At 40.2% G+C, this 57,671-nt stretch carries 52 protein-coding genes and 1 pseudogene (1 of these 53 only partly in view); 21 read left to right on the forward strand and 32 right to left on the reverse strand.

Annotation, left to right across the window (positions count from 1 at the left end):
• Positions 1-313 carry the 3' portion of a hypothetical protein gene (locus GQR93_RS13615; protein ID WP_003550618.1) on the forward strand. 236 nt of this gene lie to the left of the window's left edge, so the window shows 313 of its 549 coding nt (coding positions 237-549); the start codon falls outside the window, past its left edge; its stop codon occupies positions 311-313.
• Between the two features lie 235 nt (positions 314-548).
• On the opposite strand, the gene GQR93_RS13620 is transcribed toward GQR93_RS13615, so the two are convergent.
• The 4 genes from GQR93_RS13620 to GQR93_RS13635 form a co-directional block, all read right to left on the reverse strand.
• Positions 549-1,877, reverse strand: a complete 1,329-nt coding sequence (locus GQR93_RS13620; RefSeq protein ID WP_003550620.1) for a C1 family peptidase — start codon at positions 1,875-1,877, stop codon at positions 549-551.
• Positions 1,878-2,018: 141 nt separating this feature from the next.
• Positions 2,019-2,531, reverse strand: coding sequence for an ECF transporter S component (locus GQR93_RS13625; protein ID WP_003550621.1), 513 nt, complete (start codon positions 2,529-2,531; stop codon positions 2,019-2,021).
• Positions 2,524-3,120 (reverse strand): TIGR01440 family protein, encoded by a 597-nt coding sequence (locus GQR93_RS13630; RefSeq protein ID WP_003550622.1) that lies wholly within the window; start codon positions 3,118-3,120, stop codon positions 2,524-2,526. The genes GQR93_RS13625 and GQR93_RS13630 overlap by 8 nt, the downstream gene beginning before the upstream one ends.
• A gap of 2 nt (positions 3,121-3,122) precedes the next feature.
• Positions 3,123-3,986 (reverse strand): bifunctional hydroxymethylpyrimidine kinase/phosphomethylpyrimidine kinase, encoded by an 864-nt coding sequence (locus GQR93_RS13635; protein ID WP_003550623.1) that lies wholly within the window; start codon positions 3,984-3,986, stop codon positions 3,123-3,125.
• Positions 3,987-4,177: 191 nt separating this feature from the next.
• Here GQR93_RS13635 and GQR93_RS13640 point away from each other — a divergent pair, with 191 nt between their 5' ends.
• Entirely contained in the window at positions 4,178-4,846 is a 669-nt protein-coding gene (locus tag GQR93_RS13640; RefSeq protein ID WP_003550624.1) for a YoaK family protein, read from the forward strand.
• An 82-nt stretch (positions 4,847-4,928) separates the two neighbouring features.
• On the opposite strand, the gene GQR93_RS13645 is transcribed toward GQR93_RS13640, so the two are convergent.
• Positions 4,929-5,897 carry a S66 family peptidase gene (locus GQR93_RS13645; protein ID WP_003550625.1) on the reverse strand — a complete coding sequence of 323 codons (969 nt, stop codon included), beginning with the start codon at positions 5,895-5,897 and terminating at the stop codon, positions 4,929-4,931.
• A gap of 266 nt (positions 5,898-6,163) precedes the next feature.
• Between GQR93_RS13645 and GQR93_RS13650 the strand changes: the two genes are divergently transcribed.
• The gene (locus GQR93_RS13650; RefSeq protein ID WP_003550626.1) at positions 6,164-8,101 is read left to right on the forward strand and encodes a metallophosphoesterase family protein; all 1,938 of its coding nucleotides are present in this window, start codon (positions 6,164-6,166) and stop codon (positions 8,099-8,101) included.
• A 187-nt stretch (positions 8,102-8,288) separates the two neighbouring features.
• Positions 8,289-8,768 (forward strand): GNAT family N-acetyltransferase, encoded by a 480-nt coding sequence (locus tag GQR93_RS13655; protein ID WP_003550628.1) that lies wholly within the window; start codon positions 8,289-8,291, stop codon positions 8,766-8,768.
• 245 nt (positions 8,769-9,013) lie between these two features.
• Here GQR93_RS13655 and GQR93_RS13660 read toward each other — a convergent pair whose 3' ends face one another.
• Both GQR93_RS13660 and GQR93_RS13665 read right to left on the reverse strand, forming a co-directional pair.
• The gene (locus GQR93_RS13660) at positions 9,014-9,472 is read right to left on the reverse strand and encodes a hypothetical protein (protein ID WP_003550630.1); all 459 of its coding nucleotides are present in this window, start codon (positions 9,470-9,472) and stop codon (positions 9,014-9,016) included.
• A 17-nt stretch (positions 9,473-9,489) separates the two neighbouring features.
• Positions 9,490-9,831 carry a helix-turn-helix domain-containing protein gene (locus tag GQR93_RS13665; protein ID WP_003550632.1) on the reverse strand — a complete coding sequence of 114 codons (342 nt, stop codon included), beginning with the start codon at positions 9,829-9,831 and terminating at the stop codon, positions 9,490-9,492.
• A 326-nt stretch (positions 9,832-10,157) separates the two neighbouring features.
• Here GQR93_RS13665 and GQR93_RS13670 point away from each other — a divergent pair, with 326 nt between their 5' ends.
• The 3 genes from GQR93_RS13670 to GQR93_RS13680 all read left to right on the forward strand — a co-directional run bounded on the left by GQR93_RS13670 (position 10,158) and on the right by GQR93_RS13680 (position 14,640).
• Positions 10,158-10,505, forward strand: coding sequence for a hypothetical protein (locus GQR93_RS13670; RefSeq protein WP_003550634.1), 348 nt, complete (start codon positions 10,158-10,160; stop codon positions 10,503-10,505).
• A gap of 179 nt (positions 10,506-10,684) precedes the next feature.
• The gene (locus GQR93_RS13675) at positions 10,685-12,136 is read left to right on the forward strand and encodes a phage tail tip lysozyme (protein WP_003550636.1); all 1,452 of its coding nucleotides are present in this window, start codon (positions 10,685-10,687) and stop codon (positions 12,134-12,136) included.
• 272 nt (positions 12,137-12,408) lie between these two features.
• Positions 12,409-14,640, forward strand: coding sequence for an SH3 domain-containing protein (locus GQR93_RS13680; protein WP_159298812.1), 2,232 nt, complete (start codon positions 12,409-12,411; stop codon positions 14,638-14,640).
• Between the two features lie 49 nt (positions 14,641-14,689).
• Here GQR93_RS13680 and GQR93_RS15475 read toward each other — a convergent pair whose 3' ends face one another.
• Entirely contained in the window at positions 14,690-15,655 is a 966-nt protein-coding gene (locus tag GQR93_RS15475; RefSeq protein ID WP_225442035.1) for a D-alanyl-D-alanine carboxypeptidase, read from the reverse strand.
• A gap of 280 nt (positions 15,656-15,935) precedes the next feature.
• Between GQR93_RS15475 and GQR93_RS13690 the strand changes: the two genes are divergently transcribed.
• A complete protein-coding gene (locus tag GQR93_RS13690; RefSeq protein WP_159298813.1) occupies positions 15,936-18,203 on the forward strand; it encodes an SH3 domain-containing protein in 2,268 nt (755 codons plus the stop codon).
• A gap of 254 nt (positions 18,204-18,457) precedes the next feature.
• On the opposite strand, the gene GQR93_RS13695 is transcribed toward GQR93_RS13690, so the two are convergent.
• Positions 18,458-19,393, reverse strand: coding sequence for a hypothetical protein (locus GQR93_RS13695; RefSeq protein WP_003550642.1), 936 nt, complete (start codon positions 19,391-19,393; stop codon positions 18,458-18,460).
• A gap of 306 nt (positions 19,394-19,699) precedes the next feature.
• Between GQR93_RS13695 and GQR93_RS13700 the strand changes: the two genes are divergently transcribed.
• Positions 19,700-20,152, forward strand: coding sequence for a phage holin, LLH family (locus GQR93_RS13700; protein ID WP_050757937.1), 453 nt, complete (start codon positions 19,700-19,702; stop codon positions 20,150-20,152).
• Positions 20,153-20,222: 70 nt separating this feature from the next.
• Entirely contained in the window at positions 20,223-20,492 is a 270-nt protein-coding gene (locus tag GQR93_RS13705; RefSeq protein WP_003550651.1) for a hemolysin XhlA family protein, read from the forward strand.
• Positions 20,493-20,641: 149 nt separating this feature from the next.
• Here GQR93_RS13705 and GQR93_RS13710 read toward each other — a convergent pair whose 3' ends face one another.
• From GQR93_RS13710 to GQR93_RS13720, 3 genes are all read right to left on the reverse strand, one after another.
• Positions 20,642-21,601: a D-alanyl-D-alanine carboxypeptidase gene (locus GQR93_RS13710; protein ID WP_159298814.1), complete on the reverse strand. Its 960-nt coding sequence runs from the start codon at positions 21,599-21,601 to the stop codon at positions 20,642-20,644.
• A gap of 62 nt (positions 21,602-21,663) precedes the next feature.
• Positions 21,664-22,614: a hypothetical protein gene (locus GQR93_RS15480; protein WP_003550655.1), complete on the reverse strand. Its 951-nt coding sequence runs from the start codon at positions 22,612-22,614 to the stop codon at positions 21,664-21,666.
• 298 nt (positions 22,615-22,912) lie between these two features.
• Positions 22,913-23,692, reverse strand: a complete 780-nt coding sequence (locus tag GQR93_RS13720; RefSeq protein ID WP_003550657.1) for a CPBP family intramembrane glutamic endopeptidase — start codon at positions 23,690-23,692, stop codon at positions 22,913-22,915.
• A 215-nt stretch (positions 23,693-23,907) separates the two neighbouring features.
• On the opposite strand from GQR93_RS13720, the gene GQR93_RS13725 reads away from it, so the two are divergent.
• Entirely contained in the window at positions 23,908-25,812 is a 1,905-nt protein-coding gene (locus GQR93_RS13725; RefSeq protein WP_003550659.1) for a S53 family peptidase, read from the forward strand.
• A gap of 248 nt (positions 25,813-26,060) precedes the next feature.
• On the opposite strand, the pseudogene GQR93_RS13730 reads toward GQR93_RS13725, so the two are convergent.
• The 5 genes and pseudogenes from GQR93_RS13730 to GQR93_RS13750 form a co-directional block, all read right to left on the reverse strand.
• A pseudogene (locus tag GQR93_RS13730) lies at positions 26,061-26,396 on the reverse strand (hypothetical protein); the annotation flags it as partial.
• The gene (locus tag GQR93_RS13735) at positions 26,386-26,667 is read right to left on the reverse strand and encodes a type II toxin-antitoxin system RelB/DinJ family antitoxin (RefSeq protein ID WP_003550664.1); all 282 of its coding nucleotides are present in this window, start codon (positions 26,665-26,667) and stop codon (positions 26,386-26,388) included. The pseudogene GQR93_RS13730 and the gene GQR93_RS13735, both read right to left, overlap by 11 nt.
• Before the next feature lie 718 nt (positions 26,668-27,385).
• Positions 27,386-28,150 carry an ABC transporter permease gene (locus tag GQR93_RS13740; protein ID WP_035444149.1) on the reverse strand — a complete coding sequence of 255 codons (765 nt, stop codon included), beginning with the start codon at positions 28,148-28,150 and terminating at the stop codon, positions 27,386-27,388.
• A 24-nt stretch (positions 28,151-28,174) separates the two neighbouring features.
• The gene (locus GQR93_RS13745; RefSeq protein WP_003550667.1) at positions 28,175-28,933 is read right to left on the reverse strand and encodes an ABC transporter permease; all 759 of its coding nucleotides are present in this window, start codon (positions 28,931-28,933) and stop codon (positions 28,175-28,177) included.
• Positions 28,923-29,810: an ABC transporter ATP-binding protein gene (locus GQR93_RS13750; RefSeq protein ID WP_003550669.1), complete on the reverse strand. Its 888-nt coding sequence runs from the start codon at positions 29,808-29,810 to the stop codon at positions 28,923-28,925. Before GQR93_RS13750 ends, GQR93_RS13745 begins: the two co-directional genes overlap by 11 nt.
• 233 nt (positions 29,811-30,043) lie before the next feature.
• Here GQR93_RS13750 and GQR93_RS13755 point away from each other — a divergent pair, with 233 nt between their 5' ends.
• On the forward strand, positions 30,044-30,634 hold the full coding sequence (locus GQR93_RS13755; protein ID WP_003550671.1) for a helix-turn-helix transcriptional regulator: 591 nt from the start codon (positions 30,044-30,046) through the stop codon (positions 30,632-30,634).
• A gap of 108 nt (positions 30,635-30,742) precedes the next feature.
• On the opposite strand, the gene GQR93_RS13760 is transcribed toward GQR93_RS13755, so the two are convergent.
• The 3 genes from GQR93_RS13760 to GQR93_RS13770 all read right to left on the reverse strand — a co-directional run bounded on the left by GQR93_RS13760 (position 30,743) and on the right by GQR93_RS13770 (position 33,682).
• Positions 30,743-32,674 (reverse strand): S53 family peptidase, encoded by a 1,932-nt coding sequence (locus tag GQR93_RS13760; protein ID WP_003550673.1) that lies wholly within the window; start codon positions 32,672-32,674, stop codon positions 30,743-30,745.
• A 249-nt stretch (positions 32,675-32,923) separates the two neighbouring features.
• Complete coding sequence (locus GQR93_RS13765) at positions 32,924-33,133, reverse strand: helix-turn-helix domain-containing protein (RefSeq protein ID WP_003550675.1); 210 nt, start codon at positions 33,131-33,133, stop codon at positions 32,924-32,926.
• 15 nt (positions 33,134-33,148) lie between these two features.
• Positions 33,149-33,682, reverse strand: coding sequence for a hypothetical protein (locus tag GQR93_RS13770; RefSeq protein ID WP_003550677.1), 534 nt, complete (start codon positions 33,680-33,682; stop codon positions 33,149-33,151).
• 114 nt (positions 33,683-33,796) lie between these two features.
• Here GQR93_RS13770 and GQR93_RS13775 point away from each other — a divergent pair, with 114 nt between their 5' ends.
• The 5 genes from GQR93_RS13775 to GQR93_RS13795 all read left to right on the forward strand — a co-directional run bounded on the left by GQR93_RS13775 (position 33,797) and on the right by GQR93_RS13795 (position 39,456).
• Positions 33,797-34,702, forward strand: coding sequence for an ABC transporter ATP-binding protein (locus tag GQR93_RS13775; RefSeq protein WP_035444151.1), 906 nt, complete (start codon positions 33,797-33,799; stop codon positions 34,700-34,702).
• Positions 34,695-35,462, forward strand: a complete 768-nt coding sequence (locus tag GQR93_RS13780) for an ABC transporter permease (RefSeq protein ID WP_003550681.1) — start codon at positions 34,695-34,697, stop codon at positions 35,460-35,462. The genes GQR93_RS13775 and GQR93_RS13780 overlap by 8 nt, the downstream gene beginning before the upstream one ends.
• Positions 35,463-36,121: 659 nt before the next feature.
• Entirely contained in the window at positions 36,122-37,252 is a 1,131-nt protein-coding gene (locus tag GQR93_RS13785) for a vitamin B12 independent methionine synthase (protein WP_003550682.1), read from the forward strand.
• Between the two features lie 229 nt (positions 37,253-37,481).
• Entirely contained in the window at positions 37,482-37,889 is a 408-nt protein-coding gene (locus GQR93_RS13790) for a hypothetical protein (protein WP_225430347.1), read from the forward strand.
• A gap of 385 nt (positions 37,890-38,274) precedes the next feature.
• Positions 38,275-39,456: an MFS transporter gene (locus tag GQR93_RS13795; RefSeq protein ID WP_003550686.1), complete on the forward strand. Its 1,182-nt coding sequence runs from the start codon at positions 38,275-38,277 to the stop codon at positions 39,454-39,456.
• Between the two features lie 168 nt (positions 39,457-39,624).
• Here GQR93_RS13795 and GQR93_RS13800 read toward each other — a convergent pair whose 3' ends face one another.
• Together GQR93_RS13800 and GQR93_RS13805 are read right to left on the reverse strand one after the other, a co-directional pair.
• A complete protein-coding gene (locus GQR93_RS13800) occupies positions 39,625-40,200 on the reverse strand; it encodes a hypothetical protein (RefSeq protein ID WP_003550689.1) in 576 nt (191 codons plus the stop codon).
• Positions 40,201-40,323: 123 nt separating this feature from the next.
• Positions 40,324-41,184 carry an IS982 family transposase gene (locus GQR93_RS13805; protein WP_003555507.1) on the reverse strand — a complete coding sequence of 287 codons (861 nt, stop codon included), beginning with the start codon at positions 41,182-41,184 and terminating at the stop codon, positions 40,324-40,326.
• Positions 41,185-41,350: 166 nt separating this feature from the next.
• Here GQR93_RS13805 and GQR93_RS13810 point away from each other — a divergent pair, with 166 nt between their 5' ends.
• Together GQR93_RS13810 and GQR93_RS13815 are read left to right on the forward strand one after the other, a co-directional pair.
• Positions 41,351-43,006, forward strand: coding sequence for an ArnT family glycosyltransferase (locus tag GQR93_RS13810; RefSeq protein ID WP_003550690.1), 1,656 nt, complete (start codon positions 41,351-41,353; stop codon positions 43,004-43,006).
• A 21-nt stretch (positions 43,007-43,027) separates the two neighbouring features.
• On the forward strand, positions 43,028-44,770 hold the full coding sequence (locus GQR93_RS13815) for a hypothetical protein (protein WP_003550692.1): 1,743 nt from the start codon (positions 43,028-43,030) through the stop codon (positions 44,768-44,770).
• Positions 44,771-44,773: 3 nt separating this feature from the next.
• On the opposite strand, the gene GQR93_RS13820 is transcribed toward GQR93_RS13815, so the two are convergent.
• Positions 44,774-45,139: a DUF6483 family protein gene (locus tag GQR93_RS13820; protein WP_003550693.1), complete on the reverse strand. Its 366-nt coding sequence runs from the start codon at positions 45,137-45,139 to the stop codon at positions 44,774-44,776.
• Between the two features lie 600 nt (positions 45,140-45,739).
• Between GQR93_RS13820 and GQR93_RS13835 the strand changes: the two genes are divergently transcribed.
• Positions 45,740-46,945 (forward strand): D-alanyl-D-alanine carboxypeptidase, encoded by a 1,206-nt coding sequence (locus GQR93_RS13835; RefSeq protein ID WP_225430349.1) that lies wholly within the window; start codon positions 45,740-45,742, stop codon positions 46,943-46,945.
• A 74-nt stretch (positions 46,946-47,019) separates the two neighbouring features.
• Here the strand turns inward: GQR93_RS13835 and GQR93_RS13840 are convergent, their stop codons facing one another.
• The 4 genes from GQR93_RS13840 to GQR93_RS13855 are packed head-to-tail and all read right to left on the reverse strand — an operon-like array spanning position 47,020 to position 50,577.
• Positions 47,020-47,907, reverse strand: a complete 888-nt coding sequence (locus tag GQR93_RS13840; RefSeq protein WP_003550699.1) for a polysaccharide deacetylase family protein — start codon at positions 47,905-47,907, stop codon at positions 47,020-47,022.
• Positions 47,900-48,205 carry a hypothetical protein gene (locus tag GQR93_RS13845; protein ID WP_003550701.1) on the reverse strand — a complete coding sequence of 102 codons (306 nt, stop codon included), beginning with the start codon at positions 48,203-48,205 and terminating at the stop codon, positions 47,900-47,902. Before GQR93_RS13845 ends, GQR93_RS13840 begins: the two co-directional genes overlap by 8 nt.
• Positions 48,205-49,419 carry a glycosyltransferase gene (locus GQR93_RS13850; protein WP_003550703.1) on the reverse strand — a complete coding sequence of 405 codons (1,215 nt, stop codon included), beginning with the start codon at positions 49,417-49,419 and terminating at the stop codon, positions 48,205-48,207. Before GQR93_RS13850 ends, GQR93_RS13845 begins: the two co-directional genes overlap by 1 nt.
• 45 nt (positions 49,420-49,464) lie before the next feature.
• Positions 49,465-50,577 carry a family 20 glycosylhydrolase gene (locus GQR93_RS13855; RefSeq protein WP_003550704.1) on the reverse strand — a complete coding sequence of 371 codons (1,113 nt, stop codon included), beginning with the start codon at positions 50,575-50,577 and terminating at the stop codon, positions 49,465-49,467.
• Positions 50,578-50,855: 278 nt separating this feature from the next.
• Here GQR93_RS13855 and GQR93_RS13860 point away from each other — a divergent pair, with 278 nt between their 5' ends.
• The gene (locus GQR93_RS13860; RefSeq protein ID WP_003550706.1) at positions 50,856-51,785 is read left to right on the forward strand and encodes an AEC family transporter; all 930 of its coding nucleotides are present in this window, start codon (positions 50,856-50,858) and stop codon (positions 51,783-51,785) included.
• Positions 51,786-51,889: 104 nt separating this feature from the next.
• On the opposite strand, the gene GQR93_RS13865 is transcribed toward GQR93_RS13860, so the two are convergent.
• The 5 genes from GQR93_RS13865 to GQR93_RS13890 all read right to left on the reverse strand — a co-directional run bounded on the left by GQR93_RS13865 (position 51,890) and on the right by GQR93_RS13890 (position 57,529).
• Positions 51,890-53,182, reverse strand: a complete 1,293-nt coding sequence (locus GQR93_RS13865; RefSeq protein WP_187117496.1) for a D-serine ammonia-lyase — start codon at positions 53,180-53,182, stop codon at positions 51,890-51,892.
• 277 nt (positions 53,183-53,459) lie between these two features.
• Positions 53,460-54,137 (reverse strand): AAA family ATPase, encoded by a 678-nt coding sequence (locus GQR93_RS13875; protein ID WP_003550712.1) that lies wholly within the window; start codon positions 54,135-54,137, stop codon positions 53,460-53,462.
• 11 nt (positions 54,138-54,148) lie between these two features.
• Entirely contained in the window at positions 54,149-54,901 is a 753-nt protein-coding gene (locus tag GQR93_RS13880) for a hypothetical protein (RefSeq protein ID WP_225430350.1), read from the reverse strand.
• 135 nt (positions 54,902-55,036) lie between these two features.
• On the reverse strand, positions 55,037-55,762 hold the full coding sequence (locus GQR93_RS13885) for a class I SAM-dependent methyltransferase (RefSeq protein WP_003550716.1): 726 nt from the start codon (positions 55,760-55,762) through the stop codon (positions 55,037-55,039).
• Between the two features lie 606 nt (positions 55,763-56,368).
• Positions 56,369-57,529 carry an RNA-guided endonuclease TnpB family protein gene (locus GQR93_RS13890; RefSeq protein WP_159298815.1) on the reverse strand — a complete coding sequence of 387 codons (1,161 nt, stop codon included), beginning with the start codon at positions 57,527-57,529 and terminating at the stop codon, positions 56,369-56,371.
• Positions 57,530-57,671: the final 142 nt, after the last annotated feature.

A 57,671-nucleotide genomic window follows, 5' to 3' on the forward strand; every position in this document is an offset into this window, starting at 1 on the left:
TGATAAGGCTCACAATACCGTTACAATTTACAGCGTCGGTAAGATGTACAAAACCTATGACGATGCTAAAAAAGCAAATGACTTGGATAAACAAGGAACACTGAAATATTCCTTTAAGAATGATTCCGCAGAAAATCCGGTTATTTATATGAAGGGAAAGCTTTCGGATATCCCAATGGATCAAACCGTTTCTGTTAAGGGAAAGGTTTCCGGAAAGTATCACGCATCTGATTTGAAGGTTTCCGGTTTTAAAGTTGTCCGCAATCTGGATAACGATGACGCTAAACAAGTCTTGGTAACACCGGGTCATTAAACGGCACCGTTTATATTTAATAAAGGAGGTTGGGATAGCATTGTCCCAATCTTCTTTGCTTTTATCCTTAGAAATCCCCTGCCTAAAAGCTGTTCTTGGTCAAAAGCCAACCAACTGATGGTTTATTCTTAAAAGCTGTTACAAAAAAGGCACTACCAACAAGATATGACCTCAATTGTCAACGTCAATATCCCCAAGTAGTGACTTCTATTTTAGTATCATGTTCTATTCGAAGCTAGGCCAAAGAATCCCAAGCCGGCAGTTCAACCGGCGCTGTCTCAAGTATTGCTTGTTGTGCTTTTGTTAAGTACTTCTTGTGGACAACAACTTCATATACATAATCATTCATCCAGCTATCGGCCATTGTAAAGTATCCTTTTTCACCATTCTTATCGCCCCAGGAATTCTCAACCTTCCATTTAGTCGGTTGATCCTGTTCATCCAAATCAACGCCCGTCAGCGTCATCGCATGTGATACAGCTGCCTGGTGATAAGCCATTCTCTTGGCTTTATCCATTTCCAGGTTCACATCAAATAATTCGGAATAACGGTATAGGTGACTATCCAGATAACCCTTCTTACGATCCATCTGTTCCAAAACGTCGTTGCCGAACCAAACGGCTTCACCATCTTTTAGTTGGGCAATGGCTGTTTGCTTTAAAACGGCCATTGGCAGATTCAAAAATTGAATCTGCTTGCCACCTGCGACATTGTCCTGGCTTGGCAGTGAATATAATCGATCAAAATCCTTATCCGGCGAATTGGAAATGACCACGTAATCGTCCAGATCAACCCCGAAATATTGATCATAAAATTGTTGTGGCGTTAATCCCGAAATTTTATGATAGGCTTTGTCATCATCCCTATAAGAAAAGTTGACCGTGGTTGGCGGTTCACCGAATGAGTACGCTGCTATTCGATAAACTTCGCTTAACATTTTCTGACGGGCAGCAGCAACTTCATCATCGGATTTACCGGCATTCACCAAATCGCGAAGTACCATTCCGTCAATCCGTAACTTACGATCCATAACGGCATCGAACGCACCGGTATTCTCAACGTTACTGGTTTCGGGATAGGCGCTTACCGGCACAACCCCGTACTTTTGAACCAATGCAGCTGCCATCGCCCATTGACCGCCGTCTTCACCGGGCATCCCCAAATAAAAGGCAACTTCGCGGTCATTTGTCGGCCGATCAGCAGTCGCAATCATCCGGCTATAATAAATATTGGCCCGTTCGATTTTATCCCAAAAGAATAAGTACTTTTGAGACAGGTTAAAGTCCTTAATTTTGTACTTTTTAGCAAAACCGTGTCTCAGTGTATTCACTAATGAAAACAACCAACAACGTCCGCTCTGCTTTTGATTGGTAACCGATCCAGTCTGCAAATCAACTGAAAATACCGGATCCAGCCGTACTTGGGCATCCGGATCCTGGGCGGCCTGATTAATGCCGTTTTGTGTGATCACCCGAGAGAGTATGTCGCTTTTAGGTGCCTTTACAAAATCTTCATGCAGCTGGGCAAAGTCTGCTTTCCCCAGTGAATCGTCAATTTCAGCCATTAATAAAGCCTCCTGTAAAAAATTTGAATTGTTAATATTGTAGTGCTTTTACGCCAATTCGGCAATTAAGCACATAAATGGTTATTTAAGACACCCTATCGAAAAAATCGGCAACCTCTTACGGTTACCGATTTATGAAACTCAACTATGAATTCTCTTTCGTAAAAACGGTGTAACAGCGAGGGCGATGACCGCACCAACCAATCCTTGAATGGTGTTGGTAAACATTCCTAAGAAGCCAGCAGAAAAGGTATATAAGATACTGTCAGCGAAGAAGTAGCCGATCACCATAACGACGGCCGCAACCAAAACGGCAATCACATCAACGACCTTTTTTGTACTGCGGTTCTTAATCCAACCGGCAATCAGTCCTTCAAGACCGTGAACAATAAATGAAAAAATAGCATAATTACTATATCCGGAAAGAATATCCAATAAAAAGCCGCTCAACGCGCCAACTGTTCCGCCCACTTTAGGGCCCAAGAGTAAGGCGCTGATTAAAATCCCGCCATCACATAAATTAATGTTTCCGTGGGTTCCGGGAATCGGAATCGGCGGAATCCCCATACTGACTGCCAGAGTGACTGCGACAAACATCGCCGTTAAAATGACTGTCCTAAACTGCGTTCGTTGACCAACACTTTTATTATCCATTATTTTGACTCCCTTCTAAAAGATAATCTTTGGTGTTCTCCTCGGTAAAATCATACCGGGCACGTTCTCCGCCAATCAATTTTGGCCTTGATGACAAGCATACCACATTGGCTGCTCCGACTTTTCTGTGAGCCATCCGTACCGGGATCTGAACAAACTTCACGTGCATGCCGATTTCGGTTCCACCAATATCAATGCCGCCAAAAGCAGTAATGTGTTCTACTTCAACCGGATCGGTCATTCGTTGATAAGCAGCTACTTGTGTCCCACCGCCCGCGTGAATGGCCGGCACAACGGAGACAACCTCCAAGCGATGCTGTTCGGCCACGTCACGTTCAACTAATAATGCCCGATTAATGTGTTCACATCCTTGGATGGCCATGTGAATACCACGGGGTAAAAGGAATTCCTCCAATGTTTCCACGACCGCTTTGCCAACATCCAAGCGTGAATTGGTGCCTTTCCAGTCACCGCTGATTTCACTGGTACTGCAGCCGACAACAAAAATACCATTTTTAGGAAACGTTACTTTGTCAAAGTATTCAGTTAGTACGTCACTTAAATTATGTTTGATCGTTGTCAATGCCATTTTTAGAGTTCCCCTCTCTTCTGCCCCAATGTGAACTTGGTCACATCATTCAAAGTCTTTGTTAAATCCAGTCCATATTTGCGCCTGTCGACATTCAGCTTGGCTGTTTGGGCCACGGCTTCATATGTGCCAAAGACCGAACGTTGGACAGCACTTTCAAATCCAACACCAAAGTTAAGGTAGCCGCTCAATAAAGCAGAGAATAGATCACCAGTCCCGTAAAAGTGGCCTGACACAAAAGGTGAGCCATTCCATGCCAGCTTACCATTGTGGCTGAAACACGATCCCATCCCAGCATCCCTGCGAATACCGGTCACCACAACCCGGATAGGATGAACAACGGTCTTTTTAAAAACAGCCAATGCCGATAAAATGTCTCGATCACTGGAATCCGGTGTTAACCGTGTCCCGGTCAAAAGTCCCAGTTCCGTGGCATTAGGCGTGATGACAGTCGCCGTTTCGATCAGTCCCCTTATGGCGTCAAGATAATGATCATCAAAACCGTCATACATCGTTCCCCGGTCTCCAAGGACAGGGTCGATCACAACGTGGTTCATTTTCGATGTCCGCAAAAGGGTTGTCAGTAAATCAACCGTTGCCGAGCTACCAACGTATCCCACCAGGGCAGCCTTCAGATTCAAATCCGGGATTGTCTGCCAGTGTTTCACCGTTTGCTCAATCCAGTCATCGGATTTCGAAACAACGGGTTTGCCAAAGCCTTCAGTCTGAGTGGAAAGCACCTCCGTGGGAATCGCTGCTGTTTGAATTCCAAATCCTGAAAGCACTGAGATTGCTGCCGTCATTGACATCCTCCCAACCGCAGAGAAATCTTCAGCTACTAAAATACTTGATTCAGAAATCATCATCAGCCCCCATTTATTATTTCTGACGCTTATTGTACCGCAAAAAACTTAGAAATTAATATTTCACACAGAAAATGTCATATTTTCTCACGAAAAGTAGATTCATTATACCAAGTTTTCGGAGAAAGTGAGAGAATTAATTCATCATTTAATTTTTAAGGATAAAAATATATCGTCAGGGGGGCATTTGTTTCATGACTTTTTCAACAAAAAACAGTCTGACTACTTTATTGCAAACATTTATTATGGGCTCGATTGACGCGTACACATTTCAAAACTTTGACGGGTCGTTCGTCAGTGCCCAAACCGGAAATTTGGTGGTGTTCGCATACGAACTTGCTTCAAAAGGTTGGCATACCGCTTATATCCGAGTACCAGTGTTAATCGGCTTTTTGCTGGGTGCCTTTATTTCCCAAGCCTGCAAGCATTTAAAATTAAGTACGGATCGCCGCTTCTCAATCTTTTTATTATTAAGTGTTATCTTTTTGGGGCTGTTTTACGGATCGATGTTCACCTCAATCAATGAATTAAACATGCTTTTTACCCTGGGATTATTTTCGGGGTACGAACTGACTGTTTTTAATAAGATCGGTGGAACCAGCGTTAATAATGCGATTATGACCGGCAACCTAAAAAACTTTTCAAACAACGTTTACGAAGCACTATTTAGCCGTGATCATGCGGCGTTGATTAAAGCGGGGCAATTTCTAAGCGGTATCTGTATGTTTATATTAGGCATTCTATTCAGTACGTATGCTTTAAAAGCCAACGGTACAAACGTATTCCTGTGTGCTCTGGTTATTAATATCATATTATTAATTATCGTCACTATTATAAAAGAAAAGAAGCCTCAACAAGATTAGGATTCTTTTAGGACAAACGTCATTCCTACCGATAGGCACATGCCAAACGCCTAAATAACCGTATGTTGGATATATTCCATATCTAAAAATCTGAAAACGTGGCTGTGCCTTCTTCTGCATCAATCACAGCCTGGGCTCCCAAAGGCGTTGTCATCATCGGAGTTGTATGACAAGAATCATAATCATAAATGATAGGAAGCCGCTGATTATTTAATACTTCCAGCAAAATATCAATTGGCCGACGCTGAGTACCAAGATCATCGAACAAAGCATGTTTTCCAAGAATAACGCCACGAACCTTATCAAAAGCGCCAGCGTCGCGAATCATCGCAAAGTTCTTTTCAACAGTTGCCGCATCTTTCTCGGCATCTTCAATAAATAACAAATCTCCGGAAACCAATTTTGGGAAATACTTCGACGCTAAAATCCCATAAATAGTGTTCAAATTACCACCTATGAGTCGACCGGATAGCCGCGTCTCGCCAATTGAGCGCCATTGATTGGGATGTTGCTTTTTAGGTCGTTCAAAATCATTCCAGTTAATTGCTTCGTCGTCCCAATACCCGGGTGCTTTAACGGTCACAGTCTCCCCTGGACGTGTCCGGATTATTTTTTCAAAATCTGTCCAAGTCTCATCCACAAAAGGCGGCCATTCACCAAATGATGCTACCAACGCCGGTCCATACAACGTCCGACAATTGGGAGCCTGCGTTCGAACCGCAAGCAACAATGCGGTTGCGTCTGAATATCCGACAACCGTTTTGGGATGTTCATTAAGATACTCATAATCCAGATAAGGCAAAACAGCATTGGTGTTTGTTCCGCCAATTGTTGCCATGATAATGTCTACCTCATCATTGTGGATCAACTGATTGACCTCAATCGCCCGATCAAGGATACTGCCGGAACGATAATAATCCCTTTTACCGGATAACGATCCGGCTACCAAACGAATGCCCTTGGTTTTTAAAAATGCCTTTGCCCGCTCAAAGCGCTTTGGTGATATTGCCGTAATAGGTGTTGATGTTGAGCAAAATCCAATAGTTATCATAAAATCGCCTCTATAATCAATATGTCAGTTGATTTGATTGTAGCATTTATTTGGGATCGCAAAAAAGGCCACTCAAATCATCTCTTTTCTTCGAGTAAATCTCATAATCATGCAGCAGTCTTAATTAAGGCAGTGAATTCGTCTCTAATACCCTCTAGCATCCCGAAAAATGATGTTAATTAACGAATTAACGATTGGCATCATACTGATAAGAACTGGTTTCCCTCAAAATCAAAGCCGTCAAAATTTAGAAAGGACATTTATTTATGGACATAACAGCAGCTCAAAATACACCTGAAGGCTATTCAATAGCCCAATCAGGCAGCTTTCGGTTTAATACGACCTGCAAGGTGCGGGAAAAACCTTTGATGAGCGATACCGGACTAACAAGCTACAACGATGGTCAATCCGTCACCTATTCCGGAAAGGAAAAACGAGACGGCCATTTCTGGCTGTCATTTATGGGAAAAGGCGGTGTAACTTTCTTTGTCCCTTACGCCAACCTATCAACCGGGATTTACTTCGGTACCGATTCCAACGCTGTTGATCCCATTAAGATAGAAGACGATCAGCCAACGCCAATGATTGGCGTTGATACCGGCGTTCCAAAGCTCAGTGGTGTTATCCCTGAATCAACACTTGCCGACTATGACTTTCCAATGTCCGGTTGGGTGACAATGTCGGAGGATGGCGCCCAAGTCCGCAGTAAACCAACATTCTTTGATAATTTAACTGACGAACGTTTTCCTAAAGATCATACTCACAAAATCAGATATGTTGGAAAGACTGCCGGATCCGATCGCATGTGGGTTAAGCTTGGTCCCAGCCGCTACCTCCCAATTGGCAAATTATCAACTCTTGGTAATGTGATCAAAATGTCCAAGGGCGGCCGCTTTGAAAAAGCAGGCTATGTCACTGACCAAAACAGTGCCCAGCCCTGGGAACAAATCTGGCCATACACTAAACCCATTGGCGGCACCAAAACGGATAAGGAATGGCACGTTATTGGTGATGTTGGTAGTCCAAACACTGCTTCTTGGGAAACCGCCAATCAGCCAATAAAAAAAGAAATTCCAAGCACAGAATTTCAACCTTCAAGTACCGAATTAAAGGCCTTAAAAACCTTTAACAAACAGGTCACGAGGAATGCTCCTTTCGATGCTGTTTATATTGCGTATATTGCCGATACCCATATTGACAGTTATCAAACACCGGCCTCTGCCGAAGTATTGCACAGCATGATGCTCATGAGTGACTATGCCAAAAAGTATGGCGTTGACCTCATGATTCATGGTGGTGACTTGAACGACGGTGCCAAGCCGCATGATCTGAGTAAGATCGATATCCAACTAGGGGTAGATGCAATGAAGCTGGGTCAACGTCCCTACATCATTTTGCAGGGAAACCACGATGATAATTCCGGATATGTTCGTGACCAGGCAGGTTATCAACTTGATCAATTAATGACAAATGAGGAAGCATGGCGCTTAAGAGCTGGTGCTCTGAATCGACCGGACAATGGCAACAATGCCGTTTATGGCACGTACAATATACCAAACAGTCAGGTAACCATCATTGTTCTAGACGGTTTTGATCAGCCGGATATTGAAACCCGGCGAACCACCCTTGGTGATGGAAACGTCCATTTTGATAGTTTCCGCCACGGTTATAGCCGTTACAGCGATCAACAATTAAATTGGTTAAAGAACGAGGCACTACCACATGTGCCGGAGGGTAATAAAGTCCTTTTTCTCAATCACATTGCGTTGGGTGGCATTAAGACCTGGCAAAATACCTGGTCTAAAGAAAATCAATTGAGTATCGATGAATACGCTAGAAATCTATTCGAGAATAACGTTGTAACCAATCGGCCCGGTTTTATAGAAAATCAACAGGTTCTAAAGGATATTATTAACTATCAGAATGCCACTCATAACGTCATCGGTTATATTTCCGGTCATACCCATCAAGATAATCAGGCACTTTATCACGGCATCCAATTTGTGACAACCACCTGTGCGATTGCGGACCGTGGTGACGGTTCAGAGAAGAACTTTAATCCACAAAATTCGGCTCGAAACCTGACCGATTTAACCAGCAATGCCTGGTCAATTTTTCGAATTAGCGCTCATTCTGGTGAAGTGGCCCAATTTAGATTCGGATGGAAAAATGATCGGTACTTCTTGCCCGGTTGGCACTTTTAAGGGTCGCCATAAATGTAACAGGGTCAATCTTCGCATAAACTCATTTTAAGGTATATAAAGATAAAGATAGCATCCAAAAAATAACTAATGTTTGGATTTCACTATATGTAGGGGATATTTTAAAATTCGGATGTATCAGCTGTCTTAGCAACTCAATAAATAATAATTATCAGGAGCTGACGTATATATGGTATGGCAAGTCGCACAACTAACACAAGAAAACGCATTGATAGTCGCTAATGATTGGCATTACGACGGAAAATATGCTTTTTATGACATGACAGCCGATCCAGAAGATTATCAGGAAATCATTAGTCCGGTATTAAGGAAAGACCATTACTATCAGGTCTTAAACGAAAATAAAACACTTGTGGGTGTTTTTGCAATTGAACCTATTGACACTGAAAAGGGCACTTATGAACTGGGATTGGGTTTGGCACCCCGACTGACAGGACAGGGACTTGGCCAAAACTTCTTAGACTTTATCCTTGATGATATTCAAAAAAACTTTTCTGTCAGTACGATTATCTTGGATGTTGCTGAATTTAACGTCAGAGCACAGAAAGTCTACCAAAAGCTTGGATTCAAAGCGGTGCGGCGGCATAGCCAAAAAACGAATTGTTCGACTTATCCTTTTATTGAAATGCGCCGAGATTTCAGAAATTAACCATCATTCATCATTCAACCTCAAAATCTAACTCACTGCTTACATTAAAGCTGTAATGGGCGCTTATTTAGAAACGTTGAGCGAGCATAAATGAAACCTATTATGATAAACAAATCCAGAAAATATATTAAGTATATTAAATATATTTTCAATTAAACTATGTGAATAAGTCGCAAAGCCGCCTTGCGCTATAATAGCCGAAAACTATTATAGCGCAGGGCGGCTTTTTAGTTATGATATTAAAATTAATCATAACGTTTAATTTTAATATCATAACTTTGACTTAAATCGAAATGATAACTGTCCCAATTAAATTCGAGTCCTTTTTTCTGTCGCCAAATACCTAATGCCTGGTATAGATATTCAACGGTTACGCCAAAATGATCAGCGGTTTCATCTGCTGAGAACCAGTGGTTGGCACAGTAAATTAAGCCATCTAAAGTGATTAATTTTTGGTGACCGCGGTCTCGCGCCTTTACTTCTTGTTTTTTATTACCAATATCTTTGGTGTCAAGAATGTCACCAGCAGTTAATAACGCATGCTCAACTTCTTCATAAGCCGTTTGCAGTAATGTCTTTGGATCCAAAGTATCGCTAAGATAGATATAGTTACCATCGGTTAATCCCTTTAACTGGCAGGGTAAATGACAAATTTCAAAATGCAATTCAGGATATTTACGTTCTAAATCTTCCAAAACATTCATAACAAACACCCCACAATCTAATTTCCACGAGCCCTTTTAAGATTCTCAATGAAATTAATCACCTGCTGCCGTTCCGAGGCAGACATTTCATGATCGACGTGCGCTGCGATTGCTTGAACATTAGCATTTGCTTGCTCTTGAGGCTCTTCAATCAGCTCACTTTTACTGACGTTAAAATATTTGGTTAATTGCTCTAAACGTTCGATTCGGGGATAGTTCTTAGCATTAATCCAGTCGGAAACCGTTGTATAGCTAATTCCCAAGTCACTGCTTAGCTGACGTCGAGTAATCCCTTTTTGACTAATTAGATGTTTTAGATTTTCGGCCAAAACAGTTCGATTATCTATTTTTTTTGCCATCAGACAGCCTCCAAACGTTCGTTCCTTATGTGAAACAGTTTAGCATAGCGCTTCTTAAAAATAAAGTTTAAACATAAAAAATAAAAGAATAAGCGTAATTTTAATTGCAATAACGATTAAATCGTCATATAATCATCGCTAAAGAACACATGTTCTTAGAGCAACACTTAGTTCCGACATCTTATGTACCGATAAGGGCAATTTTTTTACATTTGTGTACTGTTAAACGGTAATTAAATCAAAAAATGGTGTCACAAATACCCTAACAATTCGATTAGTATGACAGCCAACTCAATATGATATAAATAAAAATTAGGAAGCGAGATATGATGAAAAAGATTTCAGCTAAACAGCAACGAGCAATTGACGCACTAAAACATGATTCTGACAATCAATTATTGATCCAAAAATTACAATGGGAGTCAACTAACACCGATCATGGTGATCAAATCGAGAATAATCCTCAATTACGAGACCTAATATACACCCATGAAGTGATTAAACATTGCCTGGCGAATACCTCAGCTCCTACCAGAGCCATTATTACCGACATGTATCTCCATCAATCCGACCTTAACACTGAAGGCATTGCTCAAAAGCTACATATGACGCGCAGAACCCTTTATAATCGTCGCAAAAAATTCCTCGATGAATTGATCAGATTACTGGGTTAATTTCTCAAGAATTGCACAAAAATTGCACAAATCTTTCTCAAAGTCTGCAATCACTCCAAAAAAATCAGCCGATAATTTAGATCGTAAAGTTATGAAGCCAGCCACCAAACGAAAATCCAATCCTTAACGTTTGAGATCTGGCAAATAATTTTAACAATTATCGAAAGTGAGTGATTCAAATGGCAACAAACGAAGTTGCAGATATTTCAAGTTATCAGGACGATTCTGTCAGTTTCATGCAGAGTTTAGCCCAATATGCAAAAAGTGTCATCGTTAAAATTACGGAAGGCTCTGAGAATGGTGACGCCTATGTCAATCCGAAAGCCAAAGCTCAAGTGGCAAATGGATTTAAAGTTTTTAAAGCCGTCGGGGCCTATCACTATTTAAAGGCTAACTCACAAAAATACGGAGCAGCCGATCCGGTTAATGAAGCCAAGTGGTTTATTAAAAACCTGGAAGCCGTTGGTTTGAATAAAAAGACCGTTTGTGCCGTTGATGTCGAGGACGCTTCTCTAATGGAAAATACTACCCAAGATGTCAATACGTTTCTGCAGTATATGGATCAACAGGGCTACCAAAATCTAGTGGTTTATGGCTCAGCCAGTTGGTTTAATTCCGGACGGATTGAAAAAGCTAATCTGTTTAAAAATGCGCCCATTTGGGTAGCTTCATATGGCTCAAATGAACCCGGTGTCGACAATGCCAGCGCTTGGCAATATACCGATAACGGACATGGGTTACATGTTGACTTCAGTTACGATTTCAAAGGCATTCTTTTGGGCGATGCCAGCGGTAATCAAGGCACTACTACCGGTGGCGGTAGTACAACGCCAACCACACCAACAGATGCGTTGCACCAACATGCTCAACAAGTTTATACGTATTTAAACAAAAAAGGATTATCTGACGCGGCTATTTGTGGTATTTTAGGGAATTTTCAGCATGAATCAAATATTAACCCGAACCAATGGCAAATTGGTATGCCCCAAACCTGGTCAATGAATTCATCAACTGGTTATGGGATTGCCCAGTTTACGCCAGCCGGTAAAATTAAAGTCTATGCCGATAAAGTCGGCAAAGCGGTTAGTGATATCAATGTTCAGCTGGACTATATCTGGAATCAGGTTACCGCAACCGGCGGTTTCTACGGCGGTTCGAAGTCCTTTAAACAATTTGCCCATGATACCGATCCCAAAGTAGCCGCTTTAGACTTCCTGCAAGGCTATGAAATGCATTCAGCTTCCACTGATGCCCTTGCTGATCGTCAAAAGAACGCTGAAACTTGGTGGGCTATTTACAATAAAGGGAATGCCGGAACGTATGGTGATGGTAGTTCCACCGGTGGAACCACCACGTCAACTCCGGATGGCTACACAATTCAAAGTTCAGGAACCTTTACCTTTAATACCAACTGTAAAGTTCGCAATAAACCGCTGATGAGCGATCCGGGACTTGCGACTTATAAGGCCGGTCAAGCTGTCAATTATGATCAAAAAGAGAAAAATGACAACCACTATTGGTTATCTTATTTAGGCAGTGCCGGTACTCGTCATTATGTTCCCTATGCCAACATCTCTAAAGGCACCTACTTCGGTACCGATACCCATCCGGGTGACCCAGTGAAACTGTAATCAAGCAAATTCGTCGCCCTCCAAATTGCACAAAAATTGCACAAACGTTGCACAAATCTTGCACAAAGTCTGCAATCCTGAGCAAAATAAATCGGCATAATAAAGACATGGTTAGTCAAAGGGGCCCTTTTAACAGCCAAGTCAGTTAGTCGATTGATCGATGAGTAATGCCAACCAAGCCATGAAACAAATTAACATCCTGACATCGACTAGTTGATGACAAACAATCAAAATTCACAAAATTTTTCAAAATTCGAAAGGAAGTTTTATTTATGGATACAACAGCAGCACAAAATACGCCAGATGGCTACACACTTAGCGAATCTGGTCAATTCCAATTTAATACCAATTGTAAGGTTCGTAGCACGCCAGACATGAGTGCTACAGGTGAATCAACCGTTAAAGCCGGCTCATATCTTAACTTTGATGGACGAGAAAAAAACGGGAATCATTTCTGGTTTTACTATACCGATGCGACTGGGGTTACGCATTATGTTCCCTACGCCAATATTGATGATGGTCAATATTTTGGTAGTTTTACCAATGGCAGTTCCGATGATCCAATTCAATCTTCTTCAACAGGTGGCAATACCGGTTCAGGAGATGGCGGTTCCGTTACAGGTACTGGTTTAGGAACTCTTACCGGTCAGGACGGTGCTAATGTCGCTAACCAAACCCCGGATGGAACCAGTTTGGCAATTGACGGCAGCTTTACGTTTGACATTCCAATGGCTGCCCATAAAGATTCAACCGCTGAAAGCAGTGTAGTTGGTCCGATTGATGCCGGTACAACTCTAAACTATAACGGCAAAGTAAAGGATGATAATTACTACTGGTTGCGTTACGAAGACGTGTCAACAGGTAATACACTATATGCGCCTTACGCATCGATTGACCCATTCCAATACTATGGCACGGATAGCAACCCTGGAGATCCCGTTTATAGTAGCGTGCAGACCGGAACCGGATCTGGCTCAACCGATCCATCACAATCCACATTGGATTTTGTGGCTGATCTGGGCGGTATTTCAGGCACTAACGATAGCAATTCGGCAACTAATGATGCTGCATTTCAGAAACTATATGAACTGACACAGGGGGACTCTAATACCCGAACGGTTAATATTCCAGCTGGTGCCTTTATGATTAATCGGCCCAACATTGGTTCTAATTTAGTGTTTAATGGTAACAACGGAACGATTTTTCTAGGAACAACAAGTAACAATGAAGACTCAGATCATCATCAAGGTGCTGCCTTTATGTATAACCAAGTCTCCAACGTTAGCTGGTCCAATGTATCCTTTAGAGGAATTAACTTTACAGATCCTACAACAAATAAAGAAAATGTTTACCGAATTGTTCACAATATTTTCCGCAGTTCTCAAATTAGTTTTAACCAGTGTATATTTGATCAAAACGAATCCAATGGTGGACATTCACTCGATCTAGGCGGGTCAACCAATATCAGCGTAAATAATTCGACCTTCATTGGAGTTGGTGGGAATGCCAGTGATTTAAGTGGTAGTGAATTCTATAAAGAGGCCATTCAAACCGACTATGCTTATCAGGGTGGAGTCAGTGCTTATGATTCAAGTCAAAACTATACTTTAGAACCCACTCATGATGTGACAATTGACAGTTGCAAATTCTTACCGCTCTATACTGATAGCAGTGTTAGCACCCTAGCTAAGTATGCCCCACAACCAGTCGGAACTCACGTCACCCAAGATTATTCAGATGTTATTAACAACATCAAATTAACCAATTCGACGATTATTGATGTAAAACCGGCCAACTATGGCGGTTATGGATTCTATGCCCCGATTCATTTTCCAAATAGTCGTGATATTACGATTACGGGTAATATAATTGAACGTCGTAAAACCAAAGTTTCTCCAAATGTCTTTATGTTTTATTCCTACAAAGAAGGTTCACAGCCGGTAGCTAATACCAATTTCAATGTTAACAGTAATCAAATCTACAACATGAATCCACAACTAGTCCATGTTGATGCTAGCGCTGCTGACAATAAATTGGAACCGTTGAAGTATGCCCCGGCTTATGCCTTATTCACCGTTGCGGGTGGGCACACTATGGATGACATCCATTTTGAAAGTAACTCGATTTACACCTATGCTTCAATGCAGACGCCTAAGAATCAAGATGATCATTCATTTAGTGAAAAACAGAATGACATTGATGATAGTGATAATTACCGTGTTAAAGGCGTGGGAGCAACCACCTATGATGATACCGGCACAACTCGATACGTCAAAACTGATGACGGCGGTAGCGGAAATGAAGCTGCTCATACGGCGACTACTCAAAACGTCATCGCCGTTTTACCAGATGGTACTCAAACAACTTTAGGGACGGTCAATGTACAACAGGACTTACCATATAGCTATTCTTTAAGTAGTTACAACTCATATTCACCAGCTTTTAGTGATGTTCCTGTTGGCCAAACTACTTTAGATGGTAACGTTTATGTTCCATATGTTTAAACTTAATAGTTAGTATAAAAACAGGACGCAAAATTGCATCCTGTTTTTTTTACTTTTCAATTACTATAACATCTGAAGCCTCTCGAGTGTACGTATGGGCCTGCCCAATGCTAATTCCAAACCCGACTTTTGGGTAATCTGGGTGTTCTCTTTCGAGTGTTATAATTCCCTTCTCAATTGGTTCTGCAAAGGCATTCACATAACTATTTCCTGTATCCGACGGATTATACTTAACATTGCCAAACCAACTGCTATTGTATGTATCAACATCATCACCAAAATGAATAGAATTATCATCGCTTAATCCGAACTGGGCCGCTATTGCAGTACTATTTGGATCGGAGATATTCGGATGAGTTTCCGCATAATGCTGACTATAATTACCATAATTCATTAAATTCGTGTCAAGCGTATACTTTCCAGCTAAATCCTGCTTAACTTTATTGATGATTTGTGTTTCCGCGGTTTGCTGCGGCATTGCTAAAAATGCTTGAAACTGTTGTTTAAGTGTCGTTTTGTCAGCCGTCGTTGAGCCATTATTGGGGCTTCCGGTCGTACTGGTATTACTTGATGAACCGGTATTAGCTGAACTATCGTTTGAAGAAGAACTACCCGCGTTAGGCGTCGTGCTAGTCCCTGAATTAACTCCGGCCGTTAAGTAGCCTCGCCAAACAATGCCACTGGCACGACCGTTACCACTGGTCACGTAGTAATAAACGGCTCTTTTACCGGTATAACTGGAACGCATTAACAGACTTTTAGAAACATACCACGTGGTATTGGGATAGTTCTTTAAGTCATGTAGCTTTCGCGTGTGGCTAACATTATAAACATAAGCTGAGCGCTGGGTTGTCGCATGATAAGGTAAATTAGCTCGATTAATCGTTTTGACCGTGTAATAGCGAACTGACGCGTGCGTTAATCCTGAAGAACTGACACTGATGACGCCCACTCCTAAAGCCGTTATCAAAGTGGTCAGTAATAAGCTTTTCTTTTTCAGAGATCTCGCCTCCACAAGTAGTATAGCACCAAAACTAATTAGATTTGCACACTTTTTTCTCAATCGTTTTCCAATTCTTTCTCAAAAGTTGCACAAAATTTGCTCAAAGTTTGCAATCCTGAACAAAATAATTCGGCATAATAAAGACATGGTTAGTCAAAGGGGCCCTTTTAACAGCCAAGTAAATTAGTCGATTGATCAGTTTAATAAAGCCAACCATTCAATTGGAATCTTTGTCAATCTGATAGCGACTGGTTTACGAAAGTAAGCAAAAACTTGAAAGGAAGTTTTATTTATGGATACAACAGCAGCACAAAACACCCCAGATGGCTACTCCATCACCGAATCAGGGAGCTTTACGTTTAACACAAATTGTCGGGTACGATCAACACCGGAAATGAGCGATACTGGTTTAGCAACTTATGATGCGGGGCAATCAGTCAATTATACGGGTAAGGAAAAGAACGATGATCATTTCTGGCTGGTATACACCGGCTCTAATGGCACAACACATTATGTGCCTTATGCCAACATCATTAAAGGCACCTATTTTGGAACAGATTCTAATTCCGATGATCCGATCCAAGCCTCCACTGGTGACACCGGGTCTGGTTCCGGTGATACCGGCTCAGGTAGCGGCTCAACTACTGGTGGTTCAGGTTTAGGAACTCTTACCGGTCAGGACGGTGCTAATGTCGCTAACCAAACCCCGGATGGAACCAGTTTGGCAATTGACGGCAGCTTTACGTTTGACATTCCAATGGCTGCCCATAAAGATTCAACCGCTGAAAGCAGTGTAGTTGGTCCGATTGATGCCGGTACAACTCTAAACTATAACGGCAAAGTAAAGGATGATAATTACTACTGGTTGCGTTACGAAGACGTGTCAACAGGTAATACACTATATGCGCCTTACGCATCGATTGACCCATTCCAATACTATGGCACGGATAGCAACCCTGGAGATCCCGTTTATGCCTCTGGCACAGGTACTGGATCTGGTTCAGGAACCGGAACTGGAGGTTCATCAACCGGTAGCTCGCGAACACAAGGTGGTACCGACACGGGTACTCCGACATTAAGTGGCCAAACACCCGTATCCAGTTTGGAAGGATACGAATTTCCTTCAAACGGAATTGTTCATATGGACAGCGGTGCAGCCACGAGAACGGCACCTGTTTTCGATGACTCTCATGAAACTGGAACTACTCATAAGGCCGGTGATAATGTTCACTATGTTGCCAAAACAAATGGTAATGATCGGATGTGGGTGAAGTTTACCGATGGCAATTACATGCCAATTGGAAAATTGGATACCTTGTCAGGTCATGATAAATCCTCCGGCACTTTTAATGGCACCAAATTTCACGAACAGGTTGGCTATGTTCATGATCAAAATTATGAACAACCCTGGCAAGATATTTGGCCATATATTCAGAACACCACAAATACTGATTGGGATAGTCTTGAAGACTCAAACAGTATTGAGACTGAAACAGTTGACACAAACTTCACACCTTCTAGTGATGAGCAAACCCAGCTAGAACAGTTTAACGAGCAGGTCAATAACAGCGCTGACCAACATGATGACGATGTATTAATCGCATATATTACTGATACCCACTATGATAGCTATAAAACCCCAGCAACCGCTCGGGTGCTACACAGTATGATGCTGATGAGCTGGTATGCCAAGACTTACGGTGTTGATCTGGTTGTTCACGGTGGTGATGTCAATGATGGTGTTAAACCAAAGGATCTCAGTAAAATTGATGTTAACCGTGCTGTTGATGCAATCAAATTGAGCCAGCGCCCGTATATCATTCTCCAAGGAAATCATGATGATAATTCCGGTTATGCCCGAAACATTACTCGTAACGACACAACCCAAGTACTCGGAAATGATGATGCTTGGAATATTCGCGGCAGTCAATGGTTAAACCGGCCAACTCAAAACAGAAACAACGCGGTTTTTGGCACTTATGATGTTCCCAACAGTAATTTGAGTATTGTTGTTTTGGACGGCTTTGATCAACCAGACGAGCTAGAAGACAATGGTAAGGTTGACTTTTATTCATTCCGTCATGGCTATACTCATTATGACGTTGATCAGCTTAAATGGTTACCCGGGGCATTGAATAATGTTCCAGCAGGCAATAAGATCTTGGTATTTGATCATATTTCATTAAACGGAGTATCCGGCTGGAAACAAGAAGAAAGATCCCCATTCGAAAATAACTCCATAACTAACCCAACCGGTGTTAACGAAAGTAATGAGATTTTTAGAGATCTAACAAATTATCAGAGTAATAATCGCAATATTCTTGGGACCATCGTCGGTCATACCCATGAAGATGATCAAACGGTTGCTGGTGGTATTCAGTTTATTCGCCAAACGTGTGCGCTATCCGACCGTGGTGATGGTCAAGGTCAACGAACAATTGACGGCCGAGATAACAACGCTTGGACTATTCTACGCATTAGTCCAAGTGCTGGTACTGTTCATCAATATAGATTTGGCTGGAGTAACACGGGTACCTTTTTAAACAATTGGTCACTGTGAACATTTTTTCTTTCTCCAAAAATAATAATAGTTCGATGAAATTTAAAGATATGATCAAAACAAGCGGTTGTTAGAATTCGAGGTGTGGTATTCTAACACACAGGTAAAAGTTTTGAGAAATTGAGAAGTGCCCCATAATTGTTAGAAAAATCCTAACAATTATGGGGCACCTTTTTATGGTCAAATATTCTAATGAACTAAATACACAAAGCTTTCACACACAAAAAAACATTTTCAGAACTATTTATTTTACCCTAAACGGGCTTATAGGTACTTGGAGTTATTTTAGGATTGGCCGGCAAAATAAATACATAATAATTAACCCTAGAAATTTTCCCACCACCGGGATTATCTGACTCTGCCTCGCTAGCCACCCCGATGTGATAGCCCTGATATTGATCCAAATTTGAAAAATCAATTTCGTTTAACCTATTACTAAGTTGACTCTTTACAGTATAGATATCTGGGTTTTGGACAAAGCCCCAATCTTGTAGCAATCCTTGTGGGCTGCCACCATATAATTTAACTAATCTCCCAGAAAATAATGGCTGATCATCATGATTATATTGATCATTTAGCCAAAGACTGTACGATGCCAAGTCGTCCAATCTTTGATCCTCTATTAACCCAGGAGCCAATTGTAAAATCTGCTTATTGAAGGTTGAAGCTTCTTTTGAATTAAATTGGGTACTATCTGTTGAATAGGTAGGTGTAGAGGTACTGGCCGATGCATCACTGCTCACATTACTCGAACTAGAGCTGGAACTCGTGTCAGTTGAACTATTGTTTGAAGAAGAACTGCCCGTGTTAGGCATTGTGCTAGTGCCTGAATTAACTCCGGCCGTTAAGTAGCCTCGCCAAACAATGCCACTGGCACGACCGTTACCACTGGTCACATAATAATAAACAGCTTTTCTACCGGTATAACTGGAACGCATTAACAGGCTTTTAGAAACATACCACGTGGTATTGGGATAGTTCTTTAAGTTATGCAACTTTCGTGTGTGGCTAACATTATAAACATAAGCTGAGCGCTGGGTTGTCACATGATAAGGTAAGTTATCCCGATTAATCGTTTTGACCGTGTAATAGCGAACAGACGCGTGCGTTAATACGGCTGAACCGACACTGATAACACCGACCCCCAAAGTCGTTATCAAGGTGGTTAGTAATAAGCTTTTTTTCTTCAATGATCTCGCCTCCACAGATAGTATAGCACCGAAACCAATTGGATTTGCACACTTTTTTTCTCAATCGTTTCCCAATGCTTTCTCAAAAGTTGCACAAATCTTGCTCAAAGTCTGCATTTTTTTCGATAAATTTCAATGATAATGAAACCATGGTTAGTTAATCCATAACTAATTAATGGTTTTTTTATTATGTACTAAATTTTCTCAGCCAAAGTTGGATAACTAAGCCAGTAATTATGTTTGACTAACTAATCAATCGGAAACGCATTTAGCCAAATAGCGTCGTCAATAAAGGAGGTGATTATTTTGGTAAAGGAAATATCCAGTGGTTTTAATTGGGCTCAGGCAGCTGGCGTCCTGTGGTTAATTGCAGCCGTAATTGGCACCATTTACAAACAGTTACACCCGTTAATTACCACTAAAATCAACAGCGAAAAGAACGGTCAGGTTAAACAGGCCCTTCAATTAGCTGATCAATTAGCCGCAGTGATCGTTCCTGAGATGGCCGTCATGGCTGGTTTAAGCAAAGCCGAACGTAAGAAAGAAGCCATCCGCTTTCTTTCTGATAAATTGATGGCTAACGGCTTTAAAATCAGCCAAGAAACGCTTTCGGCCACCATTGAAAAAGCTTATCAGGAATACAAGCATGTCACCCAAGGTGACAATCACTTGCCTACGGCTGATGCATCAAAGTCTGTTACCCCAAAGCAGTCGGCGGGAACCAACACTCCCCAACAGAGTAGTGCACATGGCAAATAACTATTTTCAATTTTCATTATGTCAGTTATTCACGAAGATTCCGGCTGTTGTCAATAATTAAGGAAAGGAAATGGCCAGAACAATGAGTGAACGTGGAACTGAACAAATTAACTTCACCAAGACTTTAATTGACATTAAAACCGATGTCGCTCGCATTAGCACCAAACTTGACGACCTCAATGCCATCAGTAACAAAGCTGATCGGGCTTTAGAAACCGCGACTGAAACACAACGCGAAATTGATCAACTAAGTAAAATTCAAAATTGGTTGATTGCGACCTTGGTAACCGGAATTGGAACCCCCATTCTGATTATAATTGTAAAAGCTTGGTTAACTTAGAAACCGGTAAATGCGTTTCCGAGAAAGAGGGCCCTCTTTCTTACATAATCATGATCTAGTGGTTTTTATGTCTTTATTTTCATAGTTGTCAGATCTTATTAACAGCACTAATTAGTTTAAGCGCGGATCATACTAATATCAGACTGGCATCAACTTGCCAGCGTTATTTTTGGATTTGCCGGTAAAATATAAATATAATAATCAATTTTAGTGATTTTACTGCTGTTTGAACTACTCGATTTGGCTTCGCTAGCCACACCAATATGATAACCTTTGTATTTTTCTATGTCCGAATAATCAATTGTGCTTAGCGGATCTGCAACTTGCTTTTTAACCAAACTAACATTAGGAGCCGCCACCGCATTCCAATCTTCAAGAAGGCCATATGGATGCCCCCCATATGTTTGAACAATGTATTTATCAAGAAGTGTCTCCTGATCCCCATAGTTATACTTATTTGACAGTTCAAGATCTTGAGAAGCCACATCATCCAGCTTCTGATCCTCTAATAGTCCAGGAAAAAGCTGGATAATTTGCTTATTAAACGCGGTCACATCTTTAGTGTTAAATTGATTGCTATTAGTTGAATAGGTGGTCGTTGAACTACCAGTTAATCCTGAATTGGTTCCACTATTGCTATTGGTTGACGAATTATTGTTTCCTGTTGCTCCTGTATTTGTACCGCCATTATCAGCTGAATTGCTATTTGAAGTTGAATCACCAGAATTAGTATCCGAACTGGCCCCCGGATTCGTTCCAGCCGTTAAATAGCACCGCCAAACAATCCCATTGACTCGACCGTTACCACTGGTCACATAATAATAAACAGCTTTTCTACCGGTATAACTGGAACGCATTAACAGGCTTTTAGAAACATACCACGTGGTATTGGGATAGTTCTTCAAGTTATGCAACTTTCGTGTGTGGCTAACATTATAAACATAAGCTGAGCGCTGGGTTGTTGCATGATAAGGTAAGTTATCCCGATTAATCGTTTTGACCGTGTAATAGCGAACAGACGCGTGCGTTAATACGGCTGAATCGACACTGATAACACCGACTCCCAAAGTCGTTATCAAGGTGGTTAGTAATAAGCTTTTTTTCTTCAATGATCTCACCTCCAAAATTAATATAGCACCCAAAAAATTGGTACACTTTTTATACAGGATTTTTATTTCTCAACAATTTCAGCATCGCCAACAGACCGAGTATAAGTATGAGGTTGAGCAACGATAATTCCAAAACCGATTTTCGTATAGTCAGGATGAGCTTTTGCAAGCCCAATAATGCCATCTTCAATTGATTTTGCGAAAGCATTAACATAGCTATTGCCTGTGACAGATGAATCATCCTTAACATTGTCAAACCAACTACTGTCATAATCATCAACGTCGTCCCCAATTTGGATTAGGTTGTCCAAATTCAGACCAAAGCGTGCTGCTATCGCAGTATCGTTCGGGTCAGAAATATTTGGGTTGTTTTCACCATAGTGTTGAGTATAGTCAGCATAATTCATCAAGTTCGTATCAAAAGTATACTTTCCGGCTAAATCCTGCTTAACTTTATTCATGATCTGTGTTTCTGCAGTTTGCTGCGGCATTGCTAAAAATGCTTGAAACTGTTGTTTAAGTGTCGTTTTGTCAGCCGTTGTTGAGCCACTATTGGGGCTTCCGGTCGTACTGGCATTACTTGATGAACCAGTATCAGTTGAACTATCGTTTGTGGAAGAACTACCCGCGTTAGGCGTTGTGCTAGTGCCTGAATTAACTCCGGCCGTTAAGTAACCTCGCCAAACAATGCCACTGGCGCGACCGTTACCACTGGTCACGCAATAATAAACGGCTCTTTTACCGGTATAGCTGGAACGCATTAACAGACTTTTTGAAACATACCACGTGGTATTGGGATAATTCTTTAAGTTATGTAACTTTCGTGTGTGGCTAACATTATAAACATAAGCCGAGCGCTGGATTGTCGCATGATAAGGTAAGTTATCTCGATTAATCGTTTTGACCGTGTAATAGCGAACAGACGCGTGCGTTAATACGGCTGAACCAACACTGATAACGCCGACCCCCAAAGTCGTTATCAAGGTGGTTAGTAATAAGCTTTTTTTCTTCAATGATCTCGCCTCCACAGATAGTATAGCACCGAAACCAAATTAGTCTGACAGCTTTTTTACTAAAAAAACAATGACAATTTAACTGCGGGTAATTCTTGTTAGTCGGACCAATGTCCAAAAATCTCAGAACTGTAATAAATCGACGGAGATTAAACTCCCCGCCGACTTAGTTTGTTAATTAAATAATGGTATTCATTTTCTTCAATTTAGAAACCCCTTCTGATTATCGACATACTAGTAACCTTTGCCTAATAATCAATTCTCCTCACACCTTTGGGAAGTTCCGGACGATTGATCACTATGCTAACAATTTAGTAAGATTGATCGAATTGAGCTTCTTTTGGCGCAAACAGTAGGCACAAATGAGTAAAACAATTAAAAATAGAACAACATTAGTAATGATCTCAGCAAGTGTTACCGTAGCAGTTTCATTAATAGAACCTTTAGCAATTCCTATGGAGAAATCCCAAGTGCCATGGAATAACATTGGTAGAATAATTGTCCCAGAACGCAAATAAAGCACACTCAGTATCAGTCCGAACCATACGGCAAACAACATCTGTAAAGCTGTGTCACCAATTGGTTGGCGCAAAACATTGACGGAGTGGATTAAACCAAACAGGACGCTTGAAATAACAACAGCCAACCATACCTGTCGTTTTTTAGTCATGTGCATGAATGCCTTTAAAAGGATTCCTAAAATTAATCCTCGAAACAAAAATTCTTCAAATATCCCAGCACATAAACCAGCTGAGATTGCTAACATCCAGTACAAGTTCCTGTCGATGACGATTTCCGAAACTGCTATTGCAATCGCCAGATATAACGGCCAACTTACCACTAGTAATTGACCCCAAGAAATAGTCGGCTTAATCCCAATTTTTTGCTTAGTAAATCGTCGGTTAATGAAATAAAAAATAGCAAATAAAGGGACATCTTGGACCCAAATCATTACGGACTGAGAAATTGTAACCGACCTTTTTACGGTAAACAAAATAACAGCTAAAAAAGCCATTGCAATAATCAGCGTTGCAAACAAACCGGCTACCTGCCAAATGTAGCGAGATGATTCTTCCATTTGATTATCTTCTTTCTAAACTGGCTTTTATGGGATTATTATAGCCTCACTTTTTTCTCGGAGGTTGAATTTGTATTTTGAGCGAAGTGAAGAAATTTTGCGTCTTGAATTAAGAGATTCAGAATATATGGTCCAACCAGCATTGACATCACTTTCAACAAGGCATACCTTGAATATATATTAAGGGGACAATCATTATTGAAAGGATTAATTTAATGAAGTTCAAAAAAATTATTTTAGTAATCTGCTTAAGTACCGTCACCACGCTTCTTATTTCAAGTTCAGAAATCTATGCTGATAAAAATCCAATCAATACTGTATACAAATCGTTAACAAATGGGAAACTCATCAAACCGGCACATCTGAGTCAAAATACAACCACTAGTTTTGACATCATCTTAAAACCTAAAATTAGTCCCTTAAAAACGGCCAGTGAAGTTAATACACCTGGATCTGCCAATTTCAAACAGTTTATAACACCAGGTACCCTTGCCAAAACTTATGGGCAATCAACAGCCATTATTAACAGATGGACCCGTTTTCTTAAAAAGAAACATCTTAAGGTTACTAATTTTAATAACATCGTTCTTAACGTCAATGGTAAGGCAAAGAATATTGATAACACATTTAAAGTTGATATTAACACTGCCAAATACCACCATGATCCGCTTCAATTTGGGAAAAGACGTCCTAGATTCAACAAAACGCTTCAAAATTCAGTATGGTTTTTATCTGGACTTACCGATCACAATCCTAATTACAGACTCCCGGCGGATAGTGGCTTTGCAAGCTCAAGTTCGAATTCTCATCCTGGTTTCACTAAAAGATTTACCGACCGTTATAATGTCACCCCACTGTATAGGAAAGGATTAACTGGAAGTGGGCAAACAATTGGCATTATTGCATTCGGGAATCTTCGTAAAACCAATGCTTTTCATTTTTGGAGGCATGAAAAGGCTAGCACTGATCCAGAACGCCTATCAATCAAAAGAGTGACTGGCCCACAAACTCATCCAAGGCTTGTATCCAACGACGAACTTGAGACAACCATGGATACCGAATATGCAGGCTCAGTAGCACCTAATGCTAATATTAAAGTATATTTAGTATCTGATGCTCTTCCTTCAATTACCAATATGATTAATGCCTATTTAACAGCTTTTCATCAAAACACAGCTTCTTCACTTTCAAATAGCTGGGGACTAAGTTACGGTTCTAATTATGCACAATTACTTAAACAACACCTTGTAAGTCCTCATTTTAAACAATTGTTAGATTTAGTATTATCCCAAGGTGCCCTTCAGGGAATATCGAGTTTTACCGAAGCTGGCGATTATGGTGCTTTAAACTTAGCCTCAACAAAATCAAGCTACCGCAAACGAACCTTGTTGGATATAAATACCAGCTCGGCAGATGTCCTAAGCGCTAATCCTTGGATAACTTCCCTCGGTGGCACCACGTTACCGTTTAAGGGAGATGTGTACGCTTCTGGTCAAAAGCTTGGCAGAGTGACCGTTAAGAAAGAACGAAGTTGGGGAAATGATTATATCTGGCCATTACTCCAACAACATTCTTCTTTTCTAGCAAAGAATCCATATCAGATTGTCGAAAGCATTAATGGTGGAGGCGGTGGCTTTGACCATGATTACGCTACTCCAAGCTACCAATTAAACGTTCCAGGCGTTAATACTTTTAATGCACGAAACTACCTGTCTAATTTGGGACAGCAAATTTATAATCAACCGTTACTGAGTGGCCATAACTATGGGCGTAACTATCCTGATATGTCCGCGGATGCAGATTTGCAGACTGGCTATTGGATGTATCAACAGGAAAAAGGAGAAAGTCCATGGAATGCTGTTGGCGGCACAAGCATCGTTTCACCACAATACGCTGCCGTTGCCGCGCTGATTAATAGTGCCCCTAATCACGCACGAATGGGCTTTTGGAACCCACAAATCTATCAACTTGCACAGTCCAGTAACTCGCCCTTTACACCGTTGAATGCAACAACTGATAATTCAAACTTATACTACACTGGTCAACCTGGAAAGCTTTACAACCAAGCTAGTGGATTAGGGACAACCAATTTCGCCAAGTTATTTGCGGAATATAAATAACATGAAAACGAGTTTATTTGCTTCTGTGGATTAGCCACTCCGGGAATTTCAATAATCAACTTAACAAAGAAAAACAAATCGACGGGGAATAAATTCCCTGCCGATTTTGCTTTTTAACCAATTAAAGACAGCCAAACACATTTGGTCATTTAACGTTTATTTGAATCAGGAACCTGAATAAGATTCAGTTAAATTCGAACATTCCAGTATTAACGCCAACTCTGAGAAATGACTTTTTAGCTTTCAAGCTTTCTTTTTGCCCTTAACTTAACGGCAAAGTCCGCAATCTTGATTTGATCTAATCGACTTAGATGACCAATTTCTTTAAACTTCAAACCGGTTTTCGGAAACTGATAAAGATTGCCTAGGTCAACCCATGAAGGTCGGTTCAATCCAGCTGATTGCCAATTCTTAGTTGGATAGTATTGTTGCTTAATGTAAGCTGATTTATTTTGATACTTGCTCGTTATTTTGAAAGCCTCCACTGTCTGGGACGCTACTTTGCGAATTAAAACCGGTCTTGATTTACCGCCTTTGGTTTGTACGAAGCTAACATAGAGGGTGATTAAGTCATTAGTCTTCATTGGGATCGTTGAGCCAATCAGCAACTTCTTGCGCATTTTTAAACTTAGTTACCGGTGTCTTCTCGGTAGCTTTTAAAAAGCGCAAATTAGCTTTTTTGGCTTCGTTTAACGCTGGTTTAAACGGTAAAGCACCATCAGCCACAATCTGCTTATAAAACATATTAATAGCCGTTGTCTGATTCAGCCCCAACTCGTTTAAAACTGCCTCGGTATCGTCCGCTAAGTCTTTGTCAATTTGAACCTGGACACGTTTCTTTTCCTTCGGTGCCATGATTGTCTCGCCTCTCTTTCATTTGCTACTCAAATTATAGTATATAATGGGTGGTAAAACAATTATTAGGCTTCCTCCGCAATGGCTTGCAGCTAAAGATAAATGGTGTCACTACCGGGATTGGCTTATTGATACGTACTGAAAAAATAACGGCTCCAAACCTTATTTTCATCAACAACTGTTCAGTTGAGGCATTACTACCATTTCAAAACGTAACACTCACAATTACAACTGGCAATATCGGGATTGGCACAATACCGTGAAGCTGACTCAAGTATCTTTATTGAACTGATGGGCGCCGGTCACCACCTATGAATCATTGCTCACTATGCTAACAATTTAGTGAGATCAATCGAATTAAGCTTTTTTGACACAAACAGTAAGCGCAAATAAAGGAAAAAGCCGGACTGATTCCCACCCAACTTGAACAGTTAGGCGTTACCAGTTTCCGGTTTCCATGGCAATACAAACGCTGGAATTACAATCAACACATCTGTGTCTTTTACGAAATCACTAATCTTAATGGCAAGCTGACCAGCCAAGTGTCTCAATTTATTGGTCAGGATTCACTGGGAGTACTTGAAATCTCCTTAGCAGAACTGAACATCAATAACGCATCGCCGTTGGTTTGGAAAAAAAGCTAACGAAAAAAATCAGGGTGATTTAATGTGTCAAAGCAAACTAAAGATGAACAAGCAGGTACTCCCTTACCTTATTTCTAAAACCGCTTCCTTCGAAAAATCAAATAACCCAACGCAAAGAAAAGAGTCATATAAAAGAGTGTTCCAATCAGCAATTGGGCATTTGCCAAATGGCTAGTCGCATAATAGGTGATGTAATTGTAGTATTCTCGAGTTAGATTGATCATGTTAAGTGGATTCCATTTCAAAACAGTGGCAAATCTACCCGAATTCAACAAACTTCCGGTAACAAATTGACCCATGAACACCACTAAGAAGCTCACACTAATCACGACGGCATTATTATTAATTAAACATGACAACAGAAAAACCAAACTGACGATTAACATTGTCGTTAGTAAATCAATCGCTGAAGTTTTGAGCATATTTTCCCATAGCGGCTGCTGATATCGATAACTTGTTGACCAAGCCACTTGGGCGTTCATCGGTGCATATCTTAACCCAACTGTAAAAATAATTGCCAAGACATGCAGAAAGACATTGTAGCCGAAAATCATCACATACTTCGATAGATAGACGTCAATTTTGTTGGATGCCTTATACAGTAAGGTCAAGATTGTGTTATTTTGAAATTCCATTGAAAAGGTTGTCGCGCCAATAATCACTAAAATGAACATGATCCAGTCAGGGGAGTTATAACTTGTCATGGTCAACAATTTCCCCTCGTTGAAACCAATCGTGTATCCTGACATGATCATTAATGCTAGAAGGATTAACGGCGATATCCAAGTAATTTTTTTGTACATTAACTTATAGAACTCTTGATATATGCTAAAAGCCATCCTAATATCTCCATTCATAAGAAATCAAATTCTACGGTGTTTAAATAAAACATAACCCAATGTTGCGAAAACGAGACCATAGCCAATAGTTCCCACAATAATCTGCCAGCCATTCAATTGAGATAGGTTAGCATACGACCTGTTGGCTAATTGTTGGGTCACAAAGATCATATTCAGAGGGTTCCACTTTATGACTGCTAGTAAGGTGGAATATGTCTTCATCAAAGCTGTCGAGATACTCGCGCCCAGAAAGCCAAGTGCCAAGCCAATAGCAATCACTGCTGCATTAACCTTGACCAGCATAATAAGCATAAAAGACAGTGCCACAATAAAGAATGAATAGATAATTGTTCCCACGATGTGCAACATTAGACTATCCAGTAAAGATTCATGCCCGACATAATCGGCCAGCCACCGATACTTATTACCTACCAATATAATTTTGAGTATAAATGTAAAAAGGATCGCAATGGCTGCAAGTAACACACCATATAAGAAAACGACTAGAAATTTAGCTAAATAAATTTTTAACTTATTAGAATTTTTGTAAAGCAGCATGATGATGGTGTTGTTATTGTATTCCATGGCAAAGAAAGCTGATCCAACTGCAATTAAAATAATTGGAATCCATTGGACGGCCCCAAACCCAAATGAAACAGATACGAAACCAACATTTGATGAAATGCTACTATAAGCCATCAAGATTAGCAGAGCTAAGATACCGAATAATAAATTTTTCTGATGATTAAACTTATAGAACTCCTCGGCTAAACTATTCCTCATGCTGTTGCCTTCTTTGTTTTTCCAAAATGCTAACAATGAGTTGCTCAAAGTTCGCTTCAGCCGGTAATATTTCCTTTAAATGAATTTTGTTCTGATACAGAATGTCCTGAGCTCTAAAGAGATCCTCTTTCTTTACCAAGAAATTATCCGTGTTGTTAGAAATTGAGATATGATTCGATTCAAGTAGTTGCATCGCCAATTTGTCTCTTTCTGTGCTTAATTTGTATTTTTGCCGACTGATTTGATTAAATGTTTCGATATCTCGATTGACAATCACGTGGCCATCGTTAATTAAGACGACTCTTGTCATCACTTTCTGCAGTTCGCTTAAAATATGACTGGAAATTAAAAATGCGGTTCCTTGTTTAGCATATTGCTTAATGATTTTTCTAACCCCAATCGTTGCTTCAACATCAAGTCCATTCATTGGTTCATCAAGAATGATTAACTTGGGATGATTTAATAGTGCAATGGCGATACCCAACTTCTGCTTCATACCTAAGGAGTAGCCTTTAGCCTTATTGTTAATATACGCATCCATTTGAAGCATCGAAACGATATTCGTCACATCCTGCTTATCGTAAGAATACAGCTCCAAATTCTGTGATCCCGTTAAGAATGGATAAATTGCCGGGTACTCAATTAACGCCCCAACCTTGGATAGCGCATTATGATTATTTTCAGTCACCAACTCATCACTTACAGAAATCCCGCCGGTAAATTTAGTCAAACCTAGAATCGTCTTCATGATTGTCGTTTTCCCAGCACCATTCGGGCCAATCAACCCGACGATAGCACCAGAATTAACTTGAAACGAAACGTTCTTAACAATTCGCTTTCTGCCAATAAAGGTATTTACATCAGTAACTTTCAACATTAGATTTCCCTCGATTCAATTGTGAGTTTCCGCTTCAAATAACTATGCTTAAATGCGTTACTTTTAAATTTCGAACAAAGTGTACACCCACTCGAAGGTGATTATGACAACGATTAGGACTCTTTTTACCGATGTTAGTGAATGTATCTTGTAACTTTGATATCAAGTCGTTATGCTTAAGATATAAGCAAGAAAATTTCAAGACTTTAATTAGAGAGAGGTGCCTGGTTCTCATGAATAGCAAACTAATCGAAAACCTGAAGTTTTTCAGGAAACAAAATCATCTTAATCAAAACCAGTTAGCCATAAAACTAAATGTTTCCAGACCAACAATTTCAAGTTGGGAAACCGGCAGAACCACGCCAGATATTGATACCTTGGTTAGAATTGCCAGTTTCTATCAAGTTCCAGTCGATCAATTGTTATTCACTCGAAGCCATTCAAAGGGAAATATTAATAAAAGCCAAAAGCATATTCTTGGTATTTTGCTTATGATCTTAATAATCGAAAGATTCACTGTGGATGCCCCGCCTGCTGCTCGAGGTTGGATTGACATTCTTGCGTTAATACCTGCTTTGCTCTATCTTCCATTAGCATTAGTAAACCGAAACTGGCTGATTTCAAGAATTAGTCTGCCTATTTACACCGCTGGTCTTTTCTTATTTGGCGTGTTGGGGATTGGCAGTAGCGTGATTAACCTATTTTCAATGGGCCCAGGGTTTCAAACATCTTGTTTTATTTGTGGCCTGATCGCACTTGGTTATCTAGGAAAAAATAAACTTACGTATCTTTTCTGGAGAATCAGGGAAATAACCGTTTCTTAAGAAGCCTCTTTTATAATCTAAAGTACAAACGAAAACCGCTAACCTCATTGTCTGAGATTAGCGGTTTTATCTTATGCAAGGGAATGCGAATCTTCAATTTCCTAAAAATCACTTATAAGCCTGCGCCAATTTATCAAAATTAGTAATCCCTAAACCGGTCGCCTGATTATAGACTGTCCCTGGCTGACCGACATAGTATAGATTAGAATTGCTCTGTGTACTGTTCAGTGGCGTGAATGGCGAATCGGGTTGCTGGGCCAACTGATAGATCTGTGGATTCCAGAAACCCATTCGCTTTCGCCCAGCCTGACTGTTAATTAGTGCAACAGCTGCCGCGTACTGTGGTGAAGCGATACTTGTTCCCGCGCCATCACTCCACGGCTTTTTGGGATACTTTTTTGTTTTCTGATAGATCCAATACCCCGTTACTGCATCCGAGTCAGCCGAAACATCCGGATAGTTTCTACCATAACCCGTTCCAGTTACGGTTTGCGAACCAAATACCGGTTGTCCAAGAGCCGATATTAAGTTACGGGCCATAAATGTGTTAACTCCTGGAACATTCATTTGATAAGCCGGTGTATCATATTGATGACTAAAGCCACCGGTACTCCCAGCCGTATATTCTAATAAGCTTATCGGCACTCTTTGGATGATGCTTGGGTGTTGTTGCAAAATCGGCCAAACATAATCGCTTCCCCACGCGCGTTCATGCCTGTTAACAATTGATCCAAGTTTGGTTTTGATACGAAACGGCAAAGTCGTTCCGCCAACTGACGTAATAAACGGATTACTGTCAAAGAAATCCGATGAGCTTAACGTACGATCAAACATCAATTGCTTGCCCTTGATCGATTTGATCATGTAATTATAAGCACCGGCATCACCGGAAGCCGTGAAATTAGAAACTCCTTGAATGGCTCCCTGTGCTAAAACAAGCGTTAATAGCTGTCGATAAGCCGGTGTTAGCAGACGTCGGTGTCTCAAAATGGCAATTGTCCCACTATCCATGAGTCCCCAACTATTAGTTGTACTGCTGACAACATTATCGTTAAATGCTTGTTCATAAACGTCAACGAAATTTGTTAAAGTCGGATACGGATTATTAACCAAATAAACCCTGACGTTCGATTTTGGCGCAACCGAACCCGCATACTCAGCATCCATTGTGGTTTCGTCAGAACTTCGAACGACATCTTTGGGACGATAAAGAGGTGATGCCACCTGCTTAATCATTAACCTGCCAGAATTGGTATCGACCTTTTCGTGTTTCCAAAAGTGAAAAACGTTTGATTTTCGAAGGCCTTCAAAAGCAATAATGCCAGTAGTTTGTCCTTTACCAGTCATCCCTTTTCTATAAAGCGGTGCAACATGATAATGATTGGTAAACCGACTGGTAAATCCCAATTTTGCCTGACCGCTCTTTCTTCGGGAAGTTCTCCGAAATGGCAGAAATGTATTCGTATTAATGTAACCGCGACTGTGATCTGTTAAGCCCACTACCGTCCAAACGGTTTTGCTCAATTTCCCCGGAATCTTAGGTGCTTTGGCTCCGAATTGAAGAGGATTTGAATGGTACCTTGCCGTATTCAAATTAGTACGGAACAATTTATCAATTCTACCGACTTTACCAGATACTTGAATGATAAGTTGGTTTTTCAAAGGTCGCGCCTTTAAGGAATGTTGCTTTAACAGCCTCTGCCATTGAGAAATAGTTGTCTCGGAAGCCCCAAATTTCGAGCCGAACTCACCAGGCGTTAAATAATGTTTGAAGTCAGCATTTCCCGGTGTACTGACTGCCAATGCAGCGTTTCTAATATTCTTGAAACTATCAGGCTTCAAAACAATATCAAAACATGTCGTTTGTGTTTTTTTCATTGGCGTCGGCGAAACATTTTTCGCCGTCGTCAGCATCTTATACATCCCCGGCACTGAAGCTTGCAAAAGCGGGGATGTTGCCGCCTGAACTTGCATATTCAATATAAAACAACTGCCAACAACTGATGTAACTAATCCTATCCACCCAAATACTTTCTTCATACCTACATCGCCTCGATTTAATGATACCTAACAATAAAAATTTGAAAGGCATAATTAAAGGATACTCCAAAAATTATAACATGCCCCATCAAAACCAACTTAAAGTTGCTACTCCATCATTTACAATAAGCATAGTAAAAATTGTCACTAGTATAATCATTTTCCCGGTAGTCGTTATCATAATATATTTTAACTTGGTATGACAAACAAACATCATAACAACAAATAGAAGTGGTTCAATTAACCCTTTTACCCTCTACCTTCAACATATTCTAAAATATCTCCCGGTTGACAATTCAAGGCACTGCAAATTTTGTCTAAGGTTTCAAATCGAATTCCTCTAGCCTTACCAGTTTTTAAAATTGAAAGATTTGCTTGAGTGATACCCACTTTCATAGCTAATTCCTTTGAAGACATTTCTTTTTTTACAAGCATTAAATCTAAATTGACTTTGATCAAAGAATTAACCTCCCCCTAGATAATTCGGTTTGCATCATCCTGAAGCTGAACTCCATGTTTAAAAACAATATAAATCACATAAAATGCAAACCAAGCTATGATTTCAATCTGTAACCCACCAGCATCAGGTAAAGCACTAAAACCATAAGGGACAATATTTCGAAGTAACGCTCCAATCCCATCTAATAGGGCAATCCATCCAAAAGAATACATAATCCATTTGATATTTTTTAAATTACTTTCAATAAAAGTTTTATTAGTTCGCAATTTATTTAACAATTTAGTAATGAAATAGACAAAAATCGTCTGAAATATTAATAAAAAGTATAGTAACAATGCCGTTACTATCCCCCAAACGGGGTGACTTGATCCGCCAATCCCCGTCTGTTGTGCAAAAGAATTTATCGATTCAATATTAAAAATAATGCCGATAAATTTATAAACAAATATAAAGCCACCACTTAATAATGTAATTACATAGATGCCTAAAATTAAAAGACTGAAATAATACAGTAGGCTTAAAGGAAGCTTCTCACTCTTTTTAATCATATAATCACCCTTTCAAAGTAATTGTAGATTTTCAAATATTGTATGTCAATATTTTATTATTGTTTGACAATAAATAATTTAAGTGAAACAATAACTGTGGAAGAAGTGATAGATATGAAAAACATATTAGTTGTCAACAATCTAACGAAAATATTCGGTAATAATCGTGGCCTGAAAAATATTTCTTTCGAAATTCCCAAAGGAAGCATTGTCGGTTTAATTGGACCAAATGGTGCCGGAAAATCAACCATTATGAAGTGCATCTTAGGAATCTATCCTTATTCTCAAGGTAATATTTTATTTGAGAACAAAAACATTAAATCACAAAATAATCATTCCATAAATAAAAAAATTGGATCTCTTATTGAAAGCCCATCTTTATATCCATTTTTAACCGGTATGCAACATTTTAAACTTTATTCAGTCAGTAAATCAGGTGCACAAAATGTGATTGCCCTTTTAAAAATGGAAAACTATATCAATGAAAAAGTTACAAATTATTCATATGGTATGAAGCAAAAATTCGGGATTGCATTAGCTTTAGTTAACAATCCAGACCTAATTATCCTAGATGAACCAATGAATGGCCTTGATCTAGCTTCAACCTTAGAGATCAGAAAAATCATCCTTACAAAATCCGCGGAAGGAACTACTTTCATAGTTTCAAGCCACATCTTAAGTGAATTAGAAAAAGTCGTTACACATATTATCTTGATAAACCACGGCAGGGTGGTTCTCCAAGGGCCGTTTCAAAAATTGAAAAATATTGGAAAACAGTACTACGAATTGAGTACTAGTAACAATTTAAAAGCAAATAAGATTTTGTTAAATCATAATTTTTTGTCGAACATTGAAGCTTCTGGTATTCAGGTACAGCTTTCATCTAAAAACTTAAATGAAGCACTGGATTTTCTTTTAAGAAATAATGTAAAAATAATTGCAATAAATCATCATTCAGTTGACTTAGAAACTGTCGCTTTGCACTATATTCAAAATAAAGAGGGCAATCAACATGCTTAGATTACTCTATCAGGAATCGTTTAAACTGTCGCATAGAAAAGGTGTATTTTATTTCACATTGCTTTTATTAGCGTTCATGCTACTAAATGTAGCATCTACAAAGGATAGCAGTAACCAAAGATATTTTATCGCAATTTCATTCGATGCTTTCCAATGGGTCGATATTGCATTGATTGTAGTGGGTGCTAACATCGTCTCCTCTGAATTCGAATACGGTACAATGAAACGTTTAGTAGCCGATTATAATAATAAATTTTTTATTTATATAGCCAAAATGTTCACTTTACTAGAGTATGATATTATTTTGCATATTTTAGCGTTTACTTTGACTCTTATTTTAAAAACACTATTTTTTGGTAATCACAACTCACTTAACTCTATTTATTTGAATCACCAATCATTAATAAATAACATCGTAACCACAACAATGAGTAACTTTTTCTCTACGTTTTTAATTATTGTAATTGTATTCATGATTGCTAGTATGAGCCGGACTAGTGCCCTCGCCGCTACTATAGGTTTTGGATTTATTATGTTTGGGTCAGGCCTCTCTGGCATCATTATTCAATTATGTGGAAAGCTATTTCCGTGGATTAAATGGAATCCTGGAAATATGTTTAATATCGGCAATCAACCTTTACTTCATAGTGTCGAAAAAACTTCTTTACTCACAAACCCACAATTAATAATAGGAAACTTAGTATATATTGTTTTATTCACTATAATCGGCTATTGGGCATTTAGTAGAAAGAGAATCTAATTAGGTATTAGGAAAGCTCTGGTTCACATGTTTGAAACTTTTAAGGCTAAGTATGAATACCCTTAGAACAATCTTTGTCTGTATGAAGAACAAGTTCAAACTATAAATTCTAGCCTTTTCATATCAAAAATTTAACGATTTAGCAAATTGCTGAAATAATTAACGATTCAATCTTTATATATAAATCTTTATATATAATTAAAGCAAACCTTGTAATCCTTAAAAGAGCTTTACGTTTTTAAGGCAGATACTAACCATTTAAATGAGTTCGTCAATATCTGCCATTCGCATCCCCCTAATTGACTTTTCCCCTCATATAGTTTATTCTAAATTAAAATTTGATTAGTCTACGAATTAAAAAGACGAAGAGAAGAGTAAACGTTCATTGCATCTAAGAGAATCCCGCCGGTGAGAAGGGATATGCAGGCCACGTTGAAGATGAGCTCTGATAAGTCACTGTGTTGTTCACGCAAGGCAGTCGGTAGGAACCGTTAACTTCCCGGGTATCAATCGGTACCGTTGAGGCATTATTTGTAAGAATAGTGTAAATAAGGGTGGTAACGCGAGCATTCGCCCCTTGTTTGTCGAAATGACATTCAGGGGCGGATGCTTTTTTCGTAGACTTAAGTCAATTCATAATTTTTAGGAGGATTTTTAAAATGACAGATACAGCAACCAAAATCAAATTTCCATATCGCTACGATGTAGTAGGAAGCCTACTTAGAACCCAAGCTTTAAAAGATGCTCATGAGAAATTCAAGAAAGGCGACATCACCGCTGACCAATTGCAGCAGGTTCAACACGATGAAACCCGAAAGATCGTAAAAAAACAGGTCGAATTGGGCTTAAAAGATGTAACCGATGGTGAGTTCAACCGCTCCTGGTGGCATTTAGACTTTTTATGGGGCCTTACCGGTGTTGGTCATTACGATTATCATCAAAGCTACAAGTTTCATGGTAGTAAAACCCGAACCGACAATGCAGACTTGGTCGGCCGAATTGCCTACAACCCGGACCATCCTTTCTTTGACAGCTTCAAATTTTTAAAGTCAATCACCCCGGATGGCGTCACACCCAAACAAACCATTCCATCCCCTTCCATGCTCTTTCGGGATAATCGAAGCGACAACTGGTCAAAGTTCTACACATCATGGGAAGCATACTTGGACGATCTCGCTACCGCCTACCACCAAACCATTCAGCACTTTTATGATCTCGGCTGTCGTTACATCCAACTGGACGACACAACTTGGGCGTTCTTAATTACAAAATTAAACGAAACCGCCGACGATAAAGATGAACACCAGCGCTACGTTCAAATGGCAGAAGACGCCGTTCAAGTCATTAATCAGTTACTCAAAGGACTTCCGGACGATTTAACCGTGACAACCCATATTTGCCGTGGGAATTTCAAGTCAACCTACCTCTTTTCCGGCAGCTACGACGATGTTGCGGATTACCTTGGCCAACTCAATTACGACGGTCTCTTTCTTGAGTACGATAATCAGCGTTCTGGAAGCTTTGCGCCACTTGATCGAATTTGGAACGGCAACAAGAACAAGCGCATTGTCCTTGGCCTGATCACCTCCAAATCACCCGAATTAGAGGATGAAGATCAAATTATCAATCGGATTAAGGAAGCTGAGGAAAAAGTGCCATTGGATAATTTGGCTCTTTCAACACAATGCGGTTTTGCATCAACCGAAGAAGGCAACAAACTTACCGAAGATCAGCAGTGGGACAAACTGCGCTTGGTTAAGCGAATTGCCGAAAAGGTTTGGGATGCATAAACTGTCCAACGACTATTCATTAGTCAATGAATAAACAGGGTGCCTGCAAAGTAAATCATTAGTTACTTTGCAGGCACCCTGTTTTTGACTTATTCCTGATTTTTCAATGATTTTAGTGTCACCATGACGTTAAACCAGCCAGCAAACCTATAAAAATACATTGGTTTCCGGGATTTCGCGCTCCGGCTTTATTATTGCAAAGTTTGTCACGATGTTATTGGATATTTTCATGCAGATCGTTATTTTTTTCCTTGCCGGAATTTTAACGGGAATGGCCCTAGGGCGAAACGTCGGTACCAGTTGGGCAAACCTGTTCGGCACAACTCTACTGACCGCGCTGATCGTGGCTTTCTTCATTGGCGTTGTATTCAGCATGGCCATTGTTATTTTGATGCTGACAGGATCACTAATCGGCAGCGCCGTTTTCATCATTATTTTTCCGCTGCTTGTTTCAATTATCAGTATGATTTCTAAATGGGATTGGTTAAAGTATGTTGATTTCTTCGGCGTTTCCGTCAAAATCAGCTTAAAGCAGCTCTCGGTTAGTCAGTTTCAACCTTACATCTGGTTTAGTGTCGCCATTTTAATTATCTGTTTTGGTTTATCGTTGATATTAATCAGAAGAAAGGAATTATAGAGCAGAAAACGCGCACCCTCATTATAAAAGAGGTGTGCGTCTTTTTATTTTACAAATTGGCAATATCGCCCATAACATTCACTAAGAAATCATCGTTATCCTTGTCTCGGTTTCAACTGACCAGCATTTTATAATTTGATCATACTCAGGACTCCGATCAATTTCAATCATATTTTAATATGCATCTCTGCCTTGCACTTTTTCTGTCAATTCACTACACTAATTCATAATTATATTGATTATTTCTCGAGGTGAAACTAATGCTGGCTTGGATTACATTAAAACACTGCATCATACAGGTAACAACACTCTAGTGACCGAATAAAAATAAAACCAGACAACCTTCTATATACCCGGGTTGTCAACTCACTGGAGTGTTTATCTAATGAAAACTAATTATCCAACTAATATCAACACAGGCTATGCCTATACATTTTTTTCCTTTTTCGGGATTACCGGTTTATGGGTTATCTACCTGCAGATGCAAGGGTTAAGCCTTGTCGAAATCGGCCTGTGCGAAAGTATTTTTCACGTTGCCAGCTTTTTGTTTGAAGTGCCAACCGGCGTTTTAGCCGATCGTTTTTCCTATAAATCCGTTTTAATCGGCGGCCGGATCGCATCAATCCTGTCCGCAGTCATCATGCTGACAAGTCATACATTTCTAATGTTTGCTTTCAGCTTTGTGTTAAGTGCCTTATCCTATAACCTACAGTCCGGCACAATCGATGCCCTGATGTACGATTCACTTATTGATACAAGGCAAACAAAGGCCTATCCCAAAATCATCAGTACCGTCAACGTGCTGTATGAATTTGGCGACACTGCCGGGGTTGTCATCGCAGGTTTTTTCGTTCATTGGCACTTTGAATTGACCTATGTTATCTCTATCCTGATCGGATTCTTCGCGCTCATTTCAATCTTAATGATGAAAGAACCCAACGTCACACCATCAAAGGTATCAGCCCAAGTCCCCGAAACCATTGGATCGATTCTAAGAACTTCCTATCGGGTTCTTAAAACCAATCGCGTATTGAGAAACCTGATGTTTTTTCAGGCTGTTTTTGCCGGAATTTGCACCTCATACTATTTTTATTTTCAATCGTTGATGGAGAAAGCCCATTTTTCGGGATTGATGATCTCACTTTTAATGGTGACTTCAGCGGCTGTCAATATTGTCGGCATCCACTTTACCCCTATTATCCAAAAACGTTTTCCAAAAGCTGTTTTGGTCAATAGCCTCAGTTGGTGCCTGATTGCCCTTTTACTGGTCAGCTGGCTTGATTGGATTCCTATGCTAATGATGCTTTTTCTCGCCTCACAGCTCCTCTCATCCCTTGTGGAGCCGATTTTCAGCAGCTACTACAACGAAATGATTGATTCGAAGCAGCGGGCCACTCTCCTGAGTATCGCAAGCGTGCTGTTCTCCTTTGCGATGATCGGCCTATTTCCACTTGTCGGTTGGCTGATTGAGCACCATAATTTCTCATTTGCATTTGGAACAATCGGCGGCATTATACTAATCCTATATATAACAACCCGTATTAAAAGCCGAACCGTTTTAAAGTAACCTTAGTACCAAACTAACCAATCAAAAATCCTCTTCCGATCCATGGTATTCAACCCAAGGTATCGAAAGAGGATTTTATTGTAGGTGTAGCTCATTTTAACCGTTTCGTGCATGAATCAATGACTGACGCAACAATGCATCATTGTCAGCCGTCAGATTTTCAATTCATTATTTAGCGTACTTTGCGTAAGCCTTGTTCAAGTTAGCTTGGGCAGCCTTGTATGCCTTAAGGTATTTAGCCTTGTTGGCAGCAGTCTTGGCTTTCTTGTAGTTGGCTTTAGCTTTGGCTACTTTAGCCTTAGCATTCTTTACAGCAGTTGGGTGTTGTAAAGTAGCCAGCTTAGCTTGGGCACTCTTGTAGCTGGCAAAAGCCTTCTTGTAAGCTTTAAGGTATTTAGCCTTAGTAGCTGACTTCTTAGCTTTCTTGTAAGCTGCTTGGTACTTCTTAGCAGTTGCTTTAGCTTTAGCAACCTTAGCCTTAGCTGATTTAACGGCTTTAGCATGCTTTGAAACAGTTGGTGTCTTAGTTGAAGATGATGATTCAGTTGGTGTCAAAGTTGATGACGAAGAAACTGATGTTGAGCTGCTTGAAACTGCTGAACCACTGGTTGCAGTTGTACCTGAACCACTGGTTGCGGTTGCAGTTACGTTGTCAGTGTTGTTGGTATGTAAGCTTGCTGAAGCTACACTGCCAACGGAAAAGAGTGTGACCGCTGCTGTTAGATATAGTAAAGTTTTTTTCATGTATAATACCCTCCGAGTTATGTTTTACCAATTTAGTCATTATCTATGACCGAAACAATAGTTGAGCGGTTAAAATGTTCAAGCCCTACACCCTTAGTTACATATAATAATATACCCGTTGTGCTAGTTAATTAGCTGCCAGGTATCTACGAATAAAAGTTGTTCTAATCGACTTTTGAAGCCACGCAGACATCGGGCCCGATTATGTTCAACCTGAAATAAAACCTGCCATTTAGAGAATAAAGTTTCGATCATGCGCCTTTGGCGCTTCAATAAGGTGCTATTCAGTCGTGATTGGGGCATGTTACGGCGTTGGGGTGTCCAGAAATCAATGTGTCGTTGCTTTAATTGATCTTTTAGTGGTTGACTAAGGTAGCCAACATCGGCCAAAACATGTGAGCAAGCGTATTGGTCAATCAATTCTGGCACTAAACGAATATCATGAATTGAAGCAGCTGAAATTGAATAGGCCACTACAATGCCTTGATTGGTGACCTGAAAATGTCCCTTTAAACCATAGAACCATTGTTTCTTGGTGGCATTATAGCCAATGTCAGCAAGTGAGCGTAAAACTTTGGCTCGATGATTACGAATTGATTGGCATAATGGGATTGGAAAACTATCTATGATGGTGTAAGTCACTGATGGTAAACAGTGTTTAACTAAACCAACCCGCAGGGTTTGGAGCAGACAGCCCATAGCTGTGCACCGTCGATTAAAACGAGATCGTTCCGGCAAACCAGTCAGCCCTAACCCAACTAACAGACGATAAAAAGCACATTGATTAGTGATACCAAGTGATACCTGCCAACACATCAAAGCCATGATAGTTACATCTGATATTTTGGCATGATTAGCATTCTTTCTTTGCCGAATTTTGCAGGAAACATAACGTTGATATAGTGGCGTTACAACCGCAACCCAGGGTTGCCAAGGTGCTTGCACGATAGTTGTAGGTTGAGTAAGATAATATTGGCTTGACATCGTTCACACTTCTTTGTTTAGGATACTTAAAAGTGTAAGCCTGCCAGGCTTTTTATGTACTTTAATTGTCCCATTTCAACTAGCACAACGGGTATAATAATATGTATTTAATCTTTTGTTAAGATCTATTATACTATTTTTATAAAAAACTTTTTAGAATTGAGTGATGATTGTGTTTTCGAAGATCAAAATTTGGCTGTCAAATAAATCCTACCTGATACTTTTTCTATTAATCAGTGTCTGGTTTATGGGATTTGCCAGCTATACGTCCCCGCTGTTTTATTTTGACTATTCACCGGATAACAACTGCTTTTTTACGGTTGGAAAGGCCTTGGTACATGGTATTCTGCCTTATAAGGACGTTTTTGAACAAAAGGGCCCCTATGTTTACTTAATGCACGGAATCGCCTACTTATTGAGCAGCCGTTCATTACTCGGCATGTTTCCGTTTGAAGTTCTCAGTTTATTTCTTTCAATGTACATAGTCTACAAGATTGCGCGTATGTATACTTTTCAACTTGCGTCCTGTGCAATTGCGATTTTAATTCCTTTTTTCCAGTTGTTTCACCCATACTATAACTATGGTGATACGGTTGAATCACTTCTATTTCCGGCAATACTTGGACTGATCTATACCCTGCTGAAAGGCGACCGAAACCACTTTGTCATCTCCCGTTGGCTTTGGAGCCTTCAGGGATTTTTGGTCGGGCTGACATTTTTCATGAAATACACCCTGCTTGGCGGCTGGATCATCTTCTACCTGGCAATGTTTGCTTATTATCTTAAGCACAAGTCATGGAAAGAAGTCTCCAAAATGATTCGTTGGAGTTTGCTCGGTTTCTTAGTGGCGATTGTGCCATGGCTGATTTTCTTTTTGGCTACCCATTCATTATCCGCCTTTTTCCACGTTTATTTTTATGAGAATATGCATATCTACATGTTATCCGACAACTCGGTCTTCGCTAAATTCATTGAGTCCTTAACGATTTACAGTAGTTTTCTTCGTCAGGATCCCCTGATTTTTGTGTGTGGCTTTATCGGATACATCTATTTGCTATTCAGCAAGTCCGCTTTCAAAACCACCTGGGGAAAAATGTTATTCGTTATGATGATGGTCGTTAACGCTGCTTTTATCGTCTATGGCTACCATCCTGGCCAGGTTTACCAATATTATGAATTGGCCTTCTTCCCATACTTGGTCATTCCGAGTGTTTTTGCGTTCGTCAACGCCATTAAAAAATTCGATGTGAAAATTAACGACCAAAACGAATCAATCGTCCTTTTAAGTTGCGCACTGCTAAGCTTTTTCTTAGTTTTAGGGGTTAACGATAATATTTTAAGTTCCAAAATTTTTCCCAATAACGGCTCCGTAACACTCAATCAAACCAACAAACCACAACAGCCCGCACAAGTCGAATTCGGCAACATTATGCGTGCACAGAGTAACGGTCGCCCAACCATGCTGAATTACGGATCAATCGATATGGGCTTCTACACAACTTCCGGAGCATTGCCAAGCACCTACTATTTCCAAAACTATAATATCGAGCATGACAAGGCACCCCAAATTTTAAATGGCCAGTTGGATGTCATTAAAAAGCATAAGGTCCAGTGGATTGTCTTGAATACGCCGGCAGGTATTCAAATCAATAAATGGAATGGCTACACCGGTGCACAAGGTAAAATTACAAGTGGCAACCTAAATCCCGGCACTAAAAAGATATCCAAAATACTTTTCAAACACTACAGGATCGTTACCAATCACACACAAAATTTTGAAAGTGCCAATGTGACCTACTGGTTACTTAAACGAAAAGATTAACCATTTGAAAGGAATGATAGCTTGAAAAACAACACGCAACAAACGAATTCAACCTCAAATCTGTTCTCTATCAAATCTTTTTTCATAAATAATTGGCTGATTCTCAGTTCTTTTATCCTTTTTAGCATTTTCAATGTCATTATATTTCTTAGGTATGGATGGCTTTTTGGTGCTCAGGATCTTCAATTCCACTTACAACGAATTGAAGAGCTCTATCAAAATAGTCAACATCTCAATTTCTTTCCATCAATTGCAACCTTCACTTTTAATCAAAACGGTTCAGCCGTGATGAGTATGTATCCCAAATTACCGCTATACTTATTTGTGGCCTGCCGACTGATTATTCAACAGCCGATCATTAGTTATTATGTCGGCATTATTTTAATGACATTTATCGGCATGGTTGTTGCCTACTTTTGTTACCTCTCAGTCGAACGGGGAAAGAAAATCGGCGCATATATTTTTGCAATTATCTATATGATGTCAGGGCTCATCGTTAACTATAACTTTTATATGGGCGATATCGGAATTAGTTTTAGCCTCATTTTTCTACCATTAGCATTTACTGGACTATTTCACTGGATAAGTACCGGTAAATATAAGATGTTAACACTTGGCATTTCTTTGATTTGTTTAAGTCACGTATTGAACGTCATTTTTGTCATCGTTACAATGATTATTTTTACCCTTATTAATATTCAAAAGTTATCAAAAGCAAAAATTGTCAATCTTTTAAAATCGATCGGCATTACTATCCTTATAACATCCAGTTTCTGGTTACCTGCTTTAAGTTTTGGAACAAGCACAAAAATGGTTAAACCTTATAATGCATTGTTGCAAGGCATTAACATTCCTGATTACCTGCTTCGAAGTTTATCTAACAATGTCACATATGGCATCACATTTTTTGCTGTCCTTGGACTTGTTTTGGGAAGTATCTATTACCGTCGTCTACCAACTTATATTCGTCAAGCCCTTTGGGTCGCAATTGGCTATTTCCTGATCAGCAGCAATTTATTTCCTTGGAAAATATTTCAGCATACCGGCTTCCGACTCATTCAATTTCCTTGGCGCTTGTTAATATTTACCCAACTATTTCTAGTCTTCATTTTTAGCTATTTAATCAGTAGGTTGTTAGAACAAAGCTCCCATAAGCAGATTAATGGGCTTATAACTGCCATGTTAATAATCGTCACAGTCGCATTATCTTTGAACACGCAACAACGACATTTAAAATTTGAATTGGGCGCCCCAGAAATTAGTGCCCCTCTGGATGAAAACTATGGCATAGGCTTTAAAAATACAGTAGCTTGGTACAAAATTACCAATAAATATGAATATCATCATTTAATGGCTTTTAATAGTACAGGAGATTATTTACCTCAAAATGCCTTCACTGTTTTTAAACAAATTGCCAGTAAATCGCATTTTGCAGCACTACATTCTCCAGATGGTTTGCTTCCTACAACACTCAAATCCGGAGCGGACCAGTCTACCATCTCATTTCAGACAAGCCAAATTACAAACAAAATTGAACTCCCTTTCGTCATCTACAACCACCATTACCAAATAAAATTAGACAGCAAAAAAATCCCGCTCAACATCAGTAAGCATCAACTTCTGCTGATAAAAAACGTTAAAGCCGGAACTCATACTGTTCATGTTCAATACAAGAATAACGCAATAACCATTGCCGTTGCTTTAATGACAGTGGCAGGACTCATTGCTATTATCTATGTTCCAAAAAAACATCACTCAGTTTAGTTGCTATTTTTCCCGCAATGCTTTTAACTGATTTAAACCAGTAATAATTGATTGCTTGGAGAAGTTCCCTTCAACTAATTGATCATCACTGTATTCATTCAGCTCCGAATAAAACCAGATACCAAGCTTCATAAATTGGGCTTCGGTCATGGCATATTGTAAACTCAGTAATCGTTTTGCCGCATCAGCGTACTGTTTTTTATCAATCAGCTCCTGCAGCTCATTTTGATAGGGCAGTTTCTGTTCCTGTTTTTCGGGGAAAACAATTTCCGCTTCCGATTGGCCGCCCTTTCCGTGTGACAAAATATATCCAAGCCCTTCAGCGAATGCCCGAATTTGACGAAGAATAAAATCATTTTCATCTCGCACTTTGATCCCTCATTTCAGCTTAAGTCCTTATATATAGATAATCTTCTCAATCTCCTACGAATAATTATTCAGCTTCAACTATAAGGATACCATATATAATGCACATTAATTGCCTTCTACTTCTATCTGAATTATGATAAAGTTAGCGATTGTGAATTAGGTAATTTAGCAACTAATAGAGTGGATGATGTGATGACTTTTAATCATAATTTTTATAAAACGTTTCCGTTCTGGTGCGGTCTCGTTATTCTAAGTAATCTCTTATTGATGAGCGATTGTCCGGTATTCGGTGCATTTTGGTGGTATCACGTTATTTGCACATTGATTGGTTTTATCATGATTTTGTATTCATTTGTTGCTTCCAGTTCTGAATGACAGTTAAGCTTTTCTCTTTGATATAGACATTCAATTGTATATTATTCATCGACGAATAAAGGGATCGAATCAAAAGTACCGACTGATTTGATCCCTTTGATTTCGGCCAATTTTCTAATCTTCCATTAAGCTTATCCTTTGAATTAGCAAAGTAGTTCATTTATTCATGGATTATGTTATATAATGACGGTGTTTGCTACATCCAATTCAGAAAGGATTTTGTTGATGAGAAAACGCATTTTTACGGTCGTCGGATTGGGGCTCTTAGCCACCATAACCGGTTTTATAACAGAACAGCCTGTTCAGGCTAAAAGTCAAAACAGCTATCAAGTCGTTAAATCAAAGGATTACTCCCACGTTTATAGCGATAAAAAACACGCCGTTCGCTTACCATTCCATGCCAAAACAACTCATACGGCCTATATGTGGAATGCCCATCATACAAAGAAACTGCATAACCTTAAAAATTACCAGGCAACGACCTGGTTTCTTGCTAAAAGCGTGGTATTAAAACACGGCAATCATAAACGTGTTTATTATCAAGTCAAGAATACTACTCAATCCATGAGCGGATATGTTTGGAAGGGCTATTTAGCCAAAGGATACAGTCCCAAGGGTTATCAAATCGTCCAACAAAAATGGGCCAACCAATCCGGTTCCTATTACCCAAGATATTACGGTCAGGATGTCAAAATGTGGAATTATAATCACAGCAAGGTTCGGGTTCATTTAAAGAACTTTCCGGGAATGAATTGGTATCGAACCGAAACGGTTGTGATGCGCCACGGCAATAAGCGGGCTATCTATTATTACCTGAGTGGTACCCTCAGAGGGAACGGTCGAACAGTCGGCGGGTATGTTTGGCGCGGTTATTTAAAACGCGGTATCAATCCAAACCACACCGGTCAAAATTACGTTCCCATTGATGATTTCTTGGGCGATACAGACTATAACCAGTACGTTCAAACTGCTAAATACCAAAAACTGGCCAAACAGATTGCGGCTTTATTTCCATACAGCAAAATCGACTATGGCCTGTCAAGAATCGCCGCTTACAATTACGATGCTGCCAATCAATCCATTATGAGTGACGAAGATGTTAAACCGATCGGAACGGGTGGTTATAGTAACATTAAGGCATTCCCGGACATTGACCGATACCTGCTAAAACACTCGTCATGGTCGGATGCTAAAAAACTCAATGCCGTTAAAACCATGCTCGACGAAGCTGGTTATGATTCAGATAAACGAGTCTCAATGGCCGGTTATCAAATCGGCATTCAAATCATTGATAACATCCCCGACATTTTAGGCCAAATCGTTGCCAGTGATGGCAATGGCTATGCCAACGGATATGCGATCGTCATCGGTCAGCAGGATCCGACCGGTAATTCGGAAAATAACGACAAATCATTTTTCTACTACGATTAAGACCCATAAAACAGCTTTCGACAATGCTTAAAGGCGTTGTCGGAAGCTGTTTTTGTATGATAACATCATTTTAATCAGCTAATCCACTTAGAAACACTTGGCCAACTGCTTGAATTAATAATCACTCTTGGCGTTTGTTTTAAGTCACTGTGATCAGTCACAATACCATTGTTTAACGTCAAAATAGCTTTTAAACCGGGACGGTCGGCGAGAAACTTTTGAATTTGCGGTGTCCCACTACCATATGGATATGTGAAGATCGGCGATTGATAACCAACTTTTTGTTTGAGGACAGTTTGACTAACGGCGTAGTCCCGCTTAAATCGAACAAAGTTACTTGGGATATTGAATACAGGTGTGCCATGGTCAACCAGATAATGCATTCGATTTGTATGAACGGCGAACGTCACCAATTTTCCAGCGCGTTTCCTCATTCTTAAAATGGCCGGCCAGGTTGCCAGCTTGGTACCAGATTTGTACCAACCGGTATTTCCCGTAATAATGGAATCCGTAAAGGGATAGTGGTGCTTCTGCAAAACCGGAAACGCATTGTCAATCATCGTACGGTCAATATCATCAAACGTTAAAACAACGTATTTCCCGTGAATTGGCTGATGCGTATCCATTATTTTAATTAATTTTGGTAATGAAATGACTTTAATATGGTTTGCCTGCAGCGCATTCATTTGGCGCTTAAATGCCGGCAGATTAACGTTAAAATCATGGAACTGGCTGTTAGGCGAGACGTTCTCATCAAATTTAACCATATCATTATTGTTTAATACCCGGTGGTAGCAAAAAACCATCACACCGTTTTTAATGTGCTGATCCCGAGCAGAAATGGCATAACTCGGTCGATTTCCCAATTCGTATTTGATATTGTGATGAACGCTGATCGCCAAGGCAATTAGGAAAAGGACAATCACGCTGCTTAAAATAATTTTACGGGTTGTTTTATTCACGATCTTTCGCCTGCCGTTTCAGTTTTCTAATTCGCAGCCATCCAAAAATAATCATCAGACTGGCAATCACTACAACCAGCAACGCAAATATGGCATATGAACGAAACGATAAATTTAAAACCAGATAATCCGAAACCAGCGCGTCTGAATAGACATTTAAAAGAAAACAAATATTGATATACACAATATATCCGGTGCCCATCCAAAGGCCAATTAAAATAATGGCTCTTCGAAGCATCGTTAACAGCGATGACCTTTTTCGAATAATCAGCTTGGAAGGTTGTCTTTTCTTCATCATCAAAGCCCCCGATCCGGACTACGCCAGCTGCCAACATGCTTGGGGTCCAAAAAGAACGACCCGAGTGCCGTCAAACAACTAATTAAATTAATGAACCAGTAGAAAACAACGTATAGCGGCAATAACAGCAAATCCTGCCAACTGATGAAATCCGATTTTTTTGAATCAGTGTATCCAATAATAAATTGCACCAAACTGATTAATAATAACAGAAATAAAATAACACCATCCATAATCAGATCACCGGTAAACGCGACCATCATCAGGTAAAAGAGTGTTACAAAGGCACAGCTGATTGCCCACAAATCGCTTAAAATCATATCCAGCAATAGCCACTGCTCGCTTAAACGGCCGGTGACCAGCATCCCCCGATTTCTAAACAACACTTCAAAGCCACCGCGTGCCCAGCGCCGTCTCTGATGAACCAAATCTTTAATATGTTCCGGCACCAAAATCCACGCAACCGACTGTGGGCAATAAACGACCTGCCATTGATGGTGGTATAGACGCCACGTCACGTCAATGTCTTCGGTAATCGCATCGGTATTCCACCACCCAACATCGGCTAACGCTTCTTTTCGATAGGCAACCACTACTCCGGAAACAGTGGTGATATGCCCGGTCACGAACGCCTGTCCACGCTTAATAATATCAATAACACCCACGTATTCCAATAATTCGAGCCGACCCAGGATACTGGTCCGATTTCTGACAATCGGTTTTCCACCAACGGCACCGACACGTGGATTGTTATAGAATTGTGCCAGCATTGGCTCCAATACATGACGATCAACATAGCAATCTGCATCCAGGCAAAGCAGAAATTTACCATGTGCAATTTGAGCGCCCTGATTAAGTGCGTTTGCTTTCCCTTTATTTGGTTGTACATCAACGATTTTAATCGGAAACTGCTGTTTGTATTTTTGAACTAAGCGACGCATAACCGAAAGCGTTGCATCCTGACTGCCGTCATTGATCAAAATCAACTCGATCTTTGAATACGTCATGTCAGCTACCGACACCACAACGTTTTCCAACGTATCAGCTTCATTATGAGCCGGAATCAGGACGGAAACTAAATCGGCAGGCTTGCCTTCATGCAGATTAATAAGTGGTACTTGCCGGCGCTGAATTGAAAAGAACACCGACCCAATGATCCAAACCATTGATACGATGACCGGATACAAAATCACAAATGAACTAAGCGTACGCATAGTCTTCCCTTCCCCTCTAAGCACGATATTTCCCTCAAATATCGTTTATAATGACTTTCGTGTAAGCACCAGAAAGTTCTTAATGAAGCTTTTCCCTGCTTGATAAATTTGCTGATCAGACACGTTTCCGGCTGAATCAGCCCAGAAAGAAACACTGCTGCCAACAATTCCCTTAAGCGATTTTAAGTGGGTGGCATCATCATTGTGCCACAGTGTTGGTTTCCAATATCGCTTCATGTCGCTACTCATGTACGAAACATTGCTCTTTGAAAGATTCTTCTTGGAAATATTAAAATATAAGTAGTAATCATTGTAGTTAAAGACTTTAAAGTGATGACGAATCAAATTCGGCATCGAGGACCAGGCTTTTCTTCTGGCGGCACCCAATTTTCCGTATTGATCAGCGGTCCAATTCCAGTAAGTGACTTGAATATGATGATTCAACGCAGTCAAACTGCTGTTTAGGAAACCGTCATTCCAAGCTTCCGGAATAAACCCAAGTTTTTGAATAGTTGCACTGGTCGCGTTTAGGTAGTTAATGTAAGCTGAATTCTTGGTTAATTTATCAGTAAATTCATCCCCGCCCAAGTGAAACCGGGCATCTTTTTGTCCCGCAAAATCCGCGGCAACTTCAGTATCGACTTTTTCAACGAACTTAATGCTGGCTTTACTTAAATGTAATTCGTCACCATAACTATCGGAATGCCAACTCAATGCTTTAACCAGCTTTGATTGACCGGCTGCCTTTAGTGTATTCACAAGACCGGTTACGTGAGCAGGTGTATCAATTTCCGGAATCAATGTGACGTTATATTTTTTGGCGTTATTAACCAAAAAGTGAATTTGCTGCCGACTGTAAAACGCCTGATGCGTTTTTTTATTTCGCCAAATACCGCCTTGTTCAACAGCCCGGTCCCTCGTCTGACCGACAACCTGATTTTCAATGGCAAAATCCTTGTCATCACTAAGATGAAGCTGAATAAATTGACCGTGGTTCGTACTAACCAACTTGATAAATTTAACTAACGTGGCCACCCGATAATGATGCCGGGATACATCCAGTGTGACACCATTAAACCGGCCGTATTGGCTTTGAGTTGATTTTTGAGTCGTTTTTGTCGTTAAACTACACCCCATTAACAAAATAACCAACGGCATCAATAACAACCAGCGTTTATGCATATGATCTCCCCCCTAAAAACCTTTTTAACGTATGTAATAATCGACTTTTAAAGTCAAATCTATACTAGCAAAGATAACTCAAAATGGTATTAACGTGACTTGTGAATGATGAATCGTTAACTATCTTTAAGAACTTGATTTAAAACCACCATTTTTCAGCCGTAATGATGACCACCTCTGCCAAAGAATCGCGTTATAATGAAATAGCATTTATTTTCAGAAAAAAGCTATTTTGAAAACAAGGAAGTGATCCTGTGGCACTTGGTCAACTGACTAATCAAATTGTTCTGATGTTTGTTTTAATGCTTGTCGGCGTTTTGATTAACAAACTCGGGTTTATGCAGGCCCAAACATCAAATGATCTGACTAATATTCTGCTTTACATCGTTTCGCCCTGTTTAATCATCGGGGCTTTCGAACAACACTATTCCGCTAGTCGCATGCAGCAGTTAATGCTGGTTTGTGTTGGCATTTTTATTTTCTACATAATTGAAATTTTTATTTCAAAGATTGCGTTTGGTAGGACCAGCAACATCAACTTACGCAGAATCACCCAATATGGCAGTATTTATTCCAATGCAGGATTTATGGGTGTGCCACTAACCAGTGCTTTATTTGGGAACAATGGCGTCTTTTTTGCGGTTGCTTCACTAGCCGGTTTTAACATTTTTAGTTGGACACACGGTGTGTCGTTATTCAAAACCGGTAAGAAAACGACCGACCGTTGGCAAAATTTTCGGGAAATTATTTTGAATCCAAATATTGTCGCTATTTTTGTCGGGCTACTCTTTTTCGTGACCTCCTTTCAATTACCCGGTCCGGCAAATGAAGTAGTCAAATACATTAGTTCCATCAACACACCATTATCAATGATCGTTATCGGCAACAGCTTGGGCAATATTAAAATCAATCGTCAATTAGTTGATTGGCACCTATGGCTGGCACTTTTCTTTAGAAACGTCCTGTTTCCAATGATTGCCATTATGGTTCTCCAAGTACTAACCGTTTCCGGCGTTGCTTTATACACGACCGTTCTGATGGCCGCCTGTCCCGCTGCCGGCCTGGTGGTTTTATTCACCCTGCAGGCGTACGGAGATACAAGCCCGGCGGTTGCGCTAATGAGTTTATCGACAATTTTAAGTCTTGTGACAATTCCGTTGGTATTCGCTTTGATGAAAATATAGTTTTTCTTTTTCCTGTCGTGACAAAACAGATGGCAAACAAAAAATGGCAACCAATCAAGGCCGTCATTTTTGTTTTTATCAGCTATTTTATTAATCTGTTTCCACTATAACAGTGACTCGCCACGATTATAATTAGCCCGTCTTTCACTTCCCGGCATCATATTGCCACCGGTTGCCCAAACAATGTGTGTGGCGTTTTCACTGTTAAACGCCGGAACATTGTTAATGACGGGTGCGATCGCCGTAAAGCCGGCCGCCGCTGAAGGTTCCACGGTGATTTGCTGTGAATCCATCAGCTGGGCGACGTTGCGGTAAATCTCATCATCCTGAAAGGTCACACTGCCAAATAGCAGTGTCCGCATCACCTTTCCGGCTAATCGGGATGGTCGCCCGACTGCCAGACCGTCTGCTGCCGTCAATCCATCCAGACCGATGTCGTAAACGGAAATTTGATTATTCAACCCGGTCATCATCCCCAAAGTCACGGACGGTACATGGGTTGGCTCACAAAAGACTGCATGAATATATGGCCCGATAATGGTTTTTAGGCCAAAAGCCACGCCACTGGGGCTTCCGCCAACGCCCGCCGGTAAATAAACCAGAACCGGGTGTTTACGGTCAACGCTGATATGCTGCTTCTTTAGCTGGTTTTGCAAACGAACAGCCGCAACCGCATATCCCAAAAATAAGTCAGAAGAGCCTTCATCATCCACAAAATGGATATTGGGATCCAGGCTTGCATCCTTTCTGGCTTGTGGGATAACATGCGAAAAATCGGTATTGAATTCCTTAACAGTGACACCGTTGGCTCGCAACTTGTCCTTTTTCCATTGACGCGCGTCGTGAGACATGTAAACAGTGGTTTTAAATCCAAACGTTGCTGCAACAATCCCAACGCTTAGTGCCAAGTTACCGGTTGACGCCACAATAACACCGTAGTTCGAGAAGATTCTTCGATATCTGTCAGTTGCTAAAACCCGGTAATCATCCATATAAACCAGGTCTGATTGTGTCATTGCCACATGTTCCGCAAATTTAAGCACTTCATAAATTCCGCCACGGGATTTAATTGATCCCGAAATTGGCAGTTGACTGTCTGCTTTTAAAAACAACTTTCCGGTCAAATTTTGATAATACATTTTATTCCACGAATCCTGCATCTGATCCAGTTTAATTAATGGTGATTCAATAATACCGTTCATACCTGCTGTTTCAGGAAACGCTGTGGCCAAGTACGGCGCAAAACGTTCCCAGCGAGCGACGGCATCAAATATATCCGCTTTTGAAAAGGGTAATTCGGTTTGCTGACCGTAATCCGGATTGCGCCAAAATATCGGTTGTTCCGCCATCAGATCTTTTACTTGCGGGTACTCTGTAATCAACGACGTATCGTCCATGCCCATCAGTCCTCTCAGTTTATTTTCAAGGATAGTATAAGACAAAACGTTGATGTTAGATTTTGTGACGTTAATCTTTTAAAAAGGCTTAATCATGGTATCAACGTGGTGTCAGTCATCAAAGAGACGTTTGGCATGATGTGAATCCCTGTTAAAGCTTCCCGTCCATATAAAGTATCCGCATAAAAAGTTGATCGAGTAGTCAATCCCAAGTACCATGATGACTGGATTAAAATTGATTGTCCATGCGTACGCTCTCTCAAAAGCATCATATTCACTAAAGAAGTTGATCCTGCTTAATATAAGCATCTACTAAACTAGTAGCACCCTCTTTTTTGAGGAACTCAGAAGGTGAACCGGAAAATTGAATTTGACCTGCCTTCAGAAACAAAAGATGGTAGTCATCATTATTAATATTTTGAAACTGATGAGAGGTCATAATCACTTTTTTGCCCCGTTGATTAATCCCTTGAATCTTCTGCATGACCTGCTTTGCCGTTTTTGGATCAAGCCCACTTTCCGGTTCATCAAATAAATATAACTCTCGGTCAAGCCGTGAAATTGCATCAATCATGACTAATCGGCGCTGACCTCCGGAAAGCTCGCCATACTTAATATCGGCAATCGTTTTTAACTCTGCCGGTAAATCAGTATGTCGAAACTTCCCCTTAAAGCCACTGACCCCCATAACCATCTTCATTGTCTGAAAAACAGTTGCTTCGTAAATAAACGGCACACTCTGTGGCTGATATGCAATCCTGGCAAAATTAGGAAAGCCGTGAAAATAAGTCGGTTCCCGTTTATTAACGGTCGAAATAAAATCCAACAGGGTCGTTTTCCCCACTCCATTCGGCCCCAATAAGACATTGACTTTGTCGTCAAGAAAATCAGCATTTAATGACTGGAATAATGATCTGCCACTCGACAGTCCGTATGTAAAATCTTTTATTTCCATTTTTCCTCCGGTTAACGATTCGTTCTTGATGCCAGACTCATTTTAGAAATAATCACATTGCCTAAAATGATGTAGGCCACCCCAACGATGGTTAATAACAAAACGATAAATACGACATGTGGATGATAAACAAAAAGCGAATAGGTGTTCTGCTGAAAATCAACAGGGTTAATGATCGTCACCATTGTGTTTAATACTGGTGATTTAAAATAAACCGCTCCCAACGACAATGTTGCAAAAATATATCCGGTTAGATAAATCGTTAATGTTTTTGATTTTATCGGAAGTACCAAAATAATGCTTGTAAAGAAAGAAATAATCGGAATAAGAACGAAGTTGAGCAGCCAACAAACACCGATCAGGCTCAACACCCTGGTTGATGGTCGATAAATAATAATTGCCAACAGATCAAACAGTGCAACTTCAATTTGCAAAATAACCATTTGTGGGATTAAGTTGGCGTAATAAATCAACCGTTTATCACCGGAAATAAATGTATACATCTTCAAGAAATTATTCTCCCGCATCTGAAACATCGTAATTGTAATTTGATTAAGGACACCTACTATCATAATGTATGACCAGAACCCGAAGAGATTATTAACCATATCAGTGTTTGATGTGGTACGCCCTGCTGCAAAGTCATTCCAGGACATCACCAGAAAGTACGCCGCTGGAAACATGAGTGTGTACAAGAAGACAACTTTATCTTCTAATGCCAGTCGAAGTTCAAATTCAATAAGGCTAACTAATTTACGAAACACTTGTACCACCTCTTAGGTTGCATTTTCTTATAATATTAAAAGGTAGTGAGAATAATTGCAAGGTGACAATTGTCATAACTTAAGTGAATCAAACAAAATAGGAATGGCTTTTCGTCATTCCCAATCAAATTAGTCTTATTTTTTAGTTGCTTCAATAACGTAACTTGCCATCCAAGGTCCGGTCCACCAACCGTTAAAACCCGTATTTTCACTTGAAACATCAGAAAACTCAGAACTTTTTTTCAAAAAATTGATATATTGCGTTTTGTGATGACCCGTATCGACAATAATCAACTTTCCACCCGGCTTTAAAACGCGATGTGCTTCGCTTAAAGCTTCAAACCGTTTTTTATTCGGCTTAATATTATGAAAGGCAAAGCTGGAAGTCACTAAATCAAAACGATCATCCTCAAAAGGCAGCTTTGCCATATCAGCCGTAACAAGTTCAGTGTGGTCGGCAACTTTGGCAATTTCCAAATTTCTTTTGGTCTCCTCTAACGAATTATGAGACTGATCGGCATTTTTCCACAAATCAACACCCACTGCTTTTCCAAATGGTCCCAAGAGCTTCGAAAGAGCAATCAAAACAGCACCGTGACCGCATCCCAGATCCAAAACCGTTGCGTCATCCGAAATATCGGTTTTGGCTAAGATCTTATCCCAAATAATAAATTTCCCCCGAAATGACGTATGGAAAAAAATGAGGCCTCCGGCAATCAAAAGCAACGCGTACAGTAATACAAACCCGGCAGCCGCATATTGATGGAAGAAGACCCAATTAATTAAAATGCCCAGACCAATTACTAAATAAGAAATGGGAACGAGCGGCGCATCCAATCCGTAATGAACTTTTTTCATCATTATCCTCCAATATATAGTTGGACTTATATTAGCATATAATCAATTTATTGCAAAACCGGCAACCAGGTTAACAAACTGTTTGTAAACCTAGGGCATCATCAGTTTTCAACCGTTCCGTATCAGCTTTAGTCAATAAATGATCAATAGTTGTAACAGATTCAGGTAAGAACTGTGATTAAATCAATTTTTTAAACGTCATTATCCATCTCGAATGCCATTACACGACTCTTAATGATTTATCGGCGCCTCACCGTCATTGGAAAACCGGTTCGTGCTCGATTGTGAACCTGTTTGTGCACCTGTTTACACCGCGATTGCAGTCATTAATCCGGTTGGGTTGAATCGGATGATACCCCAACTACCTTCAATCAGGCGCATGATATGAGTGGTACTGTTTCAGTGATTCAACAGACCGCCAGCTGTTTAATCATATGCCTGATACCAAAGTCCCATTCCATTTCGCAACTCTTGGGAAACGCCTCCCTTCGTGAACTACTCGGTTATGAATGACCGAGCTTCTGGGAACACGAAGTAGTATTTAGGCTGTTACATCGGTATGCCGAAAACCTAACTTACAGAACTCCGCTCTTTTACCACGGCTAGTTCCTAGCCAATAGCTTTTAGTCCGCAATTAAGGATATTAACTGCCGCATTAATATCTCGGTCGTGATGCGTCCAGCATTTAGAACACGTCCATTCCCGAATAGCTAAGGGCTTGGGGCCGTCATCCTGACCGCACGCTGAACAGATTCGGGAAGTATTCCTGGCGCTTACCACTACTAATTGCTTACCATACCAGGCACACTTGTATTCAAGCATAGTCCGGAATTGAGACCAACTGGCGTTCGCAATTGACTTGGCGAGGTGGTGATTGCGCATCAGATTCTTGGTTTTCAAATCCTCAATCACAATCACATCATAGTTTTTAACTAAGTCCGTCGTCAGTTTATGCAGGTAGTCCTTGCGCTGGTTGGCAATTTTAGCTTGATAACGCGCTTTGGTCATTTTAGCCCGTTGCCAATTTTGATAATCGTTGAGTGCCATTTTGGATAATTGATGGTGGTGATTCCATTGGCGCATCGCGACAGTTGCCCGCTGCTTGCGCCGACTAAACTTCGATTGCCAACGCGTCGCTTGCTTTTCGAACCACTTAGCCTTGAAAGTCCCGTACTTAACTCCATTGGAAGTAATCGCTAAATCGGCAACGCCCATATCCAAGCCAACCCTCTGGTTGGTTTTCGGCAAGTCGTGAACTTCGGTTTCGACCTGTAAGGAAAGGTAGTAGCGGCCCGTGGCATCATGACTCACCGTGTAACGCTTAATTTTGACGTCGGTTAATTGGTTAGTCTTGCTGGTCCGAATACTCCCGAGTTTAGGCAATCTTAAACGCCGCTTAGCTTCCACAACGCAGATTGATTGCCCGGTGTAGGCTTGCTTAGCGCTATGGCGGGACTTGAACCGCGGATGACCACCCCGATGTTGAAACAAGTTCTTAAACGCAAGCGTGAGGTTATGGTTAACCACAAATAAGCTGGTAGAGTCACTGGCTTTGAGGAAGGGGTACTCTTGCTTAAGCCGTTTAAGCAGATAATTCATATCGTATTCGCCAACAAACTGACTTTTCGGGTTGTTTTCATAACGTTTATTAGCCATCGCTAACATTTGATTCCAAACAAACCGCTCGTTGCCAAATAGTTGCCATAATTGATCGATTTGTGCCTGGTTAGGGTATAACCGTAGCTTAAACCCTTTAACCACTTTGGTCACTGGGATGCCTCCTCTCTTTATTGTTCTCTCTCTGGTGCCAATGTTTTTAACATCACCACTCGTTGACCACCAGCGACGATCCTTTGGTTGCCAATCACTAGTCGGTAGCTCCTAAACACTGACAGAATTCATACCGTTTAGG

It is taken from the genome of Lentilactobacillus hilgardii (assembly GCF_009832765.1).
Lineage (GTDB): Bacteria > Bacillota > Bacilli > Lactobacillales > Lactobacillaceae > Lentilactobacillus > Lentilactobacillus hilgardii.

Bases quoted from the DNA above. Each gene is read 5' to 3' on its own strand.
- GQR93_RS13620 (WP_003550620.1), bottom strand. From the start codon at position 1,877: ATGGCTGAAATTGACGATTCACTGGGGAAAGCAGACTTTGCCCAGCTG.
- GQR93_RS13625 (WP_003550621.1), bottom strand. From the start codon at position 2,531: ATGGATAATAAAAGTGTTGGTCAACGAACGCAGTTTAGGACAGTCATT.
- GQR93_RS13630 (WP_003550622.1), bottom strand. From the start codon at position 3,120: ATGGCATTGACAACGATCAAACATAATTTAAGTGACGTACTAACTGAA.
- GQR93_RS13635 (WP_003550623.1), bottom strand. From the start codon at position 3,986: ATGATGATTTCTGAATCAAGTATTTTAGTAGCTGAAGATTTCTCTGCG.
- GQR93_RS13640 (WP_003550624.1), top strand. From the start codon at position 4,178: ATGACTTTTTCAACAAAAAACAGTCTGACTACTTTATTGCAAACATTT.
- GQR93_RS13645 (WP_003550625.1), bottom strand. From the start codon at position 5,897: ATGATAACTATTGGATTTTGCTCAACATCAACACCTATTACGGCAATA.
- GQR93_RS13650 (WP_003550626.1), top strand. From the start codon at position 6,164: ATGGACATAACAGCAGCTCAAAATACACCTGAAGGCTATTCAATAGCC.
- GQR93_RS13655 (WP_003550628.1), top strand. From the start codon at position 8,289: ATGGTATGGCAAGTCGCACAACTAACACAAGAAAACGCATTGATAGTC.
- GQR93_RS13660 (WP_003550630.1), bottom strand. From the start codon at position 9,472: ATGAATGTTTTGGAAGATTTAGAACGTAAATATCCTGAATTGCATTTT.
- GQR93_RS13665 (WP_003550632.1), bottom strand. From the start codon at position 9,831: ATGGCAAAAAAAATAGATAATCGAACTGTTTTGGCCGAAAATCTAAAA.
- GQR93_RS13670 (WP_003550634.1), top strand. From the start codon at position 10,158: ATGATGAAAAAGATTTCAGCTAAACAGCAACGAGCAATTGACGCACTA.
- GQR93_RS13675 (WP_003550636.1), top strand. From the start codon at position 10,685: ATGGCAACAAACGAAGTTGCAGATATTTCAAGTTATCAGGACGATTCT.
- GQR93_RS13680 (WP_159298812.1), top strand. From the start codon at position 12,409: ATGGATACAACAGCAGCACAAAATACGCCAGATGGCTACACACTTAGC.
- GQR93_RS13690 (WP_159298813.1), top strand. From the start codon at position 15,936: ATGGATACAACAGCAGCACAAAACACCCCAGATGGCTACTCCATCACC.
- GQR93_RS13705 (WP_003550651.1), top strand. From the start codon at position 20,223: ATGGCCAGAACAATGAGTGAACGTGGAACTGAACAAATTAACTTCACC.
- GQR93_RS13720 (WP_003550657.1), bottom strand. From the start codon at position 23,692: ATGGAAGAATCATCTCGCTACATTTGGCAGGTAGCCGGTTTGTTTGCA.
- GQR93_RS13725 (WP_003550659.1), top strand. From the start codon at position 23,908: ATGAAGTTCAAAAAAATTATTTTAGTAATCTGCTTAAGTACCGTCACC.
- GQR93_RS13735 (WP_003550664.1), bottom strand. From the start codon at position 26,667: ATGGCACCGAAGGAAAAGAAACGTGTCCAGGTTCAAATTGACAAAGAC.
- GQR93_RS13740 (WP_035444149.1), bottom strand. From the start codon at position 28,150: ATGGCTTTTAGCATATATCAAGAGTTCTATAAGTTAATGTACAAAAAA.
- GQR93_RS13745 (WP_003550667.1), bottom strand. From the start codon at position 28,933: ATGAGGAATAGTTTAGCCGAGGAGTTCTATAAGTTTAATCATCAGAAA.
- GQR93_RS13750 (WP_003550669.1), bottom strand. From the start codon at position 29,810: ATGTTGAAAGTTACTGATGTAAATACCTTTATTGGCAGAAAGCGAATT.
- GQR93_RS13755 (WP_003550671.1), top strand. From the start codon at position 30,044: ATGAATAGCAAACTAATCGAAAACCTGAAGTTTTTCAGGAAACAAAAT.
- GQR93_RS13760 (WP_003550673.1), bottom strand. From the start codon at position 32,674: ATGAAGAAAGTATTTGGGTGGATAGGATTAGTTACATCAGTTGTTGGC.
- GQR93_RS13770 (WP_003550677.1), bottom strand. From the start codon at position 33,682: ATGATTAAAAAGAGTGAGAAGCTTCCTTTAAGCCTACTGTATTATTTC.
- GQR93_RS13775 (WP_035444151.1), top strand. From the start codon at position 33,797: ATGAAAAACATATTAGTTGTCAACAATCTAACGAAAATATTCGGTAAT.
- GQR93_RS13780 (WP_003550681.1), top strand. From the start codon at position 34,695: ATGCTTAGATTACTCTATCAGGAATCGTTTAAACTGTCGCATAGAAAA.
- GQR93_RS13785 (WP_003550682.1), top strand. From the start codon at position 36,122: ATGACAGATACAGCAACCAAAATCAAATTTCCATATCGCTACGATGTA.
- GQR93_RS13790 (WP_225430347.1), top strand. From the start codon at position 37,482: ATGCAGATCGTTATTTTTTTCCTTGCCGGAATTTTAACGGGAATGGCC.
- GQR93_RS13795 (WP_003550686.1), top strand. From the start codon at position 38,275: ATGAAAACTAATTATCCAACTAATATCAACACAGGCTATGCCTATACA.
- GQR93_RS13800 (WP_003550689.1), bottom strand. From the start codon at position 40,200: ATGAAAAAAACTTTACTATATCTAACAGCAGCGGTCACACTCTTTTCC.
- GQR93_RS13805 (WP_003555507.1), bottom strand. From the start codon at position 41,184: ATGTCAAGCCAATATTATCTTACTCAACCTACAACTATCGTGCAAGCA.
- GQR93_RS13810 (WP_003550690.1), top strand. From the start codon at position 41,351: ATGATTGTGTTTTCGAAGATCAAAATTTGGCTGTCAAATAAATCCTAC.
- GQR93_RS13835 (WP_225430349.1), top strand. From the start codon at position 45,740: ATGAGAAAACGCATTTTTACGGTCGTCGGATTGGGGCTCTTAGCCACC.
- GQR93_RS13845 (WP_003550701.1), bottom strand. From the start codon at position 48,205: ATGATGAAGAAAAGACAACCTTCCAAGCTGATTATTCGAAAAAGGTCA.
- GQR93_RS13850 (WP_003550703.1), bottom strand. From the start codon at position 49,419: ATGCGTACGCTTAGTTCATTTGTGATTTTGTATCCGGTCATCGTATCA.
- GQR93_RS13855 (WP_003550704.1), bottom strand. From the start codon at position 50,577: ATGCCGTTGGTTATTTTGTTAATGGGGTGTAGTTTAACGACAAAAACG.
- GQR93_RS13865 (WP_187117496.1), bottom strand. From the start codon at position 53,182: ATGGACGATACGTCGTTGATTACAGAGTACCCGCAAGTAAAAGATCTG.
- GQR93_RS13875 (WP_003550712.1), bottom strand. From the start codon at position 54,137: ATGGAAATAAAAGATTTTACATACGGACTGTCGAGTGGCAGATCATTA.
- GQR93_RS13885 (WP_003550716.1), bottom strand. From the start codon at position 55,762: ATGATGAAAAAAGTTCATTACGGATTGGATGCGCCGCTCGTTCCCATT.